40 protein-coding genes, 1 tRNA gene and 2 rRNA genes (1 of these 43 running past the window's edge) are annotated in these 43,508 nt (G+C 44.4%); 33 read left to right on the top strand and 10 right to left on the bottom strand.

The window, feature by feature from the left end; translation table 11 throughout:
* The 13 genes from NV379_RS21110 to NV379_RS21050 form a co-directional block, all read left to right on the top strand.
* Positions 1-187, top strand: a 23S ribosomal RNA gene (locus tag NV379_RS21110); the annotation flags it as partial.
* A gap of 83 nt (positions 188-270) precedes the next feature.
* Positions 271-387 (top strand): 5S ribosomal RNA (gene rrf / locus NV379_RS21105).
* A 602-nt stretch (positions 388-989) separates the two neighbouring features.
* Complete coding sequence (locus NV379_RS21100; RefSeq protein ID WP_258209328.1) at positions 990-2,177, top strand: putative glycoside hydrolase; 1,188 nt, start codon at positions 990-992, stop codon at positions 2,175-2,177.
* A gap of 144 nt (positions 2,178-2,321) precedes the next feature.
* Entirely contained in the window at positions 2,322-3,779 is a 1,458-nt protein-coding gene (gene guaB / locus NV379_RS21095) for an IMP dehydrogenase (protein ID WP_258209327.1), read from the top strand.
* A gap of 193 nt (positions 3,780-3,972) precedes the next feature.
* Positions 3,973-5,214: a D-alanyl-D-alanine carboxypeptidase family protein gene (locus tag NV379_RS21090; RefSeq protein ID WP_258209326.1), complete on the top strand. Its 1,242-nt coding sequence runs from the start codon at positions 3,973-3,975 to the stop codon at positions 5,212-5,214.
* A 150-nt stretch (positions 5,215-5,364) separates the two neighbouring features.
* Positions 5,365-6,246, top strand: a complete 882-nt coding sequence (pdxS, locus tag NV379_RS21085; protein ID WP_258209325.1) for a pyridoxal 5'-phosphate synthase lyase subunit PdxS — start codon at positions 5,365-5,367, stop codon at positions 6,244-6,246.
* Between the two features lie 47 nt (positions 6,247-6,293).
* A complete protein-coding gene (gene pdxT, locus NV379_RS21080) occupies positions 6,294-6,857 on the top strand; it encodes a pyridoxal 5'-phosphate synthase glutaminase subunit PdxT (protein ID WP_258209324.1) in 564 nt (187 codons plus the stop codon).
* 139 nt (positions 6,858-6,996) lie between these two features.
* Entirely contained in the window at positions 6,997-8,295 is a 1,299-nt protein-coding gene (serS, locus tag NV379_RS21075) for a serine--tRNA ligase (protein WP_258209323.1), read from the top strand.
* Positions 8,296-8,381: 86 nt separating this feature from the next.
* Positions 8,382-8,466 (top strand) — tRNA-Ser (locus NV379_RS21070).
* A gap of 257 nt (positions 8,467-8,723) precedes the next feature.
* On the top strand, positions 8,724-9,647 hold the full coding sequence (locus NV379_RS21065) for a S66 peptidase family protein (protein WP_258209322.1): 924 nt from the start codon (positions 8,724-8,726) through the stop codon (positions 9,645-9,647).
* A 72-nt stretch (positions 9,648-9,719) separates the two neighbouring features.
* Positions 9,720-10,067, top strand: a complete 348-nt coding sequence (locus NV379_RS21060; RefSeq protein ID WP_258209321.1) for a hypothetical protein — start codon at positions 9,720-9,722, stop codon at positions 10,065-10,067.
* 3 nt (positions 10,068-10,070) lie between these two features.
* Positions 10,071-10,217, top strand: coding sequence for a hypothetical protein (locus NV379_RS21055; protein ID WP_258209320.1), 147 nt, complete (start codon positions 10,071-10,073; stop codon positions 10,215-10,217).
* A gap of 49 nt (positions 10,218-10,266) precedes the next feature.
* Positions 10,267-10,416 carry a small acid-soluble spore protein P gene (locus NV379_RS21050; protein ID WP_258209319.1) on the top strand — a complete coding sequence of 50 codons (150 nt, stop codon included), beginning with the start codon at positions 10,267-10,269 and terminating at the stop codon, positions 10,414-10,416.
* A gap of 345 nt (positions 10,417-10,761) precedes the next feature.
* Here the strand turns inward: NV379_RS21050 and NV379_RS21045 are convergent, their stop codons facing one another.
* Genes NV379_RS21045 through NV379_RS21035 form a run of 3 tightly spaced genes read right to left on the bottom strand, consistent with a single transcriptional unit; the run spans position 10,762 to position 13,004 of the window.
* Complete coding sequence (locus NV379_RS21045) at positions 10,762-11,949, bottom strand: hypothetical protein (protein ID WP_258209318.1); 1,188 nt, start codon at positions 11,947-11,949, stop codon at positions 10,762-10,764.
* 30 nt (positions 11,950-11,979) lie between these two features.
* Positions 11,980-12,444, bottom strand: a complete 465-nt coding sequence (locus NV379_RS21040; protein ID WP_258209317.1) for an anti-sigma factor — start codon at positions 12,442-12,444, stop codon at positions 11,980-11,982.
* Entirely contained in the window at positions 12,441-13,004 is a 564-nt protein-coding gene (locus NV379_RS21035; RefSeq protein ID WP_258209331.1) for an RNA polymerase sigma factor, read from the bottom strand. Before NV379_RS21035 ends, NV379_RS21040 begins: the two co-directional genes overlap by 4 nt.
* Positions 13,005-13,414: 410 nt before the next feature.
* On the opposite strand from NV379_RS21035, the gene serS (NV379_RS21030) reads away from it, so the two are divergent.
* Both serS (NV379_RS21030) and NV379_RS21025 read left to right on the top strand, forming a co-directional pair.
* On the top strand, positions 13,415-14,704 hold the full coding sequence (serS, locus tag NV379_RS21030; protein WP_258209316.1) for a serine--tRNA ligase: 1,290 nt from the start codon (positions 13,415-13,417) through the stop codon (positions 14,702-14,704).
* Between the two features lie 124 nt (positions 14,705-14,828).
* A complete protein-coding gene (locus NV379_RS21025; protein WP_258209315.1) occupies positions 14,829-15,734 on the top strand; it encodes a polysaccharide deacetylase family protein in 906 nt (301 codons plus the stop codon).
* Positions 15,735-15,862: 128 nt separating this feature from the next.
* Here the strand turns inward: NV379_RS21025 and NV379_RS21020 are convergent, their stop codons facing one another.
* Positions 15,863-16,816, bottom strand: a complete 954-nt coding sequence (locus NV379_RS21020) for a stalk domain-containing protein (protein WP_258209314.1) — start codon at positions 16,814-16,816, stop codon at positions 15,863-15,865.
* 179 nt (positions 16,817-16,995) lie between these two features.
* Here NV379_RS21020 and NV379_RS21015 point away from each other — a divergent pair, with 179 nt between their 5' ends.
* The 9 genes from NV379_RS21015 (at position 16,996) to NV379_RS20975 (ending at position 26,157) form a co-directional block, all read left to right on the top strand.
* Positions 16,996-17,970: a LacI family DNA-binding transcriptional regulator gene (locus NV379_RS21015; protein ID WP_258209313.1), complete on the top strand. Its 975-nt coding sequence runs from the start codon at positions 16,996-16,998 to the stop codon at positions 17,968-17,970.
* A gap of 11 nt (positions 17,971-17,981) precedes the next feature.
* Positions 17,982-18,866 carry a ribokinase gene (rbsK, locus tag NV379_RS21010; protein ID WP_258209312.1) on the top strand — a complete coding sequence of 295 codons (885 nt, stop codon included), beginning with the start codon at positions 17,982-17,984 and terminating at the stop codon, positions 18,864-18,866.
* Between the two features lie 87 nt (positions 18,867-18,953).
* Complete coding sequence (rihC, locus tag NV379_RS21005; protein WP_258209311.1) at positions 18,954-19,874, top strand: ribonucleoside hydrolase RihC; 921 nt, start codon at positions 18,954-18,956, stop codon at positions 19,872-19,874.
* Positions 19,875-19,908: 34 nt separating this feature from the next.
* Positions 19,909-21,339, top strand: a complete 1,431-nt coding sequence (gene dcuC / locus NV379_RS21000) for a C4-dicarboxylate transporter DcuC (protein ID WP_258209310.1) — start codon at positions 19,909-19,911, stop codon at positions 21,337-21,339.
* A 272-nt stretch (positions 21,340-21,611) separates the two neighbouring features.
* Entirely contained in the window at positions 21,612-22,286 is a 675-nt protein-coding gene (locus tag NV379_RS20995) for a response regulator transcription factor (protein ID WP_258209309.1), read from the top strand.
* A gap of 4 nt (positions 22,287-22,290) precedes the next feature.
* Entirely contained in the window at positions 22,291-23,685 is a 1,395-nt protein-coding gene (locus NV379_RS20990; RefSeq protein WP_258209308.1) for a sensor histidine kinase, read from the top strand.
* Positions 23,686-23,776: 91 nt separating this feature from the next.
* A complete protein-coding gene (locus NV379_RS20985; protein WP_258209307.1) occupies positions 23,777-24,709 on the top strand; it encodes an ABC transporter ATP-binding protein in 933 nt (310 codons plus the stop codon).
* Positions 24,699-25,406: an ABC transporter permease gene (locus tag NV379_RS20980; protein WP_258209306.1), complete on the top strand. Its 708-nt coding sequence runs from the start codon at positions 24,699-24,701 to the stop codon at positions 25,404-25,406. The genes NV379_RS20985 and NV379_RS20980 overlap by 11 nt, the downstream gene beginning before the upstream one ends.
* Before the next feature lies 1 nt (position 25,407).
* Positions 25,408-26,157, top strand: coding sequence for an ABC transporter permease (locus NV379_RS20975; protein ID WP_258209305.1), 750 nt, complete (start codon positions 25,408-25,410; stop codon positions 26,155-26,157).
* A 171-nt stretch (positions 26,158-26,328) separates the two neighbouring features.
* Here NV379_RS20975 and NV379_RS20970 read toward each other — a convergent pair whose 3' ends face one another.
* Genes NV379_RS20970 through NV379_RS20960 form a run of 3 tightly spaced genes read right to left on the bottom strand, consistent with a single transcriptional unit; the run spans position 26,329 to position 31,744 of the window.
* Complete coding sequence (locus tag NV379_RS20970; RefSeq protein WP_258209304.1) at positions 26,329-28,278, bottom strand: stalk domain-containing protein; 1,950 nt, start codon at positions 28,276-28,278, stop codon at positions 26,329-26,331.
* 47 nt (positions 28,279-28,325) lie between these two features.
* Positions 28,326-29,936 (bottom strand): response regulator, encoded by a 1,611-nt coding sequence (locus NV379_RS20965; protein WP_258209303.1) that lies wholly within the window; start codon positions 29,934-29,936, stop codon positions 28,326-28,328.
* Entirely contained in the window at positions 29,936-31,744 is a 1,809-nt protein-coding gene (locus NV379_RS20960; protein WP_258209302.1) for a cache domain-containing sensor histidine kinase, read from the bottom strand. Before NV379_RS20960 ends, NV379_RS20965 begins: the two co-directional genes overlap by 1 nt.
* Positions 31,745-31,887: 143 nt before the next feature.
* On the opposite strand from NV379_RS20960, the gene NV379_RS20955 reads away from it, so the two are divergent.
* From NV379_RS20955 to NV379_RS20940, 4 genes are all read left to right on the top strand, one after another.
* Positions 31,888-32,772 (top strand): carbohydrate ABC transporter permease, encoded by an 885-nt coding sequence (locus tag NV379_RS20955; RefSeq protein WP_258209301.1) that lies wholly within the window; start codon positions 31,888-31,890, stop codon positions 32,770-32,772.
* The gene (locus NV379_RS20950) at positions 32,772-33,611 is read left to right on the top strand and encodes a carbohydrate ABC transporter permease (RefSeq protein WP_258209300.1); all 840 of its coding nucleotides are present in this window, start codon (positions 32,772-32,774) and stop codon (positions 33,609-33,611) included. Before NV379_RS20955 ends, NV379_RS20950 begins: the two co-directional genes overlap by 1 nt.
* Before the next feature lie 891 nt (positions 33,612-34,502).
* Positions 34,503-35,828, top strand: a complete 1,326-nt coding sequence (locus NV379_RS20945) for an ABC transporter substrate-binding protein (RefSeq protein ID WP_258209299.1) — start codon at positions 34,503-34,505, stop codon at positions 35,826-35,828.
* Between the two features lie 76 nt (positions 35,829-35,904).
* Positions 35,905-37,548 carry a family 14 glycosylhydrolase gene (locus NV379_RS20940; protein ID WP_258209298.1) on the top strand — a complete coding sequence of 548 codons (1,644 nt, stop codon included), beginning with the start codon at positions 35,905-35,907 and terminating at the stop codon, positions 37,546-37,548.
* A 63-nt stretch (positions 37,549-37,611) separates the two neighbouring features.
* Here NV379_RS20940 and NV379_RS20935 read toward each other — a convergent pair whose 3' ends face one another.
* Positions 37,612-37,917 (bottom strand): hypothetical protein, encoded by a 306-nt coding sequence (locus NV379_RS20935; protein WP_258209297.1) that lies wholly within the window; start codon positions 37,915-37,917, stop codon positions 37,612-37,614.
* Between the two features lie 178 nt (positions 37,918-38,095).
* On the opposite strand from NV379_RS20935, the gene NV379_RS20930 reads away from it, so the two are divergent.
* Positions 38,096-38,782: a DNA alkylation repair protein gene (locus NV379_RS20930; RefSeq protein ID WP_258209296.1), complete on the top strand. Its 687-nt coding sequence runs from the start codon at positions 38,096-38,098 to the stop codon at positions 38,780-38,782.
* Here NV379_RS20930 and NV379_RS20925 read toward each other — a convergent pair.
* Positions 38,779-39,096 carry a hypothetical protein gene (locus tag NV379_RS20925; protein WP_258209295.1) on the bottom strand — a complete coding sequence of 106 codons (318 nt, stop codon included), beginning with the start codon at positions 39,094-39,096 and terminating at the stop codon, positions 38,779-38,781. The genes NV379_RS20930 and NV379_RS20925 overlap by 4 nt on opposite strands.
* A 42-nt stretch (positions 39,097-39,138) precedes the next feature.
* Positions 39,139-39,597 carry a tRNA adenosine(34) deaminase TadA gene (tadA, locus tag NV379_RS20920; protein WP_373426142.1) on the bottom strand — a complete coding sequence of 153 codons (459 nt, stop codon included), beginning with the start codon at positions 39,595-39,597 and terminating at the stop codon, positions 39,139-39,141.
* Positions 39,598-39,821: 224 nt separating this feature from the next.
* On the opposite strand from tadA, the gene NV379_RS20915 reads away from it, so the two are divergent.
* From NV379_RS20915 to prmC, 4 genes are all read left to right on the top strand, one after another.
* Positions 39,822-40,529: a PilZ domain-containing protein gene (locus NV379_RS20915; protein WP_258209293.1), complete on the top strand. Its 708-nt coding sequence runs from the start codon at positions 39,822-39,824 to the stop codon at positions 40,527-40,529.
* Positions 40,530-40,680: 151 nt separating this feature from the next.
* The gene (gene ychF / locus NV379_RS20910; protein ID WP_258209292.1) at positions 40,681-41,781 is read left to right on the top strand and encodes a redox-regulated ATPase YchF; all 1,101 of its coding nucleotides are present in this window, start codon (positions 40,681-40,683) and stop codon (positions 41,779-41,781) included.
* Positions 41,782-42,041: 260 nt separating this feature from the next.
* Positions 42,042-43,115, top strand: a complete 1,074-nt coding sequence (gene prfA / locus NV379_RS20905) for a peptide chain release factor 1 (protein WP_258209291.1) — start codon at positions 42,042-42,044, stop codon at positions 43,113-43,115.
* Between the two features lies 1 nt (position 43,116).
* Positions 43,117-43,508, top strand: partial view of a peptide chain release factor N(5)-glutamine methyltransferase gene (gene prmC, locus NV379_RS20900; protein WP_258209290.1) — the 5' end (the start) only. The gene runs 505 nt beyond the window's last position; 392 of the gene's 897 nt are visible here — the first part of the coding sequence; it begins with the start codon at positions 43,117-43,119; its stop codon lies off the right edge, out of view.

The following is a 43,508-nucleotide window of genomic DNA, read 5'->3' as shown; positions in this document are numbered from 1 at the left end:
AGGAGCACCGCTGGGTAGCTATGTACGGAGGGGATAAGCGCTGAAAGCATCTAAGCGCGAAGCCCCCCTCAAGATGAGATTTCCCAATTAGTAAGACCCCTTGTAGACGACGAGGTTGATAGGTTGGAGGTGGAAGCGCGGTAACGTGTGGAGCTGACCAATACTAATAGGTCGAGGGCTTATCTAAAATAACGAATTTAATTCGTAAAACTGCTTTACACTTCAATTCGCATCTAGTTTTCAAGGCATAAGCCTTGTACAATTAACTTGTTTGGTGACGATGGCGAAAGGGAACCACACGTACCCATCTCGAACACGACCGTTAAGCCTTTCAGCGCCGATGGTACTTGGACCGCAGGGTCCTGGGAGAGTAGGACGTTGCCGAGCAAAAGAGAAAAAGCTGTTACTCCTTGTGAGTAGCAGCTTTTTTGTGTGTTTTGCAGAGAAATATGTTGTTACTTCTTATAAGTAGCAACTCTTTTTTGTTATTAGGTCATGTTATAGAGGCTAATTGTGGTTAATAAAATGTTTGAGGATGCAGATAATTGGTTATTTATTGAGTGTATTTTTTCGGATTGTTGTAAATTTATTGAAGTAGCACAGCTTAAAATTGGAAATGAATTTGTTCGGATAAGATGGTAGTAGGTTTACTTTTTAAAACAAGAGTCTTCTTAATTTCCAATCGTCTAACGATCACATAAAATATGAAGCATTTTTATAAGTTTTATAAGGGAATATATAGGCAATTATGATTCTGCTTTGATGAACAACAGTAATAAATATTAGATGGAGTTCAATATGTACAATTCAGCTGGTAGTTTATTTAATAAAGTTGAAAAGAGGCATGTTTGAGTTACTTGCTATACAATCCCACTTTTATTCAAAAATAGGACTGGTAATTGTTCTCCTTATATCCATTAAAAAGTACAATTACCGATTACAACTCTGATTCCCATCATGTACATACTACCTGCAAGGAGGCGGGTAGGATGAGAACATTTACAATACATAAACATAATTGGTTAGCAGCATCTCTTGTTCTGGTTCTGTTGCTATCTGGTTGCTCGCTTAATCGTCCAAAAGCTGAATCGGATCAGAATAAACCAATTAAAATTAATCAACAACAAGAGGCACAACTAACTCCTGAGGAGCGCATGGGGCAGCAATTTACTGCAACCGCGAAGAAAGAGCGCCCTGTAGTTAAGGGAATCTATGTTTCGGCTTATGTTACACAAGGGAAGAAGCTAGATTCTCTTCTAACGATGATGAAAACGCATGGTTTAAATACGATGGTAATTGATGTGAAGTCGGACATGGGTCAAGTCATGTATGATTCCAATGTAAACCTTGTTAATGAGATTGGGGCAGATGTTAATCCGGTAATTAAGGATCCTAATACATTAATTAAGTCTTTGAAGGATAAAGGAATTTATTTGATTGCGAGAATTGTGGTGTTTAAGGATTCATTTATGACGAAAAAGCGCCCAGAATACGCAATGGTTAAAAAAGAGGACGGCACGATATGGAAAGATCGAAAGGGAGCTCGTTGGCTCAATCCATATAAGCAAGAGAACTGGCGTTATAACTTGGATATTGCCAAAGAAGCTGTAGCTCACGGGTTTGATGAAGTTCAGTTCGATTATGTACGTTTTCCGGAGAACGGTAAAAGGGTAGACCGTGAAGTAGATTTTGGCGTAACGGATGGAAGATCGAAGGCAGAGACAATTGCTGCTTTTATCGACTATGCACAAAAAGAGTTAGGACCACACACACATGTATCTGCCGATGTGTTTGGGCTAACAACTTTTACGACACAAGATGGTGGGATCGGTCAGGATTGGTACAAGCTAAGTCCAACACTAGATGTGATATCACCGATGATTTACCCTTCACACTATAACAAAGGGTTCTATGGGATTGGTAATCCTAATTCTCAGCCCTATGCGCTTATTAAACAGGCTCTTAGCGATGCGATTAAGTCCAATGATAAACTAACCGCTCAGGGCAAGAAGGGGGCTGTAATACGGCCGTGGCTGCAGGATTTTACTGCATATTGGATTAAGCCTGTCCGACCTTATACGGAAACCGATATACGAGAACAGATTAAAGCAGCACATGAAATGGGTATCGATGAATTTCTATTATGGAATTCACAGTGCAAGTACTCTTTTAAATAAAATGGGATAGCAAGAAGTCTTTATTAAAACTGAATTTTCTGTAATTAAAACGCTGGCGAGATATGCTTGACATGAAAATTGACCTTTTGTTAAGATGGAAAGAATAATTTTGAGGCACGACTAAATAAGAGGGGGAACTGTCCTGTGTGGGAAGCAAAGTTTGCTAAAGAAGGTCTAACGTTTGATGATGTGTTACTCGTTCCAAGAAAGTCGGAAGTGTTCGGTAAAGAGATTGATATTACGACTCAACTAGGACCTCATGTGAAATTGAATGTCCCATTCTTGTCTTCAGCAATGGATACAGTAACGGAGTCCAAGCTTGCAATTGCGATTGCTCGTGAGGGTGGTATTGGGATTGTTCATAAAAACATGTCGATTGCACAGCAAGCTGAAGAAGTGGATCGCGTAAAAAGATCGGAAAGTGGCGTTATTACGAATCCATTCTCCTTAACTCCAGAACACTTGGTGTATGATGCAGAAGCATTAATGTCCAAGTATCGCATCTCGGGTGTGCCTATCGTAAATGAGAATAAAGTGCTAGTTGGTATCTTAACGAACCGTGACCTTAGATTCATTCATGACTTCAATACGAAGATCAGTGATGTGATGACAAAAGAGAACTTAGTAACAGCTCCAGTCGGTACGACGCTTCAAGAAGCTGAAGGTATTTTGCAAAAGCACAAGATTGAAAAGCTTCCACTCGTGGATGAAAATAATGAGCTTAAAGGTCTAATTACAATTAAGGATATCGAAAAAGCGATTCAGTATCCTTTTGCAGCTAAAGATAAATATGGCCGTCTACTTGTTGGTGCGGCGATCGGCGTATCCAAGGACGGTATGGAGCGTGCAGCAGCACTAATTGAAGCAGGTATCGACCTAATCGTCGTAGACTCAGCTCACGGTCACCATGTTAACATTAACAACATGGTAAGAGAGCTTCGCAAGCAGTATCCAGACTTACCTATCGCTGCTGGTAACGTAGCAACAGGTGAAGCAACTCGTGACTTGATCGAAGCAGGGGCTTCCATCGTTAAAGTCGGTATTGGTCCGGGTTCGATTTGTACAACCCGTATTATTGCAGGTATCGGCGTACCGCAAATTACAGCTATCTATGACTGTGCAAACGTTGCACGTGAGTACGGTGTACCTGTTATCGCTGATGGCGGTATCAAGTACTCTGGTGACATTGTTAAAGCGATCGCAGCTGGCGCAAGCGCGGTGATGTTAGGAAGTATGTTCGCAGGTACGGAAGAGAGTCCTGGTGAGCAAGAGATCTTCCAAGGACGTCGTTATAAAGTGTACCGTGGTATGGGCTCGATCGGTGCGATGAAAGAAGGTTCCAAGGATCGTTACTTCCAAGAAGGTGAATCCAAATTGGTTCCAGAAGGTATCGAAGGACGTGTTGCTTACAAAGGACCTCTAGCAGATACGATTTATCAATTGATTGGCGGACTTCGTTCCGGTATGGGATACTGTGGTGCTCGCAACATTAAAGAGCTCATCACAGATACAGCGTTCGTACGTATCACAGGTGCAGGCTTACGTGAAAGTCATCCGCATGATGTTCAAATTACAAAAGAAGCGCCTAACTACTCACTATAAAATAGAAATAATTGGATATAGAAAGCAGGGATTTGATGTCGAATCCTTGCTTTCTTTTTTTTGCATATGGGGGTATGGTAAAATATAATCTAAATCTGATACTAAATAGTAGGAGAGTGGGAATGAAGTGAGTGTTGTGAAGAAAAATTGGAAAAAAAGGATTGCATTAGTATTAACTTTTTGTATGTTGCAAATGGTCATTTTTAATATAAATGGCTCGAAGATTGCGAATGCGGAGGTAGCATCCTCTCCGCTTAGTATTGAAGCAGAATCAGCGATTCTTATTGATGCGACATCTGGTCAAGTGTTGTTTGAAAAGAATGCTGATGCGGCTCGTGAGCCGGCTTCGATGACGAAGATGATGACAGAGTACCTTGTACTTGACGCGATTAAAGAAGGCAAACTTACGTGGGACGAGCTAGTTAACACGAGCAAATATGCGTCGTCTGTACTTGGCTCTGGTCAAATGATCGCAGAAAACGAGAAGCTTCCTGTAAAAGATATGTTCGCCTTAATGTCCATTTACTCCGGTAATGACGGTTCGGTTGCACTTGCGGAGCGAATTGCAGGCGGTTCAGAGGACAATTTTGTTAAAATGATGAATGATAAGGCTAAGGCAATCGGAATGTCGGACAAGACTTCTTTTAACAATGTCACGGGTCTAAATCGTGAAGATCTGAAAGAGTATGCCTCCAAAACATATACAGGCGAAAACTTGATGACAGCGCGTGACGTTGGAATCTTAGCGCAAAACTTACTTAAGGATCACCCGGAACTTTTAAATTATACGAAGATTACATCGCAAAAGTTGAGACCGGCAGACAAATCACCAATGACGAACTGGAACTGGATGCTTGAAGGCTACAAAGACAGTACGTACCGTAAGGGTTACGCTTACCAAGGTCTTGATGGACTGAAGACAGGTCATACAGACGAGGCTGGCTGGTGCTTTACGGGTACAGCTGAGCGTAATGGACTTCGTTTAATTACGGTAGTAATGGGCGCGAAGACAGAAGCGAAGCGTTTTGATGAGACACGTAAACTCATGGACTATGGATTTAACAATTTTGAAAAGAAACAATTAGTGAATGAGAAGACTGCACTTGATGAAGCAAAAGTAGCTTCTGTTACTAAGGGTGTTGAACTTGAAGTTCCACTTGTAACGAAAAACGGTCTATCCTACATCGTTCAAAAAGGTGAAGCAGCAACTGAGTTTAAAGTGGAAACGACTCTTGTAGAAGAAGGCAAGCGTATAGCTCCAATTAAAAAAGGTGATGTGCTAGGTACAGCAAAAATTACGTACAAAAACCACACGCAAACGGTTGATTTGATCGCAGATGCTGATGTTGAAAAGGCAAGCTGGTGGCGTTTGATGTTCCGTGCAATTGGTAACTTCTTCTCAAACCTATTCTCGGACATTAAAAGCTTATTCTAGTGGGAAATAGTGTGTCATATATCACTTCAAATACTGGAATAATGGTTGTATAAAAATAGGCGTTCATGTAAAATGTGTGTTTAGAAGTTCACTATCGGTAGATTATTCTGACGATGGATGTTGCACATATGGAGCAGGGGGTATTGGGGAATGGAAACAGGTACATCTCGCGTTAAAAGAGGAATGGCTGAAATGCAAAAAGGCGGCGTCATTATGGACGTTATGAATGCGGAACAGGCGAAAATCGCTGAAGCATCAGGTGCGGTAGCAGTAATGGCACTTGAGCGCGTTCCATCAGACATTCGCGCTGCTGGCGGTGTTGCACGTATGTGTGATCCGACAATTATGGAAGAAGTAATGAAGGTCGTTTCTATTCCGGTTATGGCGAAAGCTAGAATTGGTCATTATGTGGAAGCAAAAATGCTTGAAGCGATGGGCGTAGACTACATTGATGAGAGTGAAGTATTAACGCCTGCGGATGAAGTTTTCCATATTAACAAGAGTGAATTCACTGTACCATTCGTTTGCGGTGCAAAAGACATTGGTGAAGCGCTTAGACGTATTGGCGAAGGCGCATCGATGATCCGTACAAAAGGCGAGCCAGGAACAGGTAATATCGTGGAAGCAGTACGTCATATGCGTACGGTACAAGCTCAAATTCGTAGAATTCAAGTGATGAGCAAAGATGAGCTAATGACTGAAGCGAAGAACTTAGGCGCTCCCTATGAGCTAGTCCTGCAAGTACACGAGACGGGTAAATTGCCAGTTGTAAACTTTGCTGCAGGTGGTGTAGCAAATCCAGCAGATGCTGCGCTTATGATGCACCTTGGATCTGACGGTGTGTTCGTAGGATCGGGTATCTTCAAATCCGATAATCCAGAGAAGTTCGCAAAAGCAATCGTACAAGCGACAACTCACTACACGGACTACGGCTTGATCGTGGAAGTATCTAAGAACTTGGGTACACCAATGAAAGGGATCGAAATTTCCAAGCTTCAAGCTGCTGAGCGCATGCAAGACCGCGGTTGGTAATACGAGGTATGCATCTTGGCTGAGCTTAATAGGAAAGGTAGATCGGTATGAAAATTGGTGTGTTAGCCTTGCAAGGGGCAGTCGCGGAGCATATTCGATTGATTGAGCTTGCGGGTGCAGAAGGCGTTATCGTGAAGAAGGTCGAGCAGTTAGATGACATAGACGGCATTATCTTACCTGGCGGGGAAAGCACGACAATGGGCAAACTCATGAATCTGTATGGATTTGTGGATGCCCTTCAGGCTTTCGCTGCAGCTGGTAAGCCGATTTTCGGTACATGTGCAGGCATGATTCTACTTGCGGGTGAAGTTGCAGGTCAGGATTGGTCACACCTAGGTCTAATGAATATGCGTGTTGCTCGCAATGCGTTCGGCAGACAGAGGGAAAGCTTTGAGGCGGATTTGACGGTAGCGGGAATTGAAGAGCCTGTGAGGGCAGTATTCATTCGTGCGCCGCTCATTGAGGAAGTGGGCGAAGGTGTTGAAGTGCTTGCGACGTACAACGAACAGATCGTAGCAGCGCGTCAAGGCAACTTGCTGGCGGCATCCTTCCATCCAGAGCTGACAGATGATTATGCGATGCACACATATTTTATAAATATGGTAAAATAGATCGTATCTAATGAATAAGCACTTTCTCCGCTCTTATGAGTGGGGGGTGCTTGTTCGTAAGTCAGGGGGTATGAGCGAAATCGTACCTCGTCACTTACCTTTGTAAGAAAAAATAAATTAAATTCCAGGAGGTATCTCCTTGTTTGACGTAAAATTGTTGAGAACCGATCTTGAAGCGGTTCAAGTTGCGATGAGTCACCGTGGGAAGCAAATTGAAGAAATTAATTCTTTTACAGAAGTCGATGTAAAACGTAGAGAGATGCTACAAGAAGTTGAGCAGCTCAAAAACCGTCGTAATACGGTTTCGCAAGATGTTGCGAAGATGAAGCGTGCTGGCGAGAATGCGGACGAGCTCATTGCAGAGATGAAGGTCGTTGGCGATCGCATTAAGGAATTAGATGATGAAATTCGTGTGCTGGATGAGCGTTTGCAAAGCATTCTGCTTGTCATTCCGAACATGCCGCATCCAAGTGTACCTGTAGGTAGCTCGGAAGAGGAGAATGTGGAGATTCGCCGTAATGGTGAAACACCGAAGTTTGATTTTGAACCGAAAGCGCATTGGGAAATTGCTCAATCTCTAGGCATTCTAGATTTCGAAGCAGCTGCTAAGGTAACAGGTTCACGCTTTGTGTTCTATAAAGGTCTTGGCGCACGTCTAGAGCGTGCTGTGATGAACTTTATGATGGACTTACACAGTGATGAGCATGGTTATGAGGAAATGTTGCCTCCGTATATTGTAAACCGTGATTCCTTAACAGGAACGGGGCAATTACCGAAGTTCTCGGAAGATGTGTTCAAGATCGAAGGAGAATCGGAATATTACCTCATTCCAACAGCGGAAGTACCTGTTACGAATTATCACCGTGATGATATCGTGCCAGTTGAAACATTGCCGGTTAATTTCGTAGCATTCAGTGCTTGCTTCCGTTCTGAAGCGGGTTCAGCAGGCCGCGATACGCGCGGTTTGATCCGTCAGCATCAGTTCAACAAGGTTGAGCTTGTGAAAATTGTAAATCCAGATGAATCCTATAACGAGCTTGAGAAGCTTACTGCCAATGCAGAAGAAGTGCTTCGTCGTCTAGGCTTGGCATACCGCGTATTAACGCTGTGCACAGGTGATCTTGGCTTTACAGCAGCTAAGACTTATGACCTAGAAGTATGGTTGCCTAGCGCGGATGTATACCGTGAGATTTCTTCATGCTCGAATTTTGAAGATTTCCAAGCACGTCGTGCAAACATTCGCTTCCGTCGTGATTCGAAGGCGAAACCAGAGTTCGTGCATACGCTTAATGGTTCTGGTCTTGCCGTTGGCCGTACGGTAGCTGCGATACTTGAGAACTACCAACAAGCAGATGGATCTGTTCGTGTGCCGGAAGTCCTAATCCCTTATATGGGCGGCGTAAACGTTATTTCGGCAAAATCCGACAAAAACATCTAAAATAACGGTTGATTATATTGTAACTGTTATGCTATAATACATTTTGTCACTGCATGAGGAAGAATCACTCATCCTTGTGCTTTTATGGAGAGGTGGTCGAGTGGTTTAAGGCAGCGGTCTTGAAAACCGCCGAGGTGCAAGCCTCCGTGGGTTCGAATCCCACCCTCTCCGTACAAACCACAGACAAAGGAGCGAACTTAGTTCGCTCCTTTGTTGCATCTATAGGGATGAGAACCCACGGGAGTAGGGACGTCGGAGCATAAGCTTCAGTAGCGTTACATTGCAGTCCCGAGCGTGAGGGCATCTCACCCTCTTAAAAGAAGTCCAGCCGTCATGGTTGGGCTTTTTTTATTTGGGATGAGCAAAATGGGCACATGACTCATATTTTGTAATAGAGATGCTTATTGTACGGAAATGGGGTTATGTAAATGGCAATCAAGGCACCGATGCTAAAGCCAGGTGATACGATTGGGATTGTCACATTAGGCAGTCCACTTGACGCACAGACGATAAATAGTCGAATAGAAGTACTGATGCAAATGGGGTTCAAAGTGAAGCTTGGGAAGCATGTGTATGCCGACAATGGTTTTCTAGCTAGCTCAGCACTTAATCGAGCATCGGATTTGATGCAAATGTTTGCAGATGACGAGGTTACGCTTATTTTGGCAACTCGAGGCGGGGTTGGGGTATCGGATATTCTACCTTACTTGGACTATGCTTTTATACATGATCATCCCAAAATTGTATCTGGATTTAGTGATATTACTGCATTGCTGCAAGCGTTGTACGAGTATGCGGATTTAGTTTGCTTTAACAGTCTGATGCTAATTGATTTTAGGATGACGACACCTGCCTATAACTTTGATCAGTTTTTTGCCGCGACATCGACGTTGCAAGCACCAAGACTGATTCAGAATCCTCCAGAAATTCCACCAACACAAAGTTGGATTCCAGGCAATGTAACGGGCCCTATAGTTGGTGGCAATTTAACTTCTTTTGTGGGGTTATTAGGTACACCATTCGATGTGGATACACGCGGTAAAATCTTATTCTTAGAAGAGACTCATGAACCCGTAAATACGGTGTATCGTTATTTAAGTCAATTGCGATTGGCGGGGAAGTTCAATGACTGTATTGGTATTGTGATGGGGGAGTGCTCAAACTGTGAGCAAGCATATGGTATAGATTATGGGCAGTTATTATACGGGTTTCTTATGCCGCTAGGTAAGCCGTTAATGACACACCTAGCCTCAAGTCACGGTTACTTTAAAGCGTCAATTCCTATTGGGGCGATTGTAAACTTGAATACGTATACGAATACACTTACGGTATTGGAGACGACGGTGGAATAGACGAATACTTGTAAAAAGAAGGTGCGGTTAAAGCGATGTAAACCTACGCATGTTAAATGGTGCGGAGGTGTAATGACAATGGATAAACCTGCAATTCGAGGGGAGCAGCTTGCTCATGCTTGGGCAGAAGAGCTTCCGAAGCATATGCCAAATTCGGATCATGCAAAAGTGTGGGCAGATGAGCACGACGACCAAACGGTAAGGGTGCATATGGTCAATGAAGGACGAAGTTCGTATACATTCGATTTCAAGTGTACGTACGTGGACTCACGTGAAGTAAAGGTCGATCTAGTTGATGTTGAGCGAGATCGTGAGCACATTGATGAGCATTCGGATATCGTGCAAGAGTTGATCCAGACCGATGTACGACACATTCATGAATGTGCGCAAGCGCTGCGTGATCTTACCCATGGAGGCTAACCAATGACGAAGTCTAAATCTAGAGATAAGAATTTGCAAAATGTCGTAAAGGATCTGAACCAGCCTGATGTTGGTGCTCATGGTGCTCAGCAGCGTCAACAGCATACGAATGATCGTCGTCACCAAGACTTGGTGAACCACGAGGAGTAGGCTTTACAAGGCTGTACGTTTATGAATTAGCATAGAGGGAGGTGTGCACATGTCCAAGCCTAAGTCTGTTGCTACTGGCGCGCCAGAAGGCAGTCAGCGTAATAAAGAGCGTGAAACAAGTGGACCGATGGAGCCGTTGTCGGGTTCCCATAAAGTGAAGAATCGTAATCATACTCACCACAAGAATGGTGAGGGTTAAACTGAATTATTTTTCAACAATCATGAATAATGTCGAATGATGCGGACATACTATACTTGTCGGTGAAAAGAGAGGTGTGGTTCCGTTGAACGACGTGAGCAAATACCGAAGTGATCTTTCGTAAACTTGTGAATCTTAGCTGGAGGGCGATGTGCTAAAGACACGTTAGTGTAAGTAGACACAGATGAGGCCAGATAGGTATACAGCAAGCAAATGAAATGGTGTACTGAACTTAACAACACCGGCCAGGAAGAGCCCTTCGGGGCTCTTTTTGTATGTATATAGATGATTGAATAATAAAAAGGTCCGCACCTTATAAAGATACGAACCTTAGATCATTACTCTTCACTCTTCAAAAGCAGAAGGGCTTTTCTTGCGAAGCAGCAGGAACAACCCGCCAATAATGAAGATTGCAGCTACAAATATGACTTGCATGTAGTCTTTAACAATGAAATAAATTTTGTTCCACTGATTATAATCGATATCGAAAAAAGTTCGGAATACAACGCCGCCTAAACGTTCAAAGACAAAGTAGAACGCGATAAATATCATGCCAAGTCCAATCCATTTGCGGTAATTCGTTAAATATCCACTAATAACAGGACGATCCTCAACACCGTATGTTTCATACTTTGAAATGAGCTGTAGTGAATCAAAAAACGCGAAGAACCAGATGATCGGTACAAGGAATAAGAAAATCGACAGGCGCATCATGTCCATGAGATATAAGGATACTAGGAATACGATCATGAGTTGAATCCCGCGTTTTTGTGCGCCGAGATATAAATGACCTGCTCCTGGGAAAATAGAAAGTAGTGTCGCGATTGTACGATTCTTCGTGTCATAAGGACGGTTCTGATAAAAATCTTCGAAAAAGGATTGATCGCTGATCCGTTCACCTTGCATCTTCTTACGGTACAAGTGAAAGGCGTCAAATAGGGAGTAGAACCAGATCACAGGCATAATGAGCAGGAAGCCCATAAAGCCGCCACGCCCAGTCATGCCACTTACAAAGCTTAAGAAGATCGGTACACTGAAGAATAAAGCCATCGTCGTGAGTCCACGTTTCATAAGCCCCATATAGAAATGCGCGATACCTGGGATGATCGATAGGAATATGATTTTGGCTGTACCTGTCTGTGTCGGATAAAGCGGCTGTTCATAAGGCATAGGACCATAGGAGTGAGCGGAATGCTGTGAACCGTTCATGTATGGATTTGCATAGATTGGCGGCACATTCGGATCGAGTGGATTGGCATATGCATGCATGTTATGCATAAGATACTTCGTCCGCTCTTGATTAATACAAATGAGTGTATCGATTAAGCAGATGACCCACAGGGCGATATCTAGAAAGAAGAAAACAAAAGCACCTTCATGTGCGCGTACAGAGATTAAAAAGAAAAACAGGACAACAACACCCCAGAAAGGGATGCCATAGGCCATTGCACGTGTATGCCTGCCGATCAAGGAATGACCAAGTCCGGGGAAAAGGGCAGAGAAGTAATTGATAAAGCTTGGATAGGGATTCAAGAAAAAACCTCCTTTGTATATAAGTACATATTAGTTTGAATTTGGATCTTTAGGTGGAGCGACTTTTAGGAAGCGAATGGTTTGTTCAACGAGCTGGTCACTCACTCTGCTAACATTGTTGGAAGGGTTATGCCGAAAATCATCTACTTGCTGGAAGATGGCTTGGAATATACCAGTGAACATCAGCAAAATGGTTGCGGCAGCAGCGATAAAGTAATTACGAAGCATTCGTGTACGATCAGAAGCCGGTTTCTTAGGATGCTGCTTGGTAGGTAAGCTGACAGTAGGTACTTCAATTTGTTCCATAATGGAATTGGTAAGCGTAACAGGATCGACAGGAGTGGGTAGATTGGATGAAAGTTGCTCCACACAGGACAAATAGGTTTCCAAGCAGTCAGGACAGCGATAGAGGTGTTCTTCCAGCAAGAGCATGACCTCTCTATCCAGTTCCCCTTGGATGTATGGGTACCACGTATTTGCATCAACATGTTTCATCGAAAATCTTCCTCCTTCCAGCGATTGCGTATCCACTTCTTAGCACGGTACAGCTTGGATTCCACGGTTTTAGTCGAGATTCCCTGTTCATCAGCAATTTCTTGGTATGATTTTTCCTTAAAATAATAATCGACAACAACTTCTCTGTAATTATCAGGGACGGTCTGTAGTTGTTCATGAACATATTCCCTCGTCTCTTGGACGTGAATAGCTTGCTCCACGACGGTATGAGGGCTAAAGACGGAAGTATCCTGTGCTCGAGCAAGCTGCTCTTGATGGATTATGGCTTGTTCACGCGCTCTGAGCAGTTTACGTCGATGGTCGATCGCTTTGTTAATGGCAATGCGGCTCATCCAAGTGCGAAGTCCTTTATATTCGTACTGAGGGAGAGCACGGTGAATCTGAACAAAAATTTCTTGAGTTGCATCTTCTGCATCTCCTGGATGTTTCAGAACGGAATAAGCAAGCTGATAAATCATAGTACGATATGTATCGACAAGATGACGAAACGCGTCCTGATTGCCTGCTAAGATCTGCTTGACGAGATGATGTTCATCGATGGTCTCTCCCTCCTTTCCACTGAATAGACGAAATTAGTTCGGTACAACCCTGCATGTCTAAACACTAGTTTTTATAAAATAAATTTATCATACCTGTGAGAAAGGTAGCTATTGATCTTTCTTGCCAAAGTGAGTATACTAAGTAACAAATTATCAGATATCGTGACTATGCCTATGAAGAGCATCCAACTCGGAGGCGTTTTTGACCAGAGTCGTAAGGGAATGATCTCTTATACGTACTCCCTAAATAAACCGGCACCGCCCGTTATCGCGGAACCAAGAGGATCAGCAGTTCTTTTTCTATAAAAGAAGAGGCTGATCAAGTTGGGTGGCACCGCGAGCAAACGCTCCTCGTCCCAATCGGATGAGGGCGTTTTTTGTATTTTTATAAACAAAGGGGCGCGGTGTATATGTTAGATATTCGATTTATTCGTGAACACGCAGATGTCATTCAAGAGGTAGCACAACAGAAGAGGATTGCAATTTCGATTCCAGATCTGCTCGTATGTGATGAGAAGAAGCGGGAGTTGTTGCAGATGGTGGAAGGTTTGAGAAGCCAGCGGAACAGCTTGTCGCAGCAGATTAGCGTACTAGTGAGAGAGGGAAAGCAAGGCGAGATTGCTGGAATTCGGGAGCAGGTCAAAGGGGTTAACGAGCAATTAACGGTAGTTGAAGCGGATCTTGCGCTTGTGGAAGCAGAGTTTGGTCAGATGATGCAACTGGTGCCGAATGTGGTAGCACCTGATACGCCGATCGGTGAGTCGGATGCCGATAATGTGGAAGTGAAGCGGGTTGGGGATATTCCGGAATTTGATTATGAATTCTTGGATCATGTAACACTTGGTGAGAAGCACGGAATGATCGATATTCCACGCGGGGTGAAAGTCGCAGGAACGCGGAATTATTTTCTCAAAGGCGATGGATTGCTCTTGCACCGTGCAGTGCAGCAGATGACACTGGATTACTTGGTTGAACGCGGATTTACACCGATGGATGTACCTCTAATTGTGCGTGCAGAGGCACTTGATGGAACAGGTTTCTTCCCGCTGGGAGAAGATACGACGTTTAAGATGTACGATGAAGGCAAATGGCTCGTAGGCACATCGGAAGTGCCGCTTGTGTCGTATTATCGCGATGAGATCGTCGATCTGGAAGAGCCGATTCGTATGGCAGGGGTGTCGACTTGCTTCCGTAGTGAGGTAGGTTCGGCAGGCAAGGACGTCCGCGGTTTGTACCGGGTGCATCAGTTTGCGAAAGTTGAACAAGTGCTATTTTGCGAAAATAATCCAGAGGTGTCGGAGCGACTACTTGAAGAAATGACGCAGCATGCAGAGGCAATACTACAGATGTTAGAGCTACCGTATCGCTTGGTGGCGGTATGTACAGGGGATATGTCGCAGAAGACGTACAAACAGTATGATATCGAGACTTGGATGCCGAGCAGAGATAGCTATGGGGAGACGCATTCGTCGTCGAATTTGCATGATTTTCAGGCGAGACGTTCGAATATACGCTACCGTGACAAGGAAGGCAAGCTGCAATATTGCCACACACTCAACAATACAGCGGTGGCATCGCCGCGGATTTTAATTCCTTTGTTAGAAAACCATCAACAGCCAGATGGCTCGATCTATATTCCGAAAGCATTGCGTCCGTACATGGGGAATCGTGAGGCAATTATCAGAATAGTTGAACTTTAAAATAACGCTTACATTACCAATTATCTTGCATTATAATAATTCTAAAAGAGCACAGTTTTTGACAGGCTGTGCTTCTTTTGGAACAAAGTAGAAGGATACACGGATAATATGGGAGGTTCAACTAATGACTATGCAGCAGGAAAAGATGGGGTTTTCACCTGAAGATCGGTTACTTATTGTAAATGCCGATGATTATGGAATGTGTCATACGAGTAATTTAGCCATTCAAGAGCTTCTATTGTCCGGCGCCGTGTCCTCAGCAACATTGATGGTACCTTGCCCGTGGGCGAAGGAAGCAGCGGTATTTAGCAGGGATCACGATCACTTGGATGTTGGTGTTCATCTAACATTTACGAGTGAGTGGCCGCTCTATAAATGGGGTCCTGTATCGAGTCTTGACAGCGTTTACACACTTGCAACACATGAGGGGTTCTTCCCAGAAACGTGCTTTGAGTTTGAGTCTCATGCCGATGCGGCGCACGTGCGTAAAGAGATTTTTAACCAAATTGAACAAGCGATTGCTTGGGGTGTAGACCCAACACATCTAGACATTCATATGGGCAGCTTATATGGGCTGACGACGGGAAAAGACTTTCTAGAGACGGTGTTCGAAGCTTGTAAGTATTATGAACTTCCGCTGCGATTACCGCGTCGATTCGCAGGCATTCATCTGCTTAGCCAAGTGGCATTACTTGCTGAAAAGCGTGTACGCTCAGCCGAAGCGAAAGGCATCATGATCATTGATGATCTGTATCAACTACCATTTGCGACACAAGCGGGTGAAACGTATGAAGACGTGAAGCTACAGATGATGAACATTATTCGTGGACTCCGTGCGGGTATATCAGAGATATTGATTCATCCGGGTACGGTGACGTCAGAACTCGATGCAATCATGCCATATGCCGCTAAGCGTGAAATGGAAAGACAGCTGTTCCTTGATCCAGAGATTCAGGAGTTAATTGCTGCCGAAGGGATTAAGAAAATTAGTTATCGCAACTTAAGAGACGCCCAGCGCGGGCTTGTCTAATATATAGGTTTGGGGAGTACCGCCTACAGGGATGTGGGCGGTTTTTTTGTGGTAATCCATCGTGATATCTATATGTTGATAGGGTCAAAGAAAAAGCACCCGTTACGGTGCAAAGAATCGATATATTTTTATTCAAAAACTAAAACTGCATCAGGAGTTAGAGTAACCTTGTTGGTTATTTTTAGTTCCCCTGTTTTATCTAGATAATCACTTACAATTTTCTCTGCATTAATGGTACTTACACTTATCCAATCCGTATAAAGGTCTCCAAAGTGCTCTAGGAACCAATCTGAGGTATACTCGCTAAAAGTGCCGAAAACTTCATATATTTCTCCAACCGTGTTGGTTCTTTTCTTTCCTTTATCATCTGTCCAAGCTATTAACTTATTTAGATCTACTTCCCGTATATCTTCTGATTCAACCCGCAGCATACTGCCTTCTACTCGATAATAAATATTTGCTACATGTTCAAACTCATGCCCTTTTAGTTTAAACATTCCTTTTCTTTTTCCGATAGCTGGCTCAGTATAAAGTTTAGTAGTTAGTTGAAACTCCGTGAATTCACCTATAAAAGCTGTTGCTGTTTGTGAGTTATATCCGATAGGAATCCCAAGAATATCAAGTGCCGCTCTCATCGGTACAAAGGTACGTCCATTAATTACAATATTATTAGCCTCAATCTTATCTCCATGAACTTTAACCGTGATATCATTAAATATAGCATCGACATCTTGAGTTGATTTTTGTTGTATATTCTCGGAATCCATTATATTTGCGGCTTCTTTTTCCCATTGATTAATTACACTTGTTGGAACTTCACCAACAGGTAGTTGGCCGATGTAAGCCGTTTTTGTAGCTTCATAGTAGTTAACTTCCAAGTCCCATAGTTCAGCTAAACTTCTTATGGGTAAATATGTAGTTCCTTTGTACACTAAATTATCAGCGTTGAAATGTTTCCCATTTACAACTATGTTTGTTTGATTGAATTGAACAGTAATTTTTTCTTGCTGTGTTTGTGCAATTGCGGAGTTACAACCGAATATGAGAAGTGCCAAAGTCACCGTAATACTAATCTTCTTCATGATTTGTATGCCTCCTTATAGATGTGTATTTAACTAATTCCATATTTAAAATAAATTACCTTCTTATCGTCAACTTTATTGAAAGCGATACCATTTTTTCAAGACAAGCTATTGACTAATGGTTAAATCCGTCGTATATTGAATGTGTAACCGGTTACCTAATGAAGTGGAGTGAGTGTATGTCTTCGATTAAAGATGTAGCAAAAATGGCTGGAGTGTCTGTTGCTACAGTATCTAGGGTGCTCAATGATAAAGGCTATGTTGGGCGTGACACAAGAGAAAAGGTTGAGAAAGCGATTAGCGAGCTCAATTATAAGCCCAATGAAGTGGCTAGAAGCCTATTCAAGAAACAGTCGAGCACGATTGGTTTAATTGTGCCAGACATTATGAACCCTTTCTTTACGGAGCTTGCTCGCGCAGTGGAAGATACTGCTTCGAATTTAGGTTACAACGTCATCTTATGCAATTCAGATGGGAATAGTAAGAAGGAACAAGGTTATCTCGATGTATTACAGCAGAACTATGTGAATGGCATTATTATTTCATCCAATACCCTTACTGCTGAGCAGGTTAAGGCTATGAATATGCCGGTTGTCAGCATTGACCGCGAGATTAGCCGAGGCTTACCGACGATCGTTGTCGAGAATAAGAACGGTGCAGTTGCAGCAACTCAATTTTTAAAAAAGAAGGGTTGTAAACGCATTGCTCACATTCGCGGCACACATGGAGTTGTGAATGCGGAGGAACGATTCGAAGGGTATAAAGAAGTGGTAGCTGCGGAAGAATGGTATAGCGATAGCTATATTGTTGATGGCGACTATGATATGCAGACTTCAGTTGAAGCTACGCTAGATTTGCTAAAGCGTCACCCTGAGGTGGATGGTATTTTTGCAGCGAATGACATTATGGCAATTGGTGCGATTAAAGTTGCACACCAACTTGGAATTAAAATCCCTGAGCAGCTGTCGATTGTGGGTTTTGACGGTATAGCACTTACGAATGTGTTAACACCCGAACTTACGACCATCGCTCAACCGATTTATGAGTTAGGGGAAACGGCAATGAACATGCTGGTAGGACTCATGGGTCAACAACCAGTTCATGAAACATATTATAAATTAGAAGTTACGTTAATAGAGAAAAATTCGACATAAGGAGTAGGAGTATGGAGCGCAAACCTCGAGTTACGATTGTTGGAAGTATCAACATGGACTTGGTTACGATCACGTCCCAAGTTCCGCAAGTCGGCGAAACACTCTTCGGTGAACAGTTCCACATGAACCCTGGAGGCAAGGGGGCGAATCAAGCGGTAGCTGCGGCAAGGCTTGGCGCACATGTACAGCTTATCGGTTGTGTAGGAACAGACACATTTGGCAAAGAGCTAGTCGTGCATCTTGAAAAACAGGGTGTAGATGTCACGAATGTGGAACCGGTTACAGGTTCGACTGGAACAGCATCCATTACGGTAGCAGAAGGAGATAACAGTATTATTGTGGTTCCTGCTGCAAATTATAGAGTTACGGCAGACTTTGTAGAGTCAAAGCGAGATGTTATTGCAAACAGCGATATTCTAGTCCTTCAACTTGAGATTCCGCTAGAAGCGGTAGAGAAGGCAGTCGAGATTGCTCATGCCAATAACGTGAAAGTAATCTTAAACCCAGCTCCAATTCAAGAACTGACTGCGGAATTGATTAGCAAAGTAGACTATATCACTCCTAATGAACATGAGCAGTTGTTGTTAAAGCAAACACACAAGGAGCAAGAGCTTGCAGGTAAGCTTATCGTGACGAAAGGCAGCCAAGGCGTGACCATTACCAAGGCAGGTCAAGAGATTCAGATTCCAGCTTACAAAGTGGATGTTGTCGACACAACAGGAGCAGGTGACTCTTTCAACGGAGGACTTGCATGTGCACTTGTTCGCGGACTTGATCTAGAAGAAGCTTGTCGCTTTGGTAACGCAGTTGGAGCTCTATCGACGACAAAGCTAGGCGCACAATCCGGAATGCCGACAGCGGAAGAAGTCGTAGCATTCATTCAAAATCAAGCGTAATCAGCTAAAGACTGATTCGCTTATAGAAGCAAAATGTAATCGCTTACTTTCAAAATTTGATTATATACATTCGAGGAGGAACTTACGATGACTAGAAGACCGATTATTATTGACACAGACCCAGGTATTGATGATGCAGTTGCTCTTGCGATTGCGCTATTCAGCGAGAAGCTGGATGTTCGCTTAATTACGACAGTTGCGGGTAATGTTGGACTTGAGAAAGTAACGAAGAATGCAGTTCACTTGCTTGAATTTTTCGGTAAAAAGGTTCCTATCGCACTTGGTGCAGCAAGACCGCTAATCAAGGCACCGATTGATGCAAGTGACATTCACGGTTCTACGGGCATGGACGGTTTTGATTTCAAGGAGCCTAAGGAAGATCTAGTATTGAAAGAGCATGCGGTGAATGCAATGTACCGTGTCATCATGGAAAATGAGGGACCAACGACGCTTGTTCCGATCGGTCCACTTACGAACATTGCCTTATTACTTTCCATGTATCCAGATGTAAAAGAGAAGATCGATGAGATCGTGTTGATGGGCGGCTCCTTAACTCGCGGCAACTACGGTGTAATGTCCGAATTTAATATTGCTGCTGACCCGGAAGCAGCGAAGATGGTATTCCATTCTGGCGTTCCAATTGTCATGGCAGGACTCGATGTGGGCTGGAAAGCACTTGTGTTCCCAGAAGACAGTGAGAAGTTGAAAGATATGAATGAGACGGGCAACATGATTTATCATCTTTTCCAAAAATATAGAGGCGGCAGCATGAAGACAGGACTTAAGATGTACGATAGCTGTGCGATTGCGTACTTGCTTAAACCTGAAATGTACGAAGTTGCAGAGACATTCGTTGATATCGAACTAAGCGGATCCATGACAGCAGGATGTACAGTTGTTGACTTAAGAGGGTACTTGAAGCAACCAAACAATGCAAAAGTGTGCGTAGATATCGATCCAGTTATGTTCAAAGAATGGTTTATGGAAAGCTTAAGCAAGTGTAAATAACGGACAACTAGATGTTTGAGGGAGGAATCAACTCATGGATTCGAATTTAATCATGTATGCATCAGCAATTATTGCTGTACTCATTGTTATTTATATGTTGATTAAGAAAATGGACATCAAGATCACGTTGTTCCTGATGGGTATTATCCTAATCTTCATTAGTATGGCGATGGGTAAGGATATTGCGATCAAAAAATTCGTCTCAACTGGCTCATTATGGTTAGACCCCTTGCAGGTCATCGTTACCCAGTTTAAAGATACGTTCACAGCTGCTGGATTTATCGTTCTAATCTTAGGTGGATACACAGCTTATATGTCGTCCATCGGTGCGAATGATGTAACGGTTAACGCATTAACGAAGCCCATTTCAAAAGTGAAATCGGTATACATTTTAGTTCCACTTGTATTCTTACTTGGTAATGCGTTGTCACTTGTTGTGCCGAGTGCTTCGAATTTAGCGATTATTTTGCTAGCGACATTGTACCCGATCTTGAGAAAAGCAGGCATGTCGCCACTAACTGCAGGGGCAATTATTGCAACGTCTGCTACAATCGTACCTACACCACTTGGCAGTGATAACGTTGCGATTGCAGAAGAACTTGCGAAACATGCTTCCTTCGCAGGACTTACCGTAACAGACTATGTATTCAAATATCATGCGTTGGTATCGATTCCGACGTTGCTCTTCATTGCAGTTGTCCACTACTTCTGGCAGAAGCGAATGGATAAGAAGGCAAGTCTAAAAGCAGGTACAGGTAGCAATGAGACGATTGAAGAGACAAAAACAGCAGAAGTTAAAGGTGGATTGCTCTTCAAAACGGTATATGCGATTCTTCCGGTATTCCCCATTGTGCTCTTACTTGTAGCTTATGGGTTGCAGCTTGTAACAGGTAAGGCGATTAACATCAGTGTAGAGGTTGCTACTCTTGTATCGTTCATCCTAGCGATTGTATGTGAGCTCATTCGTCATAAAGGGAATAAGAGTGTACTTGAGAAGACCGAGGCATTCTTCAAAGGTATGGGTGGTGCAATTCCGATTGTGGCGTTGCTAGTTGCAGCATCCGTCTTCGTAACTGGCCTCAAATCAATTGGTCTTATGGATGAACTGCAATCCGCGATGCAGCATATCCAAGGTAATGGTCTAGACTTTGTTCTACCGTTAATTCTAGTTGCGCTAACGGCTCTAATCGTTATCTTGAGTGGTAGTGGAATTGCACTCGTGTTTGCAATGGTTCCGTTAATTGTGCCACTTGCTGAGGCAGCAGGTATTAGTCCAATCTCCATTTCGGTTCCACTTGGTCTAGCGGGCAACTTGTTCCGCGCCGTATCACCGGTTGCGGCAGTTGTTCTGATCGTTGCAGGTACGGTAAAAGCAGATCCAATCGCAATTGTGAAGCGGACTTCAGTTCCGATGATTGCTGGTGTAATCTTCATGTTTATTCTATCCATGATCATGTTCCAATAAATTCGTTGTTAGTAACGAATAGAGAAGGACCGTTGTCCAAGATAATATTGAGTTTTATTGCGCTGAACGTTTCGGTACTCAGTGGAATCATCATTCCTTGGTTATACGTATATTTTTCCATACAGTGATGATGAGGTGGGAGAAGCTTAAAAACTGTCTTTACGAAATCTTTAAGGAAACTTTATAATAGATAAAGAAAATTATGAAAATAAGCTGCTATCTGTTGCGTACAGGGGCAGCTTTTTCAATTGCGACGAGAGGGGAACACCATAGTGGGGGCAACATTGTTATACATTGAGGATGATAAGGAGATTGGTTCCTTTGTTGTTGATCATCTACAGGAGAATCAATATGAAGTGAAGTGGTTGATAAGTGGGGATCGTGCGGTAGAGGAGTTGGAGGGATGCAATCTCGTCATTTTGGACATTATGCTACCTGGATTAGATGGGTTCACAGTTGGTCAGCGTTTGAAAAAGGCGGGGCCCGCGATTCCCATTCTGATGTTATCTGCACGCACATCGATAGATGATAAGATTCAAGGGCTCCAATTGGCGGACGACTACTTAACGAAGCCGTTTCACCCCGATGAACTCGTTGCTCGTATTGAGGTATTGCTGCGTCGTTCCAGTGAGCCGTCGAAGGAAGCGAAGCGAATTAAGCATTTGGAAGTGTATGAGGCGGAAAATCGGATCATCAACACGGATAACGGCGAAGAGATCATGTTAAGCGGTAAGCAGTTTCACATCTTTATGTACTTGATCCGCCATCTCGGCCAGATTATGACGAAGGAGCAAATTTACGAGTCGGTGTGGGGCGAATCATACATTGAGGGCGATAAGACACTGATGGTACATATCCGATATTTACGCGAGAAGCTCGAGAGGGATGCGGCAGCGCCGGAAGTGATCCAGACGATTCGAGGGCTCGGTTATCGCGTGAGGGGATGATAGGATGAAGAAATTTCTGAATCGTATACGACCGAAAAATTGGTTTCGAAAACAGTCCCTGTTAACAAGATATTTCATTATCATCCTAGCAGGCATCCTATTTATTCCAATCATTATGCCCCTTGCAAGCATATCGTATCTGCTTTCCACTCAGATTATAGAAGGTGAATTTAAGCCGCGCTTTAAGTACGGCAACACAGCGGAAATTAAGGACATGTGGTATGCGAAGGCGATCGAGATGGAAGGGAAGACGGACGAATATATACATAATGACTTTGAACAGTTGAAGAAGGACTACCCGGAAGCGTCATTTTTCTGGGTCGATGAGAAAAGTGTAACGAGAGCGGAGGTTCCGGAGCAAGTGAACATCCCAGCAACATGGGCTGCACACGAAGTCGTCAACTTTATGAAGAATAGCTTTAATAATGACCCGTATACGATCATTGCATATATGGGGAAAGGCAACAAGGGGCCGAGCTTTATGGTCATGCAAATTCCTCGTGAGCTCGTAACAGACGATAATCCTGCTGGTTCAGGAACACCATATTATGTAAGTTTCGTCCTCATTACGTTTATACTATTTATAACGGTGTCGCTACTATTCTTCCGTGGAATTCGCCGCAGATTACTGCATCTTCAGGATGCAATGGTTATTGAAGACGAGCAGGGCATCCCGCAGACAATTAAGCTGTCACGTGAGGATGAGATCGGTGCATTGGAGCAATCATTCAATGGTATGATTGAGCAGATGCGTGAAAGTAAAGCACGACAGACAGAGGAAGAAGAGCTCCGCAAGACGTTAATCGCGAACCTTTCGCACGACCTTCGTACACCGTTAACAATCATGAACGGCCATCTATACGGGATGCAGCGTGAGCAATTGACAGAGCAAGGCCAGCAATCACTGAAGGTGATTCAGGAGAAGTCGCAAGGTCTTGGTGAACTCATCGATAACCTGCTCGCCTACACGCTAATGACGAGCGGGCGCTATTCCTTAACGTTCAAGTCACAAGATGTGCTGCGCATTGCAAGAGAAAGTGCGGCAAGTTGGTACCCAATATGGGAAAAAGCGAATATCGAGGCGGATATTGATCTGCCCGACATGACGCTTATGTGGCGAGTGGATAAAGCAGCTTTCCAAAGGGTCGTGGATAATTTGTTTCAGAACATTATCCGTCACGCCGCTCAAGGGAGATATGTGGGTCTATTCGTAGAGGAGCGGGAAGGTCGTCAGGCGCTCGTCATTGTCGATCGCGGGCCAGGCATAGATGCTAAGTCTGATGCGAAAGGCGCAGGTATTGGGATGGCAATTATCAACTACTTGATCAAAGAGATGAAGCTAGACTGGTCGATAGACAGTTCACCAGAAGGGTCACGGATCTCGATATATGAACGCTAATAGAGGTACTTGTAAGTTTAAACTACTTTTAAACTTGCAAGTACTTTTTATTTAACCTTCAAGCGGTAATATAGATTTTGAGGTGATTGAGATGAATAATAACAAATGGGTAATTGAGACCAAGGGTCTCAGTAAACAATATAAAGGACACCAAGTCGTATCCGACTTGAACTTGCAAATTGCGAAAGGCGAAATTTACGGATTTTTAGGTCCGAATGGCGCGGGTAAAACAACGACAATCCGTATGCTGCTCGGTCTCATTAAACCGACAACTGGCAACATTGAAATATTCGGTAAGTCACTTGAAAAGGAGCGCATGTCGATCTTGAGAAAAATCGGCTCGCTCGTCGAATATCCTTCCAACTACGCGCACTTGAACGCGATTGATAACTTAGAAGCAATTCGCCACATTATCGATGTGCCGAAATCACGTATTGACGAAGTACTTGCTATTGTAGGTCTGACGAAAGACGCAAAACGAGCTGTCAGAGGGTACTCCCTTGGGATGAAACAGCGCTTGGGAATCGCCAGTGCATTGCTCGGTAATCCGGAATTGCTAATCTTGGACGAGCCGACAAACGGTCTTGATCCAGCGGGTATATTGGAAATTCGTGAACTAATTAAAGAGATGCCAAAGAAGCATGGCATTACAGTTGTTGTATCGAGCCACTTGCTCAGCGAAGTAGAGCAGATGGCATCGATGATCGGGATTATCCAGCAAGGAAAGCTCGTTTACCAAGATACGATCAGAAACATGCAGCGTCAATCGCAAGCTGTGATGAAGCTGCGCGTATCTGATCCAATTGCAGCTCGACAAGTGCTCGTGCAACAAGAGATGCCAATTACATTAGTGAATGATTCCAACGTACTTGAACTAGGATCTACAGATGAAGATATCGTGGCAGGTGCGGTTCGCAGTCTCATCTTAGCTGGACATGAAGTATATCGCGTGGAAGAAGAGCGTCAGTCGCTGGAACAATTGTTCCTCGATATTGTGGAGGAGGGGAAAGGCAATGCTAGCTAGAGCATTCAGAGCAGATCTTTTGAAGATGAAAGGCAAAGGGCTGTGGTTTCTCGTTCTTCTCGCCCCGCTTGGTCTTATTGCGATGCAGGCGCTCAACTATGGATTGCGCTATGATTATTTGATGCAACAATATGCAGATGATCAATGGGGCAACCTGTTTCATAATTTAATGGGCTTTATCCCGATCGCCCTGTTGCTAGGTGTAACGATACTGGGCTCGATGACAGCGAGTATTGAACATCAGCTCAGTTCGTGGAAACAACTGTTGGCGTTGCCGATTTCTCGGTATTCGGTGTATGCTTCGAAGTTTATGGTCGTCGTGCTTATGCTGACGATGGCTTGCATTTTGCTCATGTTTGGGACGGTTGTTCTCGGACTTGGACTTGGTTTTGAAGCGAGCATTCCAGTAGCTAAATTGTTGAAAATGTCGTTCTTCCCGTTCATTGCAGCATGGCCGCTTCTAGCGTTTGTGTTATGGTTGTGTTTGACTTTCAAAAACCAGTCGATGCCAATTACGATCGGCGTAGTGTGTGCGGTATTGGCATTCTCACCGGTGGACGAGCGCCTGCCGATTAGCTGGCCGTATGCGGCTTATCAATCGGCAAACAGTTTGCTATTTTTAGGTGCAGGTTTAGTGTGCGGTGTGATCGTCTTTGCAATAGGCTCGATTCACTTTAATAAGAAGGACGTGAGTTAAGATGGGATTTCGTTCATTTATCGGGTTATTTCGTTCGGAACAGTTGAAGATTAGTCGGTCCCGCATCTGGGCAATTATTATAGCAAGTCCACTTTTAGCAGTCATAATCGGTTCGTTAGTTTCGCTGGACAAATTGCCAACAGAGGCACATTATTTATTCCTTCAAACGGTTACATTTTCATTGCATGCGCTGCTATTGCTGCCGATCATGACGGCGATCTTGTCCGCTACCGTTTGCCGCTATGAGCATGAGGGAGGCGGTTGGAAATCATTGCTTTCGCTGCCTACGTCCCGCATGAACGTTTACCTCGTGAAGTTTATTATTGTAGCTCTGCTGCTTGCTGTTACCCAGTTGCTCATGCTGGTTGCGTTTGGCATTGCACTAACTGTTCAAGGGATCCCTGGCGGATTGAACTTGGAGCTGACACTGCCTGCTATCATTAGTGGATGGGTAGCTTGCTTGCCGCTCGCTGCGCTTCAATTGTGGGTGTCAATCGGATGGAGCAGCTTTGGGGCAGCACTCGCGATAAACGTGGTGTTTACGCTCCCGAATATTTTGATCGTGAACTCCGAACAATTTGGCCCTTACTATCCGTGGGCACAGCCTGCTTTTGGCATGATCGTAAGCGAAGGTGGAGCGAGCTTCAGTGGGCTTACACTACCGATGGAAAACTTATTCATAACGGTGGGAGGAAGCTTCCTGTTCTTCTTCATCGGAGGGTTGCTCTATCTGAAACGCAAGGAAGTGTAATAGAATGACGCTTTATCAGATTCGGCTGATTAAAGACTGTTGGAAGTACTATTGGATGTTTATGGTTGCCTCAACACAAGGTCAAACTCGACCCAATTTGTCCTTGTGCTGAGTTGGTTGCGATACATATTCAGGCTATCATGTCCCTCTGAACAATTACTGAACTTCGAATTATTTGGTCGTAATGACGACAGTCTGCGTCTTCCCATCCCATGTTACGTTTCCACCGAACAACTCACCAACGAACCTTGCGGGAGCCAAGGTAAAGCCATTCACGAGCTGCGCAGGCTGATCGAGCGCTTTAAATTGACCATTCACATAAGCGATCTTCTCATTCACCGTTAGCTTGAGCGAAGTACTACCTTTCTGTGCGGTAACGGTCTGCGTTGCTTCATCAAACTTCACAACAGCTCCCATCGCTTCAAAAATCGCCCTTAGCGGTGCCATCGTAGATCCATTAAGAATAAGTGGAGGCTGCTTGAACACTTGCTCCTTGCCATTAATCATCACATTAACCCGAGGTGCGATTCCGAATGACTTACTCGCGACTTTCTCACCAGATTTGTTATAAACTCGTAGCTCAAGTACCGATCCATGCATGACATCTCCAGCGTCGAGCTCCAAGCCATAAGGCAGTTCCGTTTGCGTAGCAATGACTTGTCCATTGAGCACATATTCAATTTTGCCAATATACACATCTGGAATCTTTACGAACGGGACGAACTTCGCTTTCTTGGAAAAGGATTCATGCTCTGCGTCCACTTTCACATATCCGATCCCGCCTTCCGGCGCTGCGCCATCGGATACTTTTGAAAGTAGGAACGGATTTGCGATCAGCTTGCTGTAATAGCTCTGAATGCTTGCCGAAGTGCTAAGTGTGTAGTCGTTCTTCGCATTCTTCATCTGCTGATCCACGTTAAAGTACGTGATCGCTTTCAGTCTTGGATATTTGTAAGGCATAATTTCATATAATCGCTGTAAATTAAGTTTTGCCCAGTCTGTAAAATCTTCTTTAGCCGAATGGGAGTAGTGAGGTACCCCCGTCTCGCTCAACATCAGCGGCTTGCGATCTGCGTATGTATTGTACAATTTAGTGAGTCGCTCTACGTTACTCGTCTGCAACATAGATGGCAGAGAAAGATCGCCGTTCGCATACGGTTCAATGTATAGGCTAACGCCAACCCAATCTACATAATCATCACCCGGATAGTAGGCATCAATCGTGTCAGCAGGTACATCCCCAGGGCTCCATACCATTGCCACATTCGGTGCTTCCTTCGCGAACACATCATGCAGCATGCGGAATTTTTCAATATATTGGCTTGGATTGCCGTGCCACTTTACCCAATTGCCATTCATCTCTCCTGCAAAACGTAAGAAGATCGGAATACCCGCTGCTTTCGCATCTCGCGCCCATTTGCGTAAGTATTCGCCATCTACAACTGGATCGAGCCCATTGTCAGGCTCCCATGCAATTTGCAAGGCACCGCCGGCATCTTTAGCATGCTGCGCATAAGCCATAGGGAATGAGCCCGGCCAGTGTGCGTAAGCTAGATAAATCGCGTGATCCTTACCATACACTTCGCCTACTTTATTAAAGCGATTGCCTGTCTTTGGGTCTTGCTCCGCGTACATCCCTAAGTATGTGCCGTAAGCAGGTTCGAACTTCGCTAGCTTCCCATTCTTCGGCGCTGCTAATGCCTTCAGATCGACAACATGATCATCTTGGCGATAAAGCTCTACAGTCGTGCGAATTTGATCTGCGCGCTGCAACTTATTAAAGCCCCAGTCAGTACCTTTATTCGTCCAATATTTATTTTCCAATTCATAATACGTAATTGCTTGATCGTAATCTCCGATAGAGTCGTAGTATGCGTTCAAGTTACCACTGAATAGGGCGGCGTTATCCCAATTACCGACACTTGCATAATGCTCAGCAAGGAACTTCCAGTGGGGAACTGCATCTGCTTTATTGCCCTTGGCTACTAATTTTTCAGCGGCTTGCCAGCGATTCCATACTGTATCAGCATAGGCCGAGGTAGGGAGGATAGTTAAACTTCCTACGATCATCGTTGCGGCGAGTGTGGCGAGTCCAAGACGTTTCATTTTCTGTGTAATCATGTTTCTATCATGCTCCTTTTCTAGTTGAATCTTTGGAAATCTGATCATTACGCTTGCTGCTTTCTATATTCATTGGGTGATACGCCGTACATCTTCTTGAACACTTTACTGAAATACTTCTCATCTTGATAGCCAACCATCTCGGCGATTTGCGTCATTCGAAGTGCGGGATTAAGCAGCAGCATCTTCGCTCGTTCCATGCGAATTCGGCTAATGTAATCCGTCATATTCTCGTTAAAGTATTGCTTGAACTTGCGCGAGATGTACTCCCTGCTCATGAAAAAATGATGCGAAATCTCCTGTAGCGACACATCGCGATGTGCATTAACTTCGATGTACTTGGCAATATCATACACGACGTGAGAACCTTTGTGGCGATATCCGGCAATTTGATTGGAAAATCTTATAAGTGCATCCGTCAGTTGTTCTTGCCAGAGATCAATTGAGAAATGTCCACTATTATCGATAGGCAGTGTAATGACATCTTCCGGCAGCTCGATCTCTGTACTATCGACAAGCTCTTTACCCCAGCGACTTGTCAGTACACGCAGCGCCTGTCGCCAGCGATCGAATTGCTCTTGTGTAATAGTTGGCTGCTTATGAACAGTATCCATCCACTGCATAACAGCTGCTTCTATTTGCTTAGGCTGACTACTCAGAACAGACAAGCGAATCGGTTCTTCATGTGCGCCCCAGCCCATTTCCGTTCCGATGACGATTTGTTCTTTGCGAAATAGATGCACGCCAGCCTCAGCTTCGAGTAGATTACGATAACGCAAGGCACATCGTGCTTCATTGTAAGAATCGGTAACCCCAAGAGGGAATTTCTTGATCCCGCCTAAGCCTATCTCACACTGGTCTCTAAGTGTCGTTGATAACACATGTTGAATATGTGCAGTATGAGTAGGTGTAACTTGTAACGACTGCCAGAGCAGCAGAACAATTTCATTCTCTCGATTAAAAGAGCGGAACGCGACACCAAAGCGCTCACGTCCTTGTCCTACAATTTCATTACAAACGTTCGTTATGGTGAAGAATAGCAACTCTCGATTGGCTGCAAATTTACGCCATATCGCTTGGCTAAGCGTATCGACAGCAAGCACAGCAACCTGACATTCAGTCAGTTCATCTAGTTTTACACCAAATTCTTGCTGCATAGCAGAGGTATGTTTCTGCAACGTGTGCGGATGCATAATAAATTCGGAGAAGACCTTGTCCCAGTACACAGGCTTAATGACGTTCATCTCTATATTCTGCATCGCCTTGCGCTTACGCTCAGCATCCTCTTCTCTCCAGCTAGTAACGGCATTGCCTACCGTGTTTGTTAATTGCTCGGGATCAATTGGCTTTAAGATATAATCAAATCCACCATGCTGCATCGTATGACGGACAAGCGGGTAATCATCATAACCACTGATGACAATGGTTTTGCTAGTTGGGCTATGCGTCTGTATCCATGTCAGCAGTTCTTTGCCCCCTGTCACGGGCATCATCATATCGGTAAAAATAAGCTCGGGACACATCTCGTTAATAGCCGAGATCGCTTCCTGTCCATCAGCTGCTTCCAAAATCGTCGTAATACCGAATGTTGCCCATGGAACGAGCAGTTTGATTGCTTCGCGAACGTGTTTTTCATCATCAACAATTATCGCCTTCATCATGTTTCCTCCTTCAGTAGTGGGATATTAATCGTTACGATGAGTCCCCCGTTTGACGGGGATTCCAGTATTAGCTGAGCTTCTGATCCAAAATGGAACTTCAAGCGTGACAACACATTCAGTAGTCCAATGCTCTCTTGCGTCTCGACCACTTCCATCTCAGATGAACAGCGACTCAGCATGTCCTGAATCTCTTGCAATCGCTCAGCGTTTATTCCTTTGCCGTTGTCCGTAATTCGAATGTGCAGGGAGCCCTCTGCAGCAGAGCTAGTCTGAATTTCAATACGTGAATCATTTTGCAAAAATCCATGTTTAAAATAGTTCTCCACAATTGGCTGCAGCGTCATCTTCGGCACAAGAATGGAATCAAAGCGCTCATCGAGTGTGTACACAACTTCTAACTGCTCATCAAAACGCTGCTTCTGCAAAGCCAGATAAGCCTTCACATGATCGATTTCACGGGCAAGCGGTACAATCGTCTCATGCGTGTTCATGCTGTAACGCATCATGCGACCAAGTGATGTAATGAGTGCGTAGATTTTCGGTGCGTCGTGCTGAAGTGCCATCGTGCCGATCAATTGCAAGGTGTTGTACATAAAATGCGGGTTAATTTGCGCCTGCAGCGCTTTAAGTTGATACGTCTTATTCGCAAGATCAAGTCGATATTCCCGTACAACTAGTTCATTAATCTTCTGCATCATCTGGTTAAAACGCTTCGCCAGTTGCCCCGTCTCATCCTGTGATGAAATGTCGATGACTACATCGAGATTGCCTGGCTCAACTTTGCGAATCGAGGCAATTAAATTCTTAATCGGAGCCGTAATTTTAATTGAGATCGTCAGCGTTGCAGCGATAATGACAATGAGGAATACGATGCCGAGCATGACGTTAATTTGAGTTAATTGTCTGGCATCTTGGTACAAATAATCGTAAGGAATACGTTTAACTATCGTCCAGTTCATGTAGGTGGTTGAGATTTTCTCGTAAATATGGAGCCCGGCAAATTGATCCTGATCCCAAGCGAATGAGCCCTTACTATCTGTCACCCCTTGGACATGCTGTACCCAAGATTCATCTAGCACTTTACCAACTTGTTCAGGATTGGGGGAGTAGATCACGGTTCCTTGTTCATCTAACACATACAGTTGTTCATGTTCCTTGGCGTAGAGCTGTTCGCAAATTTGGTTAATCACGTTCATTCGCACATCGAGTGATAGGGTGCCGACAATTTTGTCAGAAGGCAGTTCGAATAGAGGACGATTGAACGTCATGATGATACTCGGATCGAAATAAGGATAATAGCCGGTGCCATACTCATGACTGAGATGTGGTGGTTCTACTGTCGGTTTGGTATTGGAGATGGTTGGACTATATTGCTTGCCATCGGCGACTTTGCCGAGCCCTTCCATCATGAGGTAGGTTTGATCGCCTTTAGCAATATATAGTTTGGTTTGATAAATTTCCTTCATCGAACGATTGAGGAACAGCATAGAGCGGTAAATTTCATTGGAATTCTCGCTGTATGTTGGTCCGTTGATAATAATTTTATAGAGCGTCTGCGTCCCTGCTGAGTAATAGATCGGATCGTTGTAGACGGAAAGTGAGATTTGGTTAAGAATGTTCATGTAGTTCTCAATATTGGTCTTACCTTGAAAAATAAGGTTCGAGTTCTGCTGAACGGACGTGTTCTGTACGTTATTTTTCACATTGGTATATGTGATCATAATGAAAGTGACCATCGGAATGATGGTCGCCAGACATAGAAAGACGATCAGTTTGTTGCGGATGCTGCGTTTTACAAAATCCATAGGCGTCTCCATTAAGGCTCGAATTGGGATGTGTTCAATATATTCCACCCTACTAATCAAAATCCTCTGTGTTTTCTGATAACGACCCTAGGTACAATAAGTATCATGCAAGTCGTATCAATATTGGAAGGGGAGATTGCACAATGTCCCGCAGCAGAAAAATGTCTTCAGCGCTGCAGCAAACCGTATTCGTCGGACCCGCCGTGCTGGTGTTCGCACTTATTGTACTCGTGCCCTTTGTGATGGGGATGTACTATTCATTTACTTCATGGAATGGGGTATCGGATGAAGTCACTTGGGTTGGATTTAAGAATTTCATAGATTTGTTCTCGAATGACCCCGAATTTTTCAATTCGTTCTGGTTTACGACAAGGTTTACTATCTGTGCAGTGGTGCTGACGAACTTACTTGGGTTCATTCTGGCTTATATGCTGACGAAACCATTGAAGCTTCGCAGTGTATTACGCACGATTTTCCTATTACCAAACGTGATTGGTGGATTGTTACTTGGGTTCATCTGGCAATTTATTTTTGTAAAAGGTTTCGCTGCAATTGGAGAAGCAACGAACATCGGATTCTTCCAGCTGCCGTGGCTGGGTGATGAGACGACAGGGTTCTGGGCGCTCATTATCGTCAGTGTGTGGCAGGGTGCAGGCTATCTGATGATCATCTATATCGCAGCGATGGTGAATGTACCGAAAGAATTGTTAGAAGCTGCGCACTTAGACGGCGCATCCAGAGGTCAGGTGCTGCGTCATATCTTATTGCCGCTCATTATGCCTGCCATTACCGTGTGTCTGTTTTTAAGCATTGCATGGTCGTTTAAGATGTTCGATCTGAATATGTCGCTCACGAAAGGCGGTCCGTTCCGCTCTACGGAGTCTGTGGCAATGAACATTTATGCAGAAGCGTTCCAGAACAATAATTACGGACTTGGCGCTGCCAAAGCGTTCCTCTTTTTCATTGCTGTTGCTGTCGTATCCTCCTTGCAGGTGTATGTGACGAAGAAGAAAGAGGTGGAGATGTAATGGAAGCAGGTCGGATGTATTCGAAACGGATATTTGGAGTTGAAGTGATTGCGGTTGTGCTGGCATTACTCTTCCTTGTCCCGTTCTATTTTGTCTTAGTGAATTCGGTCAAAACATTTGCAGATATATTGCTGAACTCGGCGGCACTGCCGACGAAGCTCGAGTGGGGCAACTACTCCAAAGTATGGACGATTACGAACTTCCCACGTGCACTTCTTAATTCTTTTCTTATAACGGCAGTTAGTAATATCGGGATTGTGCTTATTAGTACGATGGCGGCGTATCGAATGCAACGATTCCCGAGCCGGTTTAATGCGATATTTTTCATGTTGCTGGTAGCGGCAATGGTCATTCCATTTCAGTCCGTCATGATTCCGCTTATTAAAGTGATGAGCACGCTAAGTTTAAGTAACTCGATTCTGGGAATTGTGATATGTTACTTCGGATTTGGACTTTCGATGTCGTTGTTCTTGTTCCATGGGTTTGTCAAAGGAATTCCGCGTGAGATTGAAGAATCTGCGGTTGTGGATGGTTGTGGACCGTTCGCTGTGTTTTTCAAAATTATTATGCCACTGCTGCGTCCGATCATCGTTACGGTGGTGCTGCTGAACAGCTTGTGGATCTGGAACGACTTCCTGTTGCCGCTTCTTGTACTGGGGCAGAAGCCGGAAGTTCGGACGATTCCGCTGTCGATCTACTCGTTCTTCGGTCAGTATACGAAGCAGTGGGATTTGGCGCTGGCTGCGCTTGTGATGAGTGTGATGCCAATTGTTGTGTTCTTTATGGTGTTGCAGAAGCACATTGTGGAGGGGATTACGGCGGGGTCGATCAAGGGGTAAGTTGTTCGGGGAAGCGTTTTGTGAGGGATTCGAGGAAGGTTGGGGCTGCGAGAAAAGGGAAGGTTCCGATCGCTATGCTTCCGGGTTCCTTGATTAGACTGGGGGTGGATGGAACCCTCCGGCATTAAGGCGACCACTTCGTTTCTTCACCTTCCCTCTTCTCTTCGCCCCAACAGCGCCGTGAGCATGCTTCTGCTCCTGCCTGCCGTCTCCCCCTCCCAATAATCTGCTGGGGGAGAGGCAGGAGTTCCATCAACCTCGGTTTCGGGTTGATGGAACGAGTCCCCTAGTCGGCTTGCATCCTATAGATGAGGCTACTACTGTCCACCCCATCTATAGGCTAGCGTTATTAATGTCTGTTCAGCATCAAGTTCTATGAGCGAGAAAGATCATCAGCGTTGCTTTGCAAGTGATGCTAGCAGCGCCTAGTCGGCGCGGGATCGGTGCCTCATCCTGTAGGAGATGAGGCACTCGATTTGAGACATTTCCGTTCTGAGGAGGGTTATTCAACCCAGAACGGAAATCCGCCCTCTCCCTGCTAAGTGGAGAGGGCGGGGGAAGTTAACGGCGTAGGGATGGTGCGGAGGAGGGGGCGTAGGGACGGGGAATGGGTGGAGAAACGTTAGTGGTCGCCTTAATGCCGTAGGATTCCAACAACATCTTAGTCTAATCAAGGAATCCGGAAGCATAGCGATCGTAAGCCATTCCCCAGTCCCGCAGCCACCTCCGCCCAAGCACCATCCCGAAGCAAATAGTGACGCTCCCCGCCCGAACCCACGTCAATAAGTTCCACCTTTTTGTTCAATATCGTACGTGTAACGCATTGAAGTTAACCTTTATGATGAAGGCATGAAACAATAATCATCTTTATAAAAAACTGGGGGATGACGAATGAAAAAGTTAGCGATCATGGGATTAACGTTAGCACTAGGATCTTCGCTATTAGCAGGTTGCGGCAGTAAATCAGATGATAAACCAGCTGCAACAACAGGCGCAGATACACCGAAGCCAAGTGCTGCTGCGACTGAGGCGCCTAAAGATATTAAGAAAGTAACGCTCAAGATGTTCCAATTCAAAGTGGAGATTGCGGATCAACTGAACAAATTAAAAGCAGAGTATGAGAAAGCGAATCCGAACGTTACCCTGCAAATTGAGACGGTAGGTGGCGGAGCTGACTATGGCGCTGCACTGAAAGCAAAGTTTGCATCTGACGATGCACCGGATATTTTCAACAATGGCGGATTCAGTGATCTAGAACTGTGGAAAGATAAATTAGAAGACTTGTCCGACCAACCATGGGTTGCAAACGTGAATGACATTGCAAAAGAGCCAATGACAAAGGACGGTAAAATCTACGGTCAACCAATGAACTTGGAAGGTTACGGCTTTATCTACAACAAAGATTTGTATGCGAAGGCAGGCATCACAGAGCTTCCGAAGACGTTGACTCAGCTTGAAGATGTAGCTAAGAAGTTACAAGCAGCAGGCATTACACCATTTGCGAACGGATATCAAGAATCATGGATTCTCGGTATTCATAACTTGAATGTAGCATTCGCTAACCAGAAGGACCCAGATAAGTTTATTGCAGGCCTGAAGGCAGGCTCAGATAGAATTCCGGGCAATTCCACATTCGATCAATGGGCGAAGATGTTTGATCTTACGATTAAATACGGCAACAAGAATATGTTAACAACGGACTACAACACCGAAATAACGATGTTTGCAAGTGGTAAAGCGGCTATGACGCAACAAGGAAACTGGACACAAGTCCAAATTTCCAAGATCGATCCGAACCTGAAGATTGGTTTTATCCCAATGCCAATCAACGATGAAGCAGACCAAGATAAATTGTTCGTCGGCGTACCGAATAACTGGGTAATCAACAAAAACTCCAAGATTAAGCCTGAAGCTAAGGAGTTTCTGAACTGGCTTGTATCTTCCGACATCGGTAAGAAGTATATCGTAGACGAATTCAAGTTCATCCCAGCATTCAAGAACATTACAGCTGATGCGAAGCAACTAGGCGATCTTGCAGCAGATATTCAGAAGTATAGCCAAGCAGGCAACGTTCGTTCTTGGAACTGGTTTAAGCTTCCTGACGGTGCTGTTCAAGAGTTCGGTTCCACAATGCAAGCTTATATTGGCGGTAAGAAGAACAAGGATCAAATGCTAGAAGACTTCCAGAAAACTCTTGATAAAATGTACAAAAAATAATTTCAGCCTAAGAGGACCAGCCCCGATGTAATGCAATCGGGGCTTTTATTTTCCATAATGAAAGGGAGTATGAATGATGCGTAAATGGTTCCAAAGAGGACTTATGTTCCTATTATCACTTGTCCTCATCTTCTCGGTCACACAACCAGCTTCTGCAACGATTAATAACACGTACAAAGCGTTCGTGATGGCTCCGCTCACTCACATTACAGACTGGACTGCATTCGGTAAACAGCTGAAGACACTGAAGGATAACGGAGTTGCAGGGATTACGACGGATGTGTGGTGGGGGGACGTGGAAGCAGCTGGTGATCAAGTATTCGACTGGTCGTACTACATCACCTATGCGAATCAAGTTCGTGCAGCAGGACTGAAGTGGATTCCGATTCTATCGACTCATCAATGTGGAGGGAATGTAGGAGATGATTGCAATGTGCCACTACCGTCTTGGATTTGGGGCAAGGGTACAGCCGATCAACTGAAATTTAAGAGTGAGACTGGTTATATGAACGGTGAAACATTGTCGCCATGGTGGTCAGGGACGGCAACGCAGTATGATGAGTTGTATGCGTCTTTCGCTGCTAATTTCAGCAGTTACAAAGATATTATCTATGAGATTAATTTAAGTGGTGGTCCAGCTGGGGAATTGCGTTATCCAAGCTACCAAGTTGCGGATGGTTGGTCCTATCCAAGCCGTGGCAAGCTGCAAGCTTATACAGAGACAGCGAAGACCGATTTCCGTAATGCCATGCAAACGAAATACGGCACGATTGCTGCTGTGAACAGCGCTTGGGGAACGAATTTAAGTGCATTTACTGCGATAAATCCACCAAGTGATGGCGATCAATTTTTCATCACTGGTCGAAATACGAACTATGGTAAGGACTTTCTGAATTGGTATCAGTCTGTGCTTACCAAGCATCTGTCTGCAATTGCAACGAAGGCGCATAATCGATTTGATTCAGCGTTTATGTATGACCGTGGAGATGGGGTTAAACCTGTCCCGATTGCTGCCAAAATTGCCGGTATTCACTGGCAGATGAACAATCCATCCATGCCACATGCAGCTGAATATGGTGTAGGTTACTATAACTATTCAACGATTTTGGATCAGTTCAAGACATCGAATGTGAATCTAACATTTACTTGTCTAGAGATGGATGATTCAAAGGCGAATTCTTCGCCTGAATATTCTGCTCCACAATCGCTTGTTATCAACATCGCCACGATGGCAAATAACAAAGGTATTACTTTAACAGGTGAGAATGCACTGCCAATCGTAAATGATGGGCAGAAGTATCAGAATCTTGCGCAAGCGCTATTTAACTACAACTTTAGCAGCTTTACACTGCTTCGTATGGCCAATATCGTAAATAGCGATGGCACAGGAACGGCAGAACTTTCTAACTTTAGTGATGCGATTGCAATGAAACCTGTCCCTGTTACGTTCCGCGTCAAAGGGGCAAATACAGCGTCAGGTGAAGAAGTGTATATCACAGGGTCACGCTGGGAACTAGGCAAGTGGACGACAAGTGTCTACGCACCGAAGCTCACATATAGTGGTGGAGACTGGGTAGGAACCGTCTACTTGGGTAGCAATCGATATTATGAATTTAAAGCATTGAAGAAAAACAGTTCGGGCAGCGTGACTTGGCAGTCTGGAGCGAATAAGACTTGGACGGTACCGAGTACTGGCGGCGAGTATGTTGTAAATTGGTAGAAGAGAGGCTTTTAGTAGTAAAAAAACGCGTCGAACTTAATGTTCGGCGCGTTTTTACATGGTTTAGCGCGAAGAGCGCTTGCCAATAATTGATAAATTAATGATCGAAATAATAATGCCGATAATTCGCGGTACATAACCGAGTAACGGAATGAACCCCAAGAATGCCATGGCGATGTTGATAATCGTAGTTAGAATCGTTCCATTACTGAGTATAAATGAGAGGATGGCACTTACAAACACGAGAGGTATAACCCAATTGGCTGACCATACATAGACGAATGGAATCATACTTAAGGCAAACCCGATTAGAATCAGTATTTCCACAACCATATGGATACGACTCCAGATACGTTTAGATTCGGACAAAGTATATCGCTCCTTTTTTTATAATGACCTGTTCTATTCATACGTTACAACTATTGAAAAAGGTTCGTGGAAAGTTATACTTATTCCTGCTTCGACACTGTTAATATATTTGCAAATCAGGTCGATACTAATAGATAAGGGTATTTTGAGAAAAAAGGTAGAAAGCGAGTGAATGGTCATGCATGCCTATACACAAGCGATTCGAGATGTACTTGAGCAGCATAGAGATGCTGAACAAGCGGAGCCAATGTCGCGTTATATGAAAGACTTGTTCCCTTTTCTCGGGATCCGGACACCTGTGCGCGATGAGTTAACGAAGCAATTTATCGCAGAACATGGACTGCCAGCACTTGAGGAGTTGTCGCTAATTGCACGTGAGCTGTGGCAGCTGCCAGAACGTGAGTATGCGTATGTAGCAATCTTTTTGATCGGCAAATATCAGAAAAAGCTTCAACCTCAGCACCTAGATCTATTAGTAGAATTAATCACGACGAAATCGTGGTGGGATACCGTCGATCTGCTTGCTTCTAATGCAGTGGGGTCCATTCTAAGGAAGCATCCCGAACTGCTGCCAGCATATCCCGATCAGTGGATCCATTCATCTAACATGTGGCTTGCGCGAACGGCGCTCTTGTATCAGCTCAAATACAAAACGCACACGGATGAAGAGCGGCTGTTCCGCTACATTCAAACATGTGCGTCTTCGAAAGAATTTTTCATTCAGAAAAGTATCGGTTGGGCGCTTAGAGAATATTCCAAGACAGCCCCAGAACAAGTTATTGCTTTTGTCCAAAAGGAAACCCTCGCGCCGCTCAGTCGTCGCGAAGCCCTTAGGTGGCTTGCGCGCACCTCGCCGATAAGCTAGCGATAGTAACGAGTGTTTCGCTGATTACTGATTATGATGATGTTAAGAATGGAGATTACGCAGCCGATGATACGAGGAAAGTAACCTAGCCCCGGAATAAAGCCCAAGAAAGACAGGGATACATTGATCAGTGCAGTTAGAATTGTACCATTGCCTAACAGGAAAGCTAAGACTGCGCTAATGATTGTAAATGGAACAACCCAACCAGACGACCATAGGTAGCCAAACGGGATAAGTCCAATGACATATCCGAGCAATATACATAGTTCAATAATGATGTGAATACTGTTCCATACGCGCTGAGAAGTGGACAAGGATGCTGTTCTCCTTTTTAGTAGCTAAGCTTCACTTACATCTTAAACCTTACGCCGCAGTGCTCGAAAAAAGTTGGTCAGAAGACCAGCGCACTCTGGCTGCATGATATTCGAAATCACCTCGACACGATGATTAAATCGATCTTCTTGTAGAAGATTCATTAGCGTCCCTGCGCAGCCTGCTTTCGGATCCGTTGTTCCATAGACAACAGTAGGAATACGCGACTGAACAATTGCTCCCGCGCACATTGGACAAGGCTCCAAGGTAACATACAACGTGCAATCGAGCAACCGCCAAGCATCAAGGTGTTCGCTAGCTTGACGAATCGCAATAATTTCAGCATGAGCTGTCGGGTCATGCGTCGTTTCTCGTAAATTATGCCCACGACCGATAATTTTATCCTCGTGTACAATCACTGCGCCAATTGGAACTTCACGGAGTTCTTCGGCAAGTTTTGCTTCGCGGATGGCCTCGTTCATGAAGCGGATATGGTTTTCCACAGGGGACAACCTCCTCGTTTCTTTTATTAACAGGTGGATAACCCGTTCGAACATCTATTCTTGTTAACATTTTGTGTATAAGTCTGTGGATAAACACACCTAAATGTGGATAAGTCCTTTTTTTCAGTAGATATAAGGATTCGTAATTATAGATTGTAAGTAATTTCATGGGAACTAGCAAGGCACGTCTATGCAATCATTATACCTAGTAAAGGTGGGAATTTATGAACATGCAAGCTGAAGGAGACCGACCGAGCCCTATGCCCCCTACTTTTGGTAAGGGACTGGGTGCAGCTCAAGCATTTGTAAATGCGGTTACGGTGGTGGAGATAAGTAATTTTGTATCCACAGGGGTCTTGCGATATGCAGAGGGAGATATTATTGAAGTTGAGATTTCAGAATGGGAAATATTCAAGCTTGGCGAGTCACTAAAGCTCACGATTTATTCAACGAGTGGGATTCATCATTTTGAAAGTAGAGTCATTGCAAGAGATTCGGGTTCGGTTGTTGTTATTAATCCACCTGATATAAAACGTCGATTCTTCGATCAGAGGGAGCACCCAAGGGTCGATGTGAATCAGTTGGGATTTATTCAGAGCGTGGCAAATCCACTTCAATCGCATCAATTCGAAACGGTGACACCTGTCCCGCTAACAATAACCAATCTTTCACTTGGCGGCGTGGGATTTATTATTCGTGCTGGCGAGCTGAATATGCAATCGGGATATCTTGTTGAGATGGAGATGGAATTCGGGTTTGAATTAAAAATGGAAGCAGAGATCGTTCGTAAAGTTGAAGAATCTGCTGGTGTATTCTATGGTGCGAAGTTTGTGAAACCGCCGATTGCAGAGGAATTAATCTCGCTGCGCTCGTTCATCATGCGTGCACAGGTACGTACATATTTTGACTGGAAAAAGGGACAGGATGCTTAATGGTGATGCATTTGAAGGTGTTTTTTCAAATGATTAGCGGAAATCATTGAAATTTATCTGGAATTAGACGGTAATTCGTTGTATCGCGGGGTATGCTGTTATATAATATAGGTTGGTCTATTAATACGAACGTTTAAGGAGTGTCTTACCCATGGCTTTAAAAGCAGGAATCGTCGGCTTACCGAACGTCGGCAAATCGACTTTATTTAACGCGATCACGCAAGCGGGTGCCGAATCGGCTAACTATCCTTTCTGTACGATCGATCCGAACGTAGGGGTAGTAGAAGTGCCGGATGAGAGAATGCAGAAGCTGGTTGAGATTGTAGTACCAAAGAGCATCGTTCCAACTGCATTCGAATTCGTTGATATTGCAGGTCTTGTAAAAGGCGCAAGCAAAGGCGAAGGTCTAGGCAATAAGTTCCTAGCGAACATCCGTGAAGTGGATGCGATTGTGCATGTTGTGCGTTGTTTTGTGGATGAGAATATTACGCATGTATCGGGCAAAATCGATCCGATCGGTGATATCGAAACGATTAACTTAGAATTGATCTTGGCGGACTTAGATTCTGTTGAAAAACGTATCGACCGTTCCCGTAAAAATATGAAAGGTGGCAACAAGCAGTATGCTACCGAAGTAGAAGTTCTTGAGCGCGTTAAAGAAGCGCTATATAACGATCAGCCTGCGCGTAGTGTGGAACTGAGCGATGATGAGAAAATCGTTATTCGCGACATGCACTTGCTTACAATGAAGCCAGTATTATATGCGGCTAACGTAGCAGAGAGCGAAGTAGCGACAGCAGAAGATAACGAATACGTGCAAAAAGTTCGTGCATTCGCAGCAGAAGAGGGAGCGGAAGTTGTTCCAATCTCTGCGAAAGTAGAAGCGGAAATCGCTGAACTTGATGACGAAGAAAAAGTGATGTTCCTAGAGGAACTTGGCCTTGAAGAGTCCGGTCTTAACCGCTTGATCAAAGCCGCTTACAAATTGCTTGGTCTATACACATACTTCACAGCAGGTGTGCAAGAAGTACGTGCGTGGACAATTCGTAAAGGTACAAAAGCGCCGCAAGCAGCTGGCGTTATTCATACAGACTTCGAGCGCGGCTTCATTCGTGCTGAGGTTGTAGCGTACGACGATCTAATCGCAGCAGGCTCCATGAATGGTGCTAAAGAGCGCGGTCAAGTTCGTCTTGAAGGTAAAGAATACGTCGTTCGTGACGGCGATGTAATGCACTTCCGTTTTAACGTATAGTGATTCTATATCATAAGTGTATTTACAAAGTTAAACGAAGAATAAAAGAAGCAACTGGAGGAGCGTAAGCGTTCGCCTTTGAAATCGTGAAAATACCATAAAATAAATTCTAATTTCACGATTGAGACAGCGACCGGAAGTGCTTCTTTTATTCGCAGTGTCCTAACTTTTTGAATACACTGCACCACGGCGAATTAGTAACTACGTTTAAAACGGCATAAATTGTACAAACAAGGAAATATACAAGGGGGGAAATCCGAATGTTGGACCGTTTACAATCCGTAGCAGACCGTTATGACAAACTAAGCGAGCTGCTGTGTGATCCAGATGTAACAAGTGATTCCAAGAAGCTGCGCGACTACTCCAAAGAGCAGTCGGGTTTGCAAGAAACGTACGATACGTACATGGAATATAAAACAGTCTATGAAGGCTATGAGTCTGCAAAAGTCATGCAGAATGAGAAGCTTGACGATGAAATGCGTGAGCTTGTGAAGATGGAGCTTGAAGAACTAGGCGAACGCAAGGAAGAGCTTGAAGAGCGTCTTCACGTCCTCATGCTTCCGAAAGATCCGAATGACGACAAGAACGTAATCGTGGAGATTCGCGGTGCGGCAGGCGGAGACGAGGCAGCGCTATTCGCAGCTGATCTATACAAAATGTACACACGTTTTGCAGATACGCAAAACTGGCGTACAGAAGTACTAGATGTGTCACTGAATGACTTGGGCGGATTTAAAGAGATTATCTTCATGATCACAGGTAAAGGCGCGTTCTCCAAGATGAAGTATGAGAGTGGTGCACACCGTGTACAACGTATTCCAGTAACGGAATCAGGCGGTCGTATTCATACGTCTACGTCCACCGTTGTCGTGATGCCAGAAGCAGAAGAATTCGATATTGAGATCAAGGACAACGACATTCGTGTCGATACGTTCTGTTCCTCCGGAGCAGGCGGCCAGTCCGTTAATACAACGAAATCCGCGGTCCGTGTAACGCACGTTCCAACGGGCGTAATTGCAACTTGCCAAGATGGTAAATCGCAGAATGATAATAAAGCAAAAGCGCTACAAGTACTTCGTTCCCGTATCTTCGATAAGTTCCAACAAGAAGAAATGGCGAAGAGTGCTGCTGAGCGTAAGAGTAAAGTCGGCACAGGTGACCGAAGCGAGCGTATTCGTACGTACAACTTCCCGCAAAGCCGTGTAACGGACCACCGCATCGGGCTTACACTGCATAAGTTAGATACGGTACTTAACGGAGATATGGGAGAAATCGTGAATGCACTGACGATTGCTGCACAATCGGATCTACTCGATAAGGGAGATCAAATGTAAGATGAAACCGCAATTCTTAGGAGAAGCGGTAAATGGAACAGTGAGAGAAGCCTATGTTGAGGCTTCTTCTTTTTTAGAGGCGTGCGAGGTGCAGGACGCACGTATTGTTTGTGAACTGTTGCTTCAGCATGTACTCGGTGTTAGCCGAAGTGAAATGCTGTTCATGTGGTCGGAGAAATTTCCCGCGGCTCGCGCCACTTCGTGGCGCGAGGGTATTCAGCGGAAAGCCGAAGGTGAGCCGGTTCAATACATTATTGGCGAAACTGACTTCTACGGCATTACGCTGGGGGTCGGCCCGGGCGTGCTGATTCCGCGCCCGGAAACTGAACTCCTCGTGGAACATATGATGCACGAGGCAGTGAGGCTCTTCGGGCAAGGGGCGGAGCTCACCCT

Source organism: Paenibacillus radicibacter, assembly GCF_024721995.1.
Lineage (GTDB): Bacteria > Bacillota > Bacilli > Paenibacillales > NBRC-103111 > Paenibacillus_AM > Paenibacillus_AM radicibacter.
This window is presented reverse-complemented; position numbering and strand designations above follow the sequence as displayed.

Excerpts from the sequence above, each read along its gene's own strand:
- NV379_RS21050 (WP_258209319.1), top strand. The coding sequence starts at position 10,267 with ATGTCCAAGCCTAAGTCTGTTGCTACTGGCGCGCCAGAAGGCAGTCAG.
- dcuC (WP_258209310.1), top strand. The coding sequence starts at position 19,909 with ATGGATTCGAATTTAATCATGTATGCATCAGCAATTATTGCTGTACTC.
- NV379_RS20985 (WP_258209307.1), top strand. The coding sequence starts at position 23,777 with ATGAATAATAACAAATGGGTAATTGAGACCAAGGGTCTCAGTAAACAA.
- NV379_RS21065 (WP_258209322.1), top strand. The coding sequence starts at position 8,724 with ATGGCAATCAAGGCACCGATGCTAAAGCCAGGTGATACGATTGGGATT.
- NV379_RS21100 (WP_258209328.1), top strand. The coding sequence starts at position 990 with ATGAGAACATTTACAATACATAAACATAATTGGTTAGCAGCATCTCTT.
- prfA (WP_258209291.1), top strand. The coding sequence starts at position 42,042 with ATGTTGGACCGTTTACAATCCGTAGCAGACCGTTATGACAAACTAAGC.
- NV379_RS20970 (WP_258209304.1), bottom strand. The coding sequence starts at position 28,278 with ATGATTACACAGAAAATGAAACGTCTTGGACTCGCCACACTCGCCGCA.
- NV379_RS20965 (WP_258209303.1), bottom strand. The coding sequence starts at position 29,936 with ATGAAGGCGATAATTGTTGATGATGAAAAACACGTTCGCGAAGCAATC.
- NV379_RS20915 (WP_258209293.1), top strand. The coding sequence starts at position 39,822 with ATGAACATGCAAGCTGAAGGAGACCGACCGAGCCCTATGCCCCCTACT.
- rihC (WP_258209311.1), top strand. The coding sequence starts at position 18,954 with ATGACTAGAAGACCGATTATTATTGACACAGACCCAGGTATTGATGAT.
- NV379_RS21025 (WP_258209315.1), top strand. The coding sequence starts at position 14,829 with ATGACTATGCAGCAGGAAAAGATGGGGTTTTCACCTGAAGATCGGTTA.
- NV379_RS21090 (WP_258209326.1), top strand. The coding sequence starts at position 3,973 with ATGGTCATTTTTAATATAAATGGCTCGAAGATTGCGAATGCGGAGGTA.
- NV379_RS20990 (WP_258209308.1), top strand. The coding sequence starts at position 22,291 with ATGAAGAAATTTCTGAATCGTATACGACCGAAAAATTGGTTTCGAAAA.
- serS (WP_258209316.1), top strand. The coding sequence starts at position 13,415 with ATGTTAGATATTCGATTTATTCGTGAACACGCAGATGTCATTCAAGAG.
- NV379_RS21020 (WP_258209314.1), bottom strand. The coding sequence starts at position 16,816 with ATGAAGAAGATTAGTATTACGGTGACTTTGGCACTTCTCATATTCGGT.
- NV379_RS21015 (WP_258209313.1), top strand. The coding sequence starts at position 16,996 with ATGTCTTCGATTAAAGATGTAGCAAAAATGGCTGGAGTGTCTGTTGCT.
- NV379_RS20955 (WP_258209301.1), top strand. The coding sequence starts at position 31,888 with ATGTCCCGCAGCAGAAAAATGTCTTCAGCGCTGCAGCAAACCGTATTC.
- rbsK (WP_258209312.1), top strand. The coding sequence starts at position 17,982 with ATGGAGCGCAAACCTCGAGTTACGATTGTTGGAAGTATCAACATGGAC.
- NV379_RS21060 (WP_258209321.1), top strand. The coding sequence starts at position 9,720 with ATGACAATGGATAAACCTGCAATTCGAGGGGAGCAGCTTGCTCATGCT.
- NV379_RS20945 (WP_258209299.1), top strand. The coding sequence starts at position 34,503 with ATGAAAAAGTTAGCGATCATGGGATTAACGTTAGCACTAGGATCTTCG.
- NV379_RS21040 (WP_258209317.1), bottom strand. The coding sequence starts at position 12,444 with ATGAAACATGTTGATGCAAATACGTGGTACCCATACATCCAAGGGGAA.
- pdxS (WP_258209325.1), top strand. The coding sequence starts at position 5,365 with ATGGAAACAGGTACATCTCGCGTTAAAAGAGGAATGGCTGAAATGCAA.
- NV379_RS20975 (WP_258209305.1), top strand. The coding sequence starts at position 25,408 with ATGGGATTTCGTTCATTTATCGGGTTATTTCGTTCGGAACAGTTGAAG.
- pdxT (WP_258209324.1), top strand. The coding sequence starts at position 6,294 with ATGAAAATTGGTGTGTTAGCCTTGCAAGGGGCAGTCGCGGAGCATATT.
- NV379_RS20960 (WP_258209302.1), bottom strand. The coding sequence starts at position 31,744 with ATGGATTTTGTAAAACGCAGCATCCGCAACAAACTGATCGTCTTTCTA.
- NV379_RS21055 (WP_258209320.1), top strand. The coding sequence starts at position 10,071 with ATGACGAAGTCTAAATCTAGAGATAAGAATTTGCAAAATGTCGTAAAG.
- NV379_RS20930 (WP_258209296.1), top strand. The coding sequence starts at position 38,096 with ATGCATGCCTATACACAAGCGATTCGAGATGTACTTGAGCAGCATAGA.
- ychF (WP_258209292.1), top strand. The coding sequence starts at position 40,681 with ATGGCTTTAAAAGCAGGAATCGTCGGCTTACCGAACGTCGGCAAATCG.
- NV379_RS20980 (WP_258209306.1), top strand. The coding sequence starts at position 24,699 with ATGCTAGCTAGAGCATTCAGAGCAGATCTTTTGAAGATGAAAGGCAAA.
- NV379_RS20940 (WP_258209298.1), top strand. The coding sequence starts at position 35,905 with ATGCGTAAATGGTTCCAAAGAGGACTTATGTTCCTATTATCACTTGTC.
- NV379_RS20950 (WP_258209300.1), top strand. The coding sequence starts at position 32,772 with ATGGAAGCAGGTCGGATGTATTCGAAACGGATATTTGGAGTTGAAGTG.